At 66.8% G+C, this 54,656-nt stretch carries 42 protein-coding genes; 21 read left to right on the top strand and 21 right to left on the bottom strand.

The window, feature by feature from the left end:
* Window positions 1-109 precede the first annotated feature (109 nt).
* From HCU76_RS33075 to HCU76_RS33065, 3 genes are all read left to right on the top strand, one after another.
* On the top strand, window positions 110-6,724 hold the full coding sequence (locus HCU76_RS33075) for a filamentous hemagglutinin N-terminal domain-containing protein (protein WP_218511639.1): 6,615 nt from the start codon (window positions 110-112) through the stop codon (window positions 6,722-6,724).
* Between the two features lie 354 nt (window positions 6,725-7,078).
* Entirely contained in the window at window positions 7,079-7,957 is an 879-nt protein-coding gene (locus HCU76_RS33070) for an OmpA family protein (protein WP_218511638.1), read from the top strand.
* Between the two features lie 125 nt (window positions 7,958-8,082).
* A complete protein-coding gene (locus tag HCU76_RS33065) occupies window positions 8,083-8,346 on the top strand; it encodes a hypothetical protein (RefSeq protein ID WP_218511637.1) in 264 nt (87 codons plus the stop codon).
* 50 nt (window positions 8,347-8,396) lie between these two features.
* Here the strand turns inward: HCU76_RS33065 and HCU76_RS33060 are convergent, their stop codons facing one another.
* The 9 genes from HCU76_RS33060 to HCU76_RS33020 form a co-directional block, all read right to left on the bottom strand.
* Window positions 8,397-9,836, bottom strand: a complete 1,440-nt coding sequence (locus HCU76_RS33060; RefSeq protein WP_218511636.1) for a TULIP family P47-like protein — start codon at window positions 9,834-9,836, stop codon at window positions 8,397-8,399.
* Between the two features lie 107 nt (window positions 9,837-9,943).
* Window positions 9,944-10,741, bottom strand: a complete 798-nt coding sequence (locus HCU76_RS33055) for a TULIP family P47-like protein (RefSeq protein WP_218511635.1) — start codon at window positions 10,739-10,741, stop codon at window positions 9,944-9,946.
* 2 nt (window positions 10,742-10,743) lie between these two features.
* Entirely contained in the window at window positions 10,744-12,330 is a 1,587-nt protein-coding gene (locus HCU76_RS33050) for a TULIP family P47-like protein (protein WP_218511634.1), read from the bottom strand.
* Between the two features lie 9 nt (window positions 12,331-12,339).
* A complete protein-coding gene (locus HCU76_RS33045) occupies window positions 12,340-14,082 on the bottom strand; it encodes a TULIP family P47-like protein (protein WP_218511633.1) in 1,743 nt (580 codons plus the stop codon).
* Between the two features lie 94 nt (window positions 14,083-14,176).
* A complete protein-coding gene (locus HCU76_RS33040; RefSeq protein WP_218511632.1) occupies window positions 14,177-15,460 on the bottom strand; it encodes a TULIP family P47-like protein in 1,284 nt (427 codons plus the stop codon).
* 326 nt (window positions 15,461-15,786) lie between these two features.
* Entirely contained in the window at window positions 15,787-16,779 is a 993-nt protein-coding gene (locus tag HCU76_RS33035) for an FAD:protein FMN transferase (RefSeq protein WP_218511631.1), read from the bottom strand.
* Window positions 16,776-18,899 carry a 4Fe-4S binding protein gene (locus HCU76_RS33030; protein ID WP_218511630.1) on the bottom strand — a complete coding sequence of 708 codons (2,124 nt, stop codon included), beginning with the start codon at window positions 18,897-18,899 and terminating at the stop codon, window positions 16,776-16,778. Before HCU76_RS33030 ends, HCU76_RS33035 begins: the two co-directional genes overlap by 4 nt.
* A 2-nt stretch (window positions 18,900-18,901) precedes the next feature.
* The gene (gene pqqD, locus HCU76_RS33025) at window positions 18,902-19,165 is read right to left on the bottom strand and encodes a pyrroloquinoline quinone biosynthesis peptide chaperone PqqD (protein WP_213955962.1); all 264 of its coding nucleotides are present in this window, start codon (window positions 19,163-19,165) and stop codon (window positions 18,902-18,904) included.
* 221 nt (window positions 19,166-19,386) lie between these two features.
* Window positions 19,387-21,537, bottom strand: a complete 2,151-nt coding sequence (locus HCU76_RS33020) for a sigma-54-dependent Fis family transcriptional regulator (protein ID WP_218511629.1) — start codon at window positions 21,535-21,537, stop codon at window positions 19,387-19,389.
* A 288-nt stretch (window positions 21,538-21,825) separates the two neighbouring features.
* Here HCU76_RS33020 and pedF point away from each other — a divergent pair, with 288 nt between their 5' ends.
* The 3 genes from pedF to HCU76_RS33005 all read left to right on the top strand — a co-directional run bounded on the left by pedF (window position 21,826) and on the right by HCU76_RS33005 (window position 24,114).
* Window positions 21,826-22,323 carry a cytochrome c-550 PedF gene (gene pedF, locus HCU76_RS33015; protein ID WP_218511642.1) on the top strand — a complete coding sequence of 166 codons (498 nt, stop codon included), beginning with the start codon at window positions 21,826-21,828 and terminating at the stop codon, window positions 22,321-22,323.
* 25 nt (window positions 22,324-22,348) lie between these two features.
* Entirely contained in the window at window positions 22,349-23,203 is an 855-nt protein-coding gene (locus HCU76_RS33010) for an ABC transporter substrate-binding protein (protein WP_218511628.1), read from the top strand.
* A 116-nt stretch (window positions 23,204-23,319) separates the two neighbouring features.
* Entirely contained in the window at window positions 23,320-24,114 is a 795-nt protein-coding gene (locus HCU76_RS33005) for an alpha/beta fold hydrolase (protein ID WP_218511627.1), read from the top strand.
* Window positions 24,115-24,179: 65 nt separating this feature from the next.
* Here HCU76_RS33005 and HCU76_RS33000 read toward each other — a convergent pair whose 3' ends face one another.
* Together HCU76_RS33000 and adh are read right to left on the bottom strand one after the other, a co-directional pair.
* Window positions 24,180-24,587, bottom strand: a complete 408-nt coding sequence (locus HCU76_RS33000) for a DUF779 domain-containing protein (protein ID WP_218511626.1) — start codon at window positions 24,585-24,587, stop codon at window positions 24,180-24,182.
* Window positions 24,588-24,610: 23 nt separating this feature from the next.
* Window positions 24,611-26,131: an aldehyde dehydrogenase gene (adh, locus tag HCU76_RS32995; protein WP_218511641.1), complete on the bottom strand. Its 1,521-nt coding sequence runs from the start codon at window positions 26,129-26,131 to the stop codon at window positions 24,611-24,613.
* Window positions 26,132-26,444: 313 nt separating this feature from the next.
* Between adh and HCU76_RS32990 the strand changes: the two genes are divergently transcribed.
* A complete protein-coding gene (locus tag HCU76_RS32990) occupies window positions 26,445-26,900 on the top strand; it encodes a hypothetical protein (RefSeq protein ID WP_218511625.1) in 456 nt (151 codons plus the stop codon).
* Between the two features lie 22 nt (window positions 26,901-26,922).
* Here HCU76_RS32990 and pyk read toward each other — a convergent pair whose 3' ends face one another.
* The 3 genes from pyk to HCU76_RS32975 all read right to left on the bottom strand — a co-directional run bounded on the left by pyk (window position 26,923) and on the right by HCU76_RS32975 (window position 30,674).
* Window positions 26,923-28,347 (bottom strand): pyruvate kinase, encoded by a 1,425-nt coding sequence (gene pyk / locus HCU76_RS32985; protein ID WP_213955956.1) that lies wholly within the window; start codon window positions 28,345-28,347, stop codon window positions 26,923-26,925.
* On the bottom strand, window positions 28,344-29,597 hold the full coding sequence (locus HCU76_RS32980) for a glycerate kinase (RefSeq protein WP_218511640.1): 1,254 nt from the start codon (window positions 29,595-29,597) through the stop codon (window positions 28,344-28,346). The genes pyk and HCU76_RS32980 overlap by 4 nt, the downstream gene beginning before the upstream one ends.
* Window positions 29,598-29,954: 357 nt before the next feature.
* Window positions 29,955-30,674, bottom strand: coding sequence for an alpha/beta fold hydrolase (locus tag HCU76_RS32975; protein WP_213955955.1), 720 nt, complete (start codon window positions 30,672-30,674; stop codon window positions 29,955-29,957).
* Between the two features lie 328 nt (window positions 30,675-31,002).
* On the opposite strand from HCU76_RS32975, the gene HCU76_RS32970 reads away from it, so the two are divergent.
* On the top strand, window positions 31,003-31,653 hold the full coding sequence (locus tag HCU76_RS32970) for a M48 family metalloprotease (protein ID WP_213955954.1): 651 nt from the start codon (window positions 31,003-31,005) through the stop codon (window positions 31,651-31,653).
* 159 nt (window positions 31,654-31,812) lie between these two features.
* Here HCU76_RS32970 and HCU76_RS32965 read toward each other — a convergent pair whose 3' ends face one another.
* Together HCU76_RS32965 and HCU76_RS32960 are read right to left on the bottom strand one after the other, a co-directional pair.
* Window positions 31,813-33,441: a TIGR04141 family sporadically distributed protein gene (locus HCU76_RS32965; protein WP_213955953.1), complete on the bottom strand. Its 1,629-nt coding sequence runs from the start codon at window positions 33,439-33,441 to the stop codon at window positions 31,813-31,815.
* A 527-nt stretch (window positions 33,442-33,968) separates the two neighbouring features.
* Window positions 33,969-34,865 carry a LysR family transcriptional regulator gene (locus tag HCU76_RS32960; protein ID WP_213955952.1) on the bottom strand — a complete coding sequence of 299 codons (897 nt, stop codon included), beginning with the start codon at window positions 34,863-34,865 and terminating at the stop codon, window positions 33,969-33,971.
* Between the two features lie 235 nt (window positions 34,866-35,100).
* Here HCU76_RS32960 and HCU76_RS32955 point away from each other — a divergent pair, with 235 nt between their 5' ends.
* The 3 genes from HCU76_RS32955 (at window position 35,101) to HCU76_RS32945 (ending at window position 39,814) form a co-directional block, all read left to right on the top strand.
* Window positions 35,101-36,444 (top strand): dicarboxylate/amino acid:cation symporter, encoded by a 1,344-nt coding sequence (locus tag HCU76_RS32955; RefSeq protein WP_213955951.1) that lies wholly within the window; start codon window positions 35,101-35,103, stop codon window positions 36,442-36,444.
* 191 nt (window positions 36,445-36,635) lie between these two features.
* A complete protein-coding gene (locus HCU76_RS32950; protein WP_218511624.1) occupies window positions 36,636-38,462 on the top strand; it encodes an ATP-binding protein in 1,827 nt (608 codons plus the stop codon).
* The gene (locus HCU76_RS32945) at window positions 38,459-39,814 is read left to right on the top strand and encodes a sigma-54 dependent transcriptional regulator (protein WP_218511623.1); all 1,356 of its coding nucleotides are present in this window, start codon (window positions 38,459-38,461) and stop codon (window positions 39,812-39,814) included. The genes HCU76_RS32950 and HCU76_RS32945 overlap by 4 nt, the downstream gene beginning before the upstream one ends.
* On the opposite strand, the gene HCU76_RS32940 is transcribed toward HCU76_RS32945, so the two are convergent.
* Genes HCU76_RS32940 through HCU76_RS32930 form a run of 3 tightly spaced genes read right to left on the bottom strand, consistent with a single transcriptional unit; the run spans window position 39,807 to window position 42,580 of the window.
* On the bottom strand, window positions 39,807-40,862 hold the full coding sequence (locus HCU76_RS32940; RefSeq protein WP_213955948.1) for an amidohydrolase family protein: 1,056 nt from the start codon (window positions 40,860-40,862) through the stop codon (window positions 39,807-39,809). The genes HCU76_RS32945 and HCU76_RS32940 overlap by 8 nt on opposite strands.
* 25 nt (window positions 40,863-40,887) lie before the next feature.
* Window positions 40,888-41,880 (bottom strand): tripartite tricarboxylate transporter substrate binding protein, encoded by a 993-nt coding sequence (locus HCU76_RS32935; RefSeq protein WP_213955947.1) that lies wholly within the window; start codon window positions 41,878-41,880, stop codon window positions 40,888-40,890.
* 49 nt (window positions 41,881-41,929) lie between these two features.
* Window positions 41,930-42,580, bottom strand: coding sequence for a 4-carboxy-4-hydroxy-2-oxoadipate aldolase/oxaloacetate decarboxylase (locus HCU76_RS32930; RefSeq protein WP_213955946.1), 651 nt, complete (start codon window positions 42,578-42,580; stop codon window positions 41,930-41,932).
* Window positions 42,581-42,675: 95 nt separating this feature from the next.
* On the opposite strand from HCU76_RS32930, the gene HCU76_RS32925 reads away from it, so the two are divergent.
* The gene (locus tag HCU76_RS32925; protein ID WP_256354648.1) at window positions 42,676-43,626 is read left to right on the top strand and encodes a LysR family transcriptional regulator; all 951 of its coding nucleotides are present in this window, start codon (window positions 42,676-42,678) and stop codon (window positions 43,624-43,626) included.
* Window positions 43,623-44,597: an SMP-30/gluconolactonase/LRE family protein gene (locus HCU76_RS32920; protein ID WP_218511622.1), complete on the top strand. Its 975-nt coding sequence runs from the start codon at window positions 43,623-43,625 to the stop codon at window positions 44,595-44,597. The genes HCU76_RS32925 and HCU76_RS32920 overlap by 4 nt, the downstream gene beginning before the upstream one ends.
* Before the next feature lie 42 nt (window positions 44,598-44,639).
* Here HCU76_RS32920 and iaaH read toward each other — a convergent pair whose 3' ends face one another.
* Entirely contained in the window at window positions 44,640-46,118 is a 1,479-nt protein-coding gene (gene iaaH / locus HCU76_RS32915; protein WP_213955944.1) for an indoleacetamide hydrolase, read from the bottom strand.
* Between the two features lie 156 nt (window positions 46,119-46,274).
* On the opposite strand from iaaH, the gene HCU76_RS32910 reads away from it, so the two are divergent.
* The 8 genes from HCU76_RS32910 to HCU76_RS32875 all read left to right on the top strand — a co-directional run bounded on the left by HCU76_RS32910 (window position 46,275) and on the right by HCU76_RS32875 (window position 53,959).
* A complete protein-coding gene (locus HCU76_RS32910; RefSeq protein WP_218511621.1) occupies window positions 46,275-47,009 on the top strand; it encodes an aldolase in 735 nt (244 codons plus the stop codon).
* A 136-nt stretch (window positions 47,010-47,145) separates the two neighbouring features.
* Window positions 47,146-47,538 carry a hypothetical protein gene (locus tag HCU76_RS32905; RefSeq protein ID WP_218511620.1) on the top strand — a complete coding sequence of 131 codons (393 nt, stop codon included), beginning with the start codon at window positions 47,146-47,148 and terminating at the stop codon, window positions 47,536-47,538.
* A 216-nt stretch (window positions 47,539-47,754) separates the two neighbouring features.
* Window positions 47,755-48,699, top strand: a complete 945-nt coding sequence (locus HCU76_RS32900; protein ID WP_218511619.1) for a FecR family protein — start codon at window positions 47,755-47,757, stop codon at window positions 48,697-48,699.
* A gap of 50 nt (window positions 48,700-48,749) precedes the next feature.
* Window positions 48,750-49,622, top strand: a complete 873-nt coding sequence (locus tag HCU76_RS32895) for a DUF3365 domain-containing protein (RefSeq protein WP_218511618.1) — start codon at window positions 48,750-48,752, stop codon at window positions 49,620-49,622.
* A gap of 27 nt (window positions 49,623-49,649) precedes the next feature.
* Window positions 49,650-51,170: a serine/threonine-protein kinase gene (locus HCU76_RS32890; protein WP_218511617.1), complete on the top strand. Its 1,521-nt coding sequence runs from the start codon at window positions 49,650-49,652 to the stop codon at window positions 51,168-51,170.
* A gap of 13 nt (window positions 51,171-51,183) precedes the next feature.
* Window positions 51,184-52,569, top strand: coding sequence for a type VI secretion system-associated FHA domain protein TagH (gene tagH, locus HCU76_RS32885; RefSeq protein ID WP_218511616.1), 1,386 nt, complete (start codon window positions 51,184-51,186; stop codon window positions 52,567-52,569).
* Window positions 52,551-53,291 (top strand): PP2C family serine/threonine-protein phosphatase, encoded by a 741-nt coding sequence (locus HCU76_RS32880; protein WP_218511615.1) that lies wholly within the window; start codon window positions 52,551-52,553, stop codon window positions 53,289-53,291. Before tagH ends, HCU76_RS32880 begins: the two co-directional genes overlap by 19 nt.
* 215 nt (window positions 53,292-53,506) lie before the next feature.
* A complete protein-coding gene (locus tag HCU76_RS32875; RefSeq protein ID WP_218511614.1) occupies window positions 53,507-53,959 on the top strand; it encodes a cupin domain-containing protein in 453 nt (150 codons plus the stop codon).
* A 150-nt stretch (window positions 53,960-54,109) separates the two neighbouring features.
* On the opposite strand, the gene HCU76_RS32870 is transcribed toward HCU76_RS32875, so the two are convergent.
* On the bottom strand, window positions 54,110-54,656 hold a 547-nt coding region (locus tag HCU76_RS32870), incomplete at its 5' end, for a tyrosine-type recombinase/integrase (protein ID WP_218511613.1).

The following is a 54,656-nucleotide window of genomic DNA, read 5'->3' as shown; positions in this document are numbered from 1 at the left end:
ATGGCGCGACGGCACGCCGCCCGCCATCACCGACGGCGGCGGGCACAACCCGCGGCTCTTCGTGCAGGCGCAGAAGAGTTTCTGACCCTCACCGAAAGGCAGGCATCCCATGACCACTCGCCTCGATGCGCTCCGCCGCGGTTGCGATGCCAGTCTGGTCAGGCTGCGACCGCTTGTCGTCTGCCTGCTGGCCGCGGGGCTCGTGCCCGCGTTTGCGCAGACGCTGCCCACCGGCTTCAAGGCGATCGGAGGCGGCGTCACCATGAGCCAGCCGGGTGCCGGCACGATGAACCTCTCCCAGACCACCGCTCGTGCGATGGCGCAATGGAACAGCTTTTCCATCGGCGCGGGCGGCATCGTCAACATTGCGCAGCCTGGGCCGGCGAGTGTGCTGCTCAATCGCGTGGTTGGGCCCGATGCGTCGACCATCGCGGGACGCCTCAATGCCAACGGGCAGGTGTTCCTGGTCAACCCGAACGGGGTGCTGTTCAGCAAGGGATCGGTCGTCAACACGGGCGGCCTCATCGCCTCCACGCTCGACATCGGCAATGACAACTTCATGGCGGGCAAGCAACTGGTGTTCGAGCGCGCCGATGGCAACCATGCGAGTGTCGTGAATGCGGGCAGCATCCATGCGAGCAAGGGCGGCACCGTGGCACTGATGGGCGAGACAGTGCGCAACGAGGGCGACATCAACGTGGCCAGCGGCACCATCGGCCTGGTGTCGGGCCGGCAGGTCGCGATCGATTTCGCAGGCGACGGACTCACCACCTTTCGTGTGTCGACCGACGTGAAGGCGACCCACGCTTCAGCAGAGAACGCGGCGGGCGCCACGCTCACCGCCGACGGTGGACGTGTGGCCATGCTGGCCGTGGGCAGCACGCCGTCGCAGTGGGTGGTGAATCAGCAGGGTACCGTGCAGGCGCACTCGCTGGTCGAGCGCAACGGCGAGATCATCCTGGGCGGCGGCAGCGGCAACGATGTGCGTGTGGCCGGCACGCTCGATGCGACCGGCGCGCAGGCGGGGCTGAAGGGCGGGAGCGTCAGTGTCGATGGCGGACGGGTGCTGGTGGATGAGGGCGCGCTGATCGATGCGAGCGGCAGCGCCGGAGGAGGGAGCATCCGGGTGCATGCGAGCGATGCGGCGGTGGTGCTGGCGACTTCGAGCATGCGTAGTGATGCGATGGACAAGGGCGATGGGGGCAAGGTGGGGGTGTTTGGGGAAGGCAGCTTGCGTGCCTATGGGAAGCTCACTGCGCGTGGCGGCGCCAACGGTGGAAACGGCGGGTTCATCGAAACTTCCGGAGGAAAAGTCGACGTTGCGGGCTTGCGTGTTGATACTCGGGCGCCCAAGGGGACATGGGGCGAATGGTACTTAGACCCGGGCGACATTGAGATCGTTAATGGCCAGGCGCCTGCCTCCGCGCCTGTGTGTGGTCCCCTTGGTTGTCCTTTCTACACCCAGACAATCGTCGACGGCCTTGGCACAAACGGCACCATGACAATCACCGCGGACAAGAGCAGCGCCGCAGCAGGGCAGATCACGTTCGATGCCAACGCGAATATCACCTACGCGGCACCGGGGTCGAGCACGCTGACTTTGATGGCCGACAGTGCCATCGTCGTACCAGCGGGCGTGGTGATCCAGTCCGTGGGCGCCGGGCCGATGAATGTCGAGATGACTGCGAACGGTCCGCCCGCGCCGTCAACTCCGCCTGTTGCCGGCTCGATCAGTTTCGATGGAAGCATTTCGACCAACGGCGGTCACGTCCTGATGACGGCCACATCACCTCGCAGCGAAGGCATCGCGATCACGGGCGGCAAGATTTCGACCATTTCCAACAGTGGGACGGACGGGGGATACGTTCAGATGACGGGCAATTCATCGAACGGCCCAGGCATTGCGATGACGGATGGCAACATCGAGACCAACCTCGGATCGGTCACCATGAAGGGTACTTCGACCAACACGTCGGGCATTACGCTGACAGGTGGCGCTGGGATCACAACTACAGGTGGACCGGTCCTTCTGGATGGCACGGGAACACACGAAAACCCTCAGTTCGTCATCCTTGCTTTTCTTCCTGCCCCTGTCCCTGCTTCGAGCGAATACGGCGTCGACCTGAGCAACTTCGCAATCAAGACGGACTCTGGCACTGTCAACATCAGTGGGACAGGCGTTACGCCCGCTGATGCGAACGCTGTCGGCATCGGCGGCGTCCGGATCGAGAATAGCAGCACCATCACCACGAGAACCGGCAACGTCGCCATCGCTGGAACGGTGACTTCGGACTCGACACCGGTCTCAGGTATAGCCCTCAGCCCAAGGGAGGAAGGCACAACACCCGCGGCGGTGACGACACGGTCAGGCAATATCACCCTTACCGCGCAGTCGGGGTCGACTGTTGACGCGATCGACATCGGCGCACCGGTTCACAGCGACACCGGCGCCATCAACTTGCGGCGCAAGGTGCCGGACGGATTCATCACGCTTGGGGGTCCAGATCGCACCGATACCTTCGTCGTCTCGCAAGGCGAGTTGGACCTGCTGACCGCACCGACCATCTCATTTGGCTCTCAAGACGGAGCGAATCCAGGAGTAACAGGCGTCCGGGTCGTCGGCCCGATCACATTGCAAACGCAAACGCCACAGAATCTCACCTTGCAGACCGGTCCGTTCGGCAGCCTTCAGGTGGATGGCAACATGAACCTTGGTGTCGGATCGCTCGCACTGATCGGAGGGGCTGGCGGCACCATCACGCAAACGGGGAGCATCACTGCAGGCAGTCTCGCAGTCTTCGCGCCGGCCCTTCTTCGCGCTGCCAACAACGTGGTACTGACGAACCCCGGCAATGCAGTGAACACGCTGGCAGCCAACGTGGCGGCAAACTTCGAATTCACCAACACCGGCCCATTGAACGTCGGCACGGTCGGCTACGCGCTTGCCGACGGCACGCTCACGCAGATTGCGGGCGTGACCGCCGGTGGCGCCGCTGTCGTACGCAGCAGCGGAGCCGGCGTGGCGCTCAGTGCTCCCGTTGTGGCCAACGACGTGTCGTTGCTGGCCGCGGGCAGCATCGCCCAGTTTGCGGCCGGCGGCATCACGGCCGATCGCGTGCTGGCCGTCGCCCAGAACGGCAGCGTGACGCTCAACGCCGCCACCAACAAGGTCAACACCATCGCCGGGAGCGCAACCGATCGCTTCGACTTCTCCGGCGCGGCCGCCGTCACGATCGGCAGGGTGGCCAGCAGCGATCCACAGCAGACCATCGTCGGCAACGGGATCCGCGCGGACATCGTCGATGTACTGGCACAGGGGAGCGGTCTCGCCGTCGACCAAGCCGTTACCGGCGGCACCAGCGCGTTGCTCGTCGCCTCCACGGGCGACCTGAACCTGAACGCGCCGGTCGATGCGCCCGGTGTGGGATTGGCGGCGCTCGGGAACATCAATCAGGCGAGCGCGGCCGGCATCACGGCCAACGTCCTGGTGGCAGAAGCGACCACGGGCGACGTAAACCTCAGCGCGGCAACGAACCACGTCGATGCGGTGGGCGGCGTCGCGGGCGGGCGTTTCGACTTCACCAACGCCGACCCGCTGTCGATCGACCAGGTCGGCGTGCTGGTGCGACGCGGCACCGACACGACAACGGAACTCTCGATCGTCGGCCCGGGGCCGCAGCAGCAGTTCTTCTCGGCCGATGGCCTGGCGGCCAACGCCGTGCGGGTGCGTACCGTCGATGGCGCGTTGAGCGTCGATTCCGATGTCACCGCCACCGCGACAGGCATTCTTCAAGCAGGTGGCTCAGGCAGCCTCGCATTGAACGCACCGGTGAGTGCCAACAGCCTTGCGCTGGATGCGGCCAGCATTGGCCAGGCGACGACGGGGACGCTGTCGGTTGGCAGTGGCCTGATCGCCAATTCGCGCAATGGCGATGTTGCATTGACCACGGCGGTGAACAAGGTCGGGACGGTCGCGGGCGGTGCGACGGGCCGCTTCGACTTCGACAACACCGGTTCGCTGAGCATCGGCGCCGTGACTGTCGCCGACACGCAGCAGCCGACATCGGCGAATGGGATCACCGCCGACGCGCTGCGCGTGCGTGCGCTCACGGGCGACTTCTCGGTCGATCAGGCCGTCATCGCCAGGACCAATGCCGTGCTCCAGAGCAGCGCCGGCAACCTGAGCCTCCACGCCGTGACCGATCCTGCCAACCTGGCGTTGCTGGCCAATGGCAGCATCAGCCAGACGGCGGCAGGTGGCATCACTGCAGGCGGTCTGCTGGTGCGCTCGACCACAGGCGATGTGAATCTGAGCGCCGGCGTCAATCACGCCGACACGCTTGCCGGCAGCGCAGCGGGGCGCTTCGACTACACCGACGCCGACTCGCTGGCGATCGGCCCGGTCAGCGTGCTGGCACAACTTGCCGTACTCCGGGCTGGCCCAGCCGCGCCGTTGCTCGAAACCGGCAGCGGCGTGACGGGCAACGCGGTGCGCGTTCGTACCAGCGGAGGCGATCTGGATGTCAATGTCGCCGTCACGTCTGCCAGCACGGCCATCCTGCAAGCCGGCGGCTTCGGCAATCTCGCATTGAACGCATCGGTGAGTGCCAGCAACCTTGCGCTGGATGCAGCCAGCATCGACCAGGCGACGACGGGGAGCCTGTCGGTCGGCAGTGGATTGATCGCCAATGCACGCAATGGCGACGTTGCATTGACGACGGCGGTCAACAAGGTCGGGACGGTCGCGGGCGGTGCGACGGGCCGCTTCGACTTCGACAACACCGGTTCGCTGAGCATCGGCGCGGTGACCGTGGCCGACACGCAGCAGCCGACATCGGCGAATGGGATCACCGCCGACGCGCTGCGCGTGCGTGCGCTCACGGGCGATTTCTCGGTCGACCAGGCCGTCACGGCCAGGACCAACGCCGTGCTCCAGAGCAGCGCCGGCAACCTCAGCCTCAACGCCGCGACCGATCCTGCCAACCTGGCGTTGCTGGCCAATGGCAGCATCAGCCAGACGGCGGCAGGTGGCATCACTGCAGGAGGCCTGCTGGTGCGCTCGACCACAGGGGATGTGAACCTGAGCGCAGGTGTCAATCACGCCGCTGCGCTTGCCGGCAGCGCAGCGGGGCGCTTCGACTACACCGACGCCGACTCGCTGGCGATCGGCCCGGTCAGCGTGCTGGCGCAGCCCCCCGTAGTGCTTCGGGCTGGCCCGGCCGTGCCGCCGCTGCTCGAGACCGGCAGCGGCGTGACGGGCAATGCGGTGCGCGTTCGCACTGGCGCAGGCGACCTGGACGTCAATGCCGGCGTCAGCTCTGCCAGCACGGCCATCCTGCAAGCTGGCGGCATCGGCAATCTCGCATTGAATGCGCCGGTGAGCGCGACGGATCTCGCGATCGATGGCAACGGCATCGCGCAGTCATCGACAGGCACGCTGGCCGTGACGAATGGCTTGCTGGCTACCGCGCGCGGCGGCGACGTGAGCCTGAACTCGGCGGGCGTCAGTACGAGCGCCGTTGCCGGCGGCGCCGCTGGCCGCTTCGACTTCACGAATGCCGGTGCGCTGACCGTCGGCGCGGTCAACGTCGCGGACGCGCAGCAGTCCATGTCGGGCAGCGGACTGACCGCCACAGACCTGAACGTCAACGCGATGCACGGCGACCTGACGCTGGCTGGAAACGTCACCGCGACAGGCGCCGCGGGCCTGCACGCCGGTGGCAGCGTCACTCAAGCCTCGGACAGCGAAGGTCTCGGCAAGGCCACCGCAGGAGACGGCAAGACCGGGAAGGCCGACAGGTCGTTGCTCGCGCCTGCGCCGCCGCCGCAGGGCATCGTGGCCGGCTCGTTGCAGGCCAGCTCCGACACCGGCGACGTGCTGCTCGACAACCCTGCGAACCAAGTAGGCATCTTGGCCGGCAGTGCCGCAGGCCGCTTCGACTTTGCCAATGCGGGTCCGCTGACCGTCGCCGGTGTGTCGGCCGACACGGTGCGCGTGCGCAACTTCGATGGGGACATGACGCTCGCGGGCATGGTCAACAGCGCGACCTCGGCCGACCTCGTCACGGCCGGACGTTTGCAGAACATCAGCGGCAGCGCCATCACCGGGGGCACGTGGCGGGTGTGGGCTCAAACCTGGGAAGGCGAGACGCGCGGCGGACTGGCCGGCTCGGGGCGCCTGCCCAACTTCTACCACTGCAGCTACGGGGGCGCGTGCAGCGTGGTCGTATCGAGCAACGACGATCACTTCATCTACACGCAGCAGCCCGTCCTCACATTGACTGCTGGCGACCTGCGGACATTCGCGGGCCAGACTTTCCCGGCGATGACCTATGGCGAGACCGGTCTGATCCTCGGCGACACGGGTGTCGGGGTAAAGGGCGGACTGTCCACGCCGGCCACCCCTGGCAGCCCGGCGGGACGCTATGCCATCAACGGCAAGTTCACGTCCGACGAGGGCTACGCGATCAACTTCATCCCGGGCTCGCTGGTGCTGGACCTCGCGCCACCGGCCCCACCGGACGTGGTGCGGGAAGACACCAACACCTACACCTTCGATCGCAACCTCGGCCCGCCGCCGATCTGCTTTGCGACAGGGTCGCTCGACGGGGACCGCACGCAGCAAGGCGACGTGCTGGGCGCCGAATGGACGCGCGTGCGTTCGCGACCCAATTTGCTGAGTTGCGTGAGTGACGGCAAGCGCAATGGGTGCTCGGATTTTTGACCTGGACGAAGGTAGAACAGAAGCACCTCCCAACCGCTCTGGAATTGCGGCCATTCGGCGTCGTGATCGCGCCTATACGCGCGCACCAGGAGGCTGCCGTACAGACCCATGCGGACGCCGATAAGCAGGAGCGGCATAAATCGAGGCGGCCGTGGTTCAGATGTACTAAACCCGTACGGCATTGCTGTCTGGCTGCAGCGCCTCCCGGCTAGTGGTCCAAAGAGGCAAAGGCGAATCGCGCGGAGCGCTGGCAAACACACCGTCCCAATCCACAGTTCCTTTAGATAAGAGGGTGATCTTGAAATCGCCGCATGAGCGGCCTCCCTCGGTACCGCCATATAAGAGGAGCACTTCATGGACTCAAAAGACTTGCAGCGATCGTCCGAATGGGCAATTGCCGGCCTGGGATCAATTGGATCTGTCATCAACTGGTACCCCTTCGATCTGGTCAACAGAGTTTCCGGCCGGGCGCATCGATTACACGCCGTGGTCGCCGGAATGAGCGCCACGCCCATACCAACAGCAAGTGCCGCTCCCCCGGACTACACTAACTTTCGAACGACGGCCATGGTCCGATTTTCAGATTTCGACGGAGTTGGAGCGCGCGTGACTTCCGTAAATGCCGGCGTACTATTCGGGTATGGCCTGACAATACTCACATTGTGGACAGACGCCGCGTATCAATCTCCCTTGTTGGCTCAGGTGAAAATGACGGGGGTCGCGATAATGCTTCCGGGCGCAGTATTCGGCAACGGGATTGCAACTATCAGCTATGGCGTCGGCAGCCCAGTAGGACTCGCATCAATGTTGCTGCCATTTGAAGATCCTCCCATTGCGCCTCGAATTGTCAAGTGGACAAACGTTCCAAAAATGCCGAAACGTATTATTGCACCGAGCGAAGTACTTTTTGACTTTGATCGGTACGCGCTCAAGCCCACAGCAATTGCGGCGTTAACTGAGATTGAGGCGCTGCTCAATATGCGAACGACTGCAAATGTCCGCATCTGCGGGTACACTGACGCCGAAGGGACAGACGCCTATAACCAAGCCCTGTCAATTCGTCGCGCTTCGGCAGTACGAGATTGGTTGGTCAATGCGAAGGTCTTCGGCGCCAAAAACTTTCAGATTTCAGGCTTCGGAAAGACCCATCCCGTTGCTCCCAATCGCATTTCGGGCAAGGACAATCCTGAAGGGCGAACGCTAAACCGCCGCGTAGAGATCGTGTACGACTAGCCGGAAATTTCACCAGTAGAGGGTCAGCGGCCTCGCGTCCCTGAAGCCGAGTTTGAAAAATGTGCGAGGCTGATTTCGAAGGTCGAGCAGGGAACTCTGCTTGATCGAAAAATCTCCCGACGCCATTGAAGATTGCTGGGCTGGAGCGCGCCTCTTTGCGCAATGGTTGCCGTATCTATCGCTTCAAGCGCCTGCCATTGAGCGAGGAGGTGGAGTACGAGCTGACGGCAAAATATCCCGACGGCCTTGTTTTCAACCCCGTGATGCATAGCGACAAATACCCGCCGGGGAGCAACGCGGTTCACCAGTGGCGATTGGTGGCGGAAGTTCCGGTCGAACATCTGCTCGACCTTGCGCCAGCGGCAAAGTATCCGTACTTGCACGCCTGATTTGCATGTCGCTTTGACCGGGAACGGCCCGGCGAAGGAGGCCTTCGATTTCACGCGCCCCCACCAAAGTGCGGCGTCCCGCCCATCTGCAGCGAGTAATTCAACGCAACCTGGTCCAGCGTGAAGTCCTTCTGGTCGCTCCATTGCAGCGGGTCGACCGCATTGAAGGTGAGCAGGCTGACCGACGGAGCGGCGTCGGTGTTGGCATCGGCAATGATGTCCGGCACTTTGGCGGCCACGCCCGCGAGCACACCCATCACGACGGCGGCGATGACGAAGCCGGCCCCGTCGGTGAGGAGTCCGACGGCGATGGTGATGAGCGCCGCCGCGATGCCCTCGAAGATCTTGGTGAGCTTCACGCCCTCGCTCTCCTGGGTCCAGTGCTCGACCGTCACCTTACCGGACTGGACGTAGTAGATCGTCTGCACCGTCGGACTCGCCTGATGCAGCGCCATCGTGTACGACGCAACGTTGTGCGTATAGGCCTGGATGCCGGGCGAGACCTCGGTCTGTGTCGTGGCATCGATCGTCAGCGTGGCATCGGCGGTGGACAGCTCGAAGTTCTGCAGCACGGTCGTATGCGACGAGCCGCTGGAATCCACCATGTCCTTGATGGATACCGGACCGGAGGCGAGGGTCAGGCCGGTGCCGTCGCTGCGCGGCGCAAAGTCGGTCGTCGAAGCACCGGCGTACACGAGCGGCATCGACGGCCACAGCATCTCGTTGACGAAGCGCTCCGGCGCGATGAGAAAGCCGGCCCGCGAACCGGCCGGGATGGCGTTGGGAGACACCTCCTGGTCCAGGCCTGAGCCGTCCCGGCCGCCGGTCATGCAGAGGATGCCGAGGATGCTCGTGTCGAGCGTTGCGCCATCGATGTAGGCGTAGCTGGAGTACGTCGGAAGCAGCCAGGCGAACTGGCCCTGGTCCGCGTCGCGGCCCAGGTTGACGGTGGCGAAGACGTGCTCGAAGTCGCCGAGGTTGGCGTTGAACCAGGTCTGCATCGCCGCGATGACGTCGTCGGAGACGGACGCGAAGGGCAGGTGCTGAGGGTCGGTGCTGTTGTCGAAATCGTAGCCTCCGAGGACGGTGACGACCTGCTGCTGCGGCACAGGCGGGGTGGCCTTGACGATGAGCTTGTGGAAGGTGCCCGTTGCGCCGGGAGGAGGCGGGTCGGTGTGCGGCACGTACTCGAGTTCGACCTCGATCTCGAAGCTGCCCGCGCCGTAGGTGAAGCTCACCGGCTGGCCATTCACGGTCCCGGCGGCGACCAGGGACGTGACCGGCGTGCTCATGTGGAGCAGCTTGCCGCTGCCGCCCAGCGTGATTGCCCAGTCCGAGAAGGTGCCGCTCACCTGGATGGTGGCCTGCGTGTGCGGATCGATGGTGGAGGCGCTGAAGGTCTTGGGGGACGTCGCGAGGGTCTTGATGGCGGCGTTGACGTCGTCCGCGCGGATGGCGAAGACGGTGTCCCAGCCGTAGGTGTCGGCCATCAGTCCGGGGCCGGCGGCTGGTGCAGGGCTTGGGCTTGGGCTTGGGCTTGGGCTTGGGCTCGGGCTCGGGCTCGGGCTTGCGGTCGGTGCGGAGGTGGCGGCGGCGTTCATGCAGTGCCCTTCGTGACGACGTTGAACGAGACGGTGTCGTGCACCGTGCAGGCGGACCCCGGAGTGCCCGGGAGCTTGACGGCGGACGCAGCACCGTCCACAAGTTGCTGAAGCACTGCGGCGCTGACGAGGAGCGCTGTGTCGGTCGCCGTGACGGCGTCAGGCGACACCTCCTGCAGCAGTTGCGTGCCGGATGTCGCTGGGTCGGTAACGGTGCCGAGCACGCCCAGCACGCCCCCGCCGCCCGTCGCATCGGCATAGGCATAGCTGGCGCTGACGGGCGCCAGTGCTGCGCCCAGCCCGCTGGCGCCGGGGCCGCGCAGCGCCACCGTTGCCAGCACGTACGGCAGCGACGCCTGCGCGTCGAGCCATTGCTGAAACGCCGAGGTCGCGTAGGCCGCATACGCCTCGAAGCCCGGCTGGCGAAAGCTGGCGACGAGAACCGTCACCGCACCCAGCGCGGTGGCAATGACGATCTGCTGAATGCCGCCAACGGCCGGAGCCAGTTCCAGGCGACCCTGTACCTCGAACTGCCCGTCCGCAAACTGCACCGTCTTGTCTCCGTTGCCGAGCGTGAGCGTGGTGCAGGGCACGCTGAAGTTGACCAGTGCGCCGCTGCCTCCGACGGTCACTTGCCACCGACCCGTGCTGCCGACTGCATGCACCGACGTTCCGCCGTGCACGACCGTCTCGTCGAACGGCTGCGGCCCGGGATCGATCAGTCCCGCGTTGACCACGCTCGTGCGCGTGGCAAAGACGATGTCCCAGCCGTAGGTGGAGGCGGGCGTAGCCATGGTCAGGACTTCGCCGCCGTCAGGCCGAGCTGCAGCGAGGTGTTCAGTGCCGCCGATGTGAGCGTGTAGCTCGTTCCCTGGGCCCATTGCGTGCTGCCGATCGCATTGGCCGCGAAATCGTCGAGTGTGGGCATCCGGTCCCTGTCGTCATCGGCGTACCCGTCGAGGATCGCGGGGATGCTGCCCACGCTGCCGCCGATGGCCGCGCCGATCGCGGCGCCGAGCAGCTTGAACGCGTTGGCCCGGAAGAAGCCCGCGAAGCCCACCGCGGCGTCCGCGTTCTTCAGTTGCGTGACGGCCGACTTCAAGGCGGCGATGTCCGCCTGCAACTGCTCCTGGGGGCTCAGCGCGGCCACGACGGGATCGAGCTCGATGCTCACGGTTCCGTCCACGCTGGCGTCCACGCCGGCACTGATCGCGTTGGCCGCGGCCCGTGCCGCGAGACCGGCCTCTGCCACGCCGCCGATCACCGCACCGACGATGGCCGCGGCAATGCTGATGCCGATGCCCTCCCAGATCTCCTTCCACTTCTGTCCCGAGCTTTCGGAGATGCTCATCGACACCGTGGGCGCGCCGGTCTGCGTCAACTGGAGGTGGCCGTCGCTGTCGGTCGCCATCGCGTTGACCGACCGGTAGTCGACCGTGACCGTGTAGCCCGGCTTGTAGGTGAAGGTGAGTCCGGTAAAGGCGATGACCACCGAGCCCGACCCGATCGCCAGGCTGAAGCCATCGGCGTTGATGCTCGCGTCGGTGACCTTGTGGCCGTCGGACAGGGTGAAGTCGGGCAGCCCCAGGACGGTGGTGTTGTAGAGCGTCATGCCGGCGTCCAGGTAGTCGAAGCTGGCCGGCGTGTCGCCCTTGAACAGGTCCGCGACATGGGGCTCGAACATCTGCTGCATGACGCAGGTGGGCGAGATGAGGAAGCCCGCGTCCGACCCGGCGGGAATGATCCCCGGGTCGAGTTCGGGAGACAGCCGCGAGCCGGTCCTGTTCTCGGTCATGGCGAGCACGCCGAACAGGTAGTCGTCCACGCTCGCGAAGTTCTCCGTGTAGATCGCGTAGCCGAGGTAGGTCGGCTGGAGCCAGGCGAAGTCGCCGGTGTCGACCGAGGTGCTGAGGTCGACCGCGGCAAAGACATGGTTGAACTGGTCGAGGCTGGTGTTGAGCCAGTCACCGAGGGCGCCCTTGATGGCGTCGCTCGCGGAGTCGGGCCCGGCGGAAAGCGTGAGGCTGAGCACCGATGCGGGTGCATGGGCGTCGGGCTTGAGGTCGTTCATCGTGTTGCCCGGTTGCGGGATGAAGCCCAGGCTGATCTGGATGACGGCGCTGCCGGCGTACGACGCCTGTGCCTGGCCCCCGCCGGACACCGTCCCGGCCGTGATGGGGAGGGTCATCTGCAACAGCGAGCCGGAGCCGCCACTGAGTTGCCAGTCGCCGAAGGTGCCGGTCACGTCGATCGACCCGCCGACCAAGGCGTGGCTGCCGGCGAATGTCGCCGGTGAACTCTTCGCGGCGACGATGGCCGCGTTGGCGTCCTTGAAGCGGGTGCCAAATGCGGTGTCCCAGTTGTTCGTGCTGATGCTTGTCATGATGGCTCCTCAGGTGGATGAGATCTGGACGTTGAGACCCATCTGCAGGGACTCGTTGAGCGAGAGGTTCTGCAGCGTGTAGCCGGTCTGGCCGGGCCACGCGACCGGTGCGACCGAGTAGTCGACGAACTCGTCGAGCGTGGGCATGTTGGCGAGGTCGTTCTCGGAATAGGCCTCGAGGATGTCGGGCAACTTCGCCGCCGCGGCACCCACCGCGCCACCGATCGCCATGCCGAGGATCTTTCGCCAGTTGCGGCGGAAGAAGCCTTCGAACTTGGACTTGTAGGACTCGTTGTCGGCGTTCTCCACTTCCTCGGAAGCGTCGGAGTCCGCTTCGGCGTTTTCCTCATCGAGGTTGGTGATGTCGTCGTCCGCCGGCAGGTCGCCGCTGAAGTTCAGCGCGTCGCCGGAGTCCTCGACCGCCTCGGCCGCGCTCGCCCCACCTTCCTCGATGGCTTCGCCAGCGCCCTCGGCAACGGGGCCGAGGGCGCCGCCGATGGCCGCACCCACCACGGCAAAGGCAATGCCCTCGACGATGCCCACGATGAGGTTGGTCCACTTGGACGCCGAGGACTGCGTGACCGTCACGGCCAGGCTCGGCTTGCCGACCGTGCACGCCTGGAAGTGCTTGGCCGTGTCCATGTAGAGCTCAGACTCCCCGGTGTAGTCCATGTGGACCGTGTAGTCGCCGCCGTTCCACGGGAAGTTGAGGTCGGTGAAGTTGATCGAGATGGTCGTGACGTTGGCGATCAGCGTGAACTTGCCGACGTCGAGGTTCGCGCCGGTGATGTTCACCGTGTCGCCGGACTTGCTCGCGCTCGTGAAGTCGTGGAAGGTCACCTTGTTGACGTTGGTGATCGTGGAGCCGTCGGCGGTGACGTTGAAGTCGGAGTTGCTCGCGTTGAGGAACAGCTTCTCGATACCGGGCAGCATGATCTTGTTGAGGAAGCGCTCCTGCGAGATGAGGAAGCCCGCGTTGCATCCGGTCGGGATGATGTTGGGAGAGATGTCGTGGCCGAGGTTGGTGCCGGCCCGGCCCTCGGTCATCGCCAGCACGCCGAAGACGTAGTCATCCGGCTTGGCGCCGACGGGGTTGTTGATGCCGTAGCCGATCGTGGTCGGATTGAGCCACTGGAACTGGTCCTTGTCGGCGACGGCGCCGAGGTCGATGGCGGCGAAGGTGTGGTTGAAGCTGCCGAGGTTGGCCAGCAGCCAGGCCTCCAGCACGTCCTGGATGGCGTCCTTGGCGTCGGCCGCCTCGGGGTTGATGGCGACGCTGATGATCGAGACGATCGGTTGCGTCACCGGGTCGGTGGTCGTCAGGCTGGGCTTGAGAGCGTTGGTGGTGCCGCCGCTGGCATTGCTGCTCGGCGCGCTCGCGCCCGGCTGGGGCAGGTACTGCAGCGAGATCTGGATGACCGCCGAGCCGTTGAAGGGCAGGGCGACCGGTGGCGTCTGCTGCGCGGTGGCGGTGCCCGAGATGGGCAGCGTGAGTTCGGCGAGCGAGCCGCTGCCGCCGCTCAATTGCCAGTCGCCGAAGGTGCCGGTGACGGCGATGGCCGGGCCGCTGAACCCTCCGCCGGCCTTGGTGCCGGCAAAGGAGGGTGGCGAGCTCTTCTGCGCCTTGATCGCCTTGTTGGCGTTCGCGAAGTTCAGCGCGAAGGCCGTGTCCCAGTTGTTCGTCGACGCGCGCCCCGCCGCGGGCGGCGTGGGGTTCGCGGCGCATTGGGTGGATGTGGTGGTGGTGGTCATCTGGACCTCGCAAATAGGACGTTGAGGAAAGCTCCGGAAACAACCGGTTCGGTCACGCCAGGCGCTCGTGCCGCGAGCGCACCGGCGATGTGGTTCAGGCGACGTTCGCCTGCAGCAGGAAGCAGTCGTTGAGCGAGCCGGCGGCGATGGTGATCTGGCCCAGCCCCTGCCAGGTCACCGAGGTGGCAGGCGCAGCGGACAGGCTGCCGGCCAGGGCCGAACCGCTCAGGCTGCCGGCCAGGCCCGACTCGACTGCGGCCAGCACGATGGCGGTGATGGCGGCCCCGAGGGCGCCCAAGGTGAGGAGGTAGTCGTACCAGGGCACGCGGTCCTTGGTGCTGGTCGTCGGGTGCGGGTCCTTCTGGAACGCGAAGCTCGCGTGCGTCGGGTCGTAGCTCAGCACGTTGGAGGTCGTGGCGGAGAAGTCCAGGTAGGCATTGGGCATGTCGAGGTAGACGCTGCCCGAGGTGACGTTCTTCAGCGCGTTGGCGTCGACTGTCACCACCATCGAGCTGACTTTCGGGATGTACGTGATCGCCCCCGACTTCACACCGCTGAGGTTGAACGGATGGACCGCCGTGATCTGCCCGTTGGCGTACGCGAAGGTGCTGGCATTCGCGTCGGTGAACGCCTTGGTCAGCGACGGCAGGATCACGTACTGCAGGAAGAGGTCGCCGGAGATGACGAAGGAGAGCGGGTACTGCGTCGAGGCGATCCCGGCATCGATGTTGGAACTGAGCGTGGAAATGTCGCGGTCGTCCACGACGCTGAGGATCGCCAGGTACTGGTCGTTGCCGCCGCCGGGCTGTTGGAAGCTGTAGGTCGACTGCCTGGGCGCGAGCCAGGTGGCTGTCGACAGATCAACGACGCCGGTCTGCGCGAAGATGAAGGTGATCTTGTCCTTGCTGTCGAGCAGCACGTTGGCAATGCCGCTGCCAACCTCTGCGCCGAAGCCGGTGTTTTTCGGATCGGTCACCGACTTGACGTAGATGCCGCCCGGCTGCCGCGTCGCCCCGGAAGCCGTCACCGATGACAGCGCGAACTGCAGGCTCTTGCCCTGCGGCGTGACGACGGCGGGCACCCATTCGAGGTTGACGATCACGGTGACCGACATGCCGCTGATGTCGGTCGGCGCGGCGCTGGAGCCCTGCGCTTGCAGACTGCCGGATGTGATCGGCAGCGTCAGATAAATGTCGGAGCCGGATCCGCCCGTGATCGACCACGGGCCGAAGCTGCCGGTGGCCGTATAGGAGCCCGAGAAGCCATCGACCCACGAGGTGTCGAAGGTCATGACAAGGGCGCCCAGGCGGGTCTTCAGCTGGGTGTTGACCTGCTCGATGTTCAGGACCGAGATGGTGTCCCATCCGTTTGTGTTCATGGCACGCAACTCCTTCGTGTTCGGGAAACGCTGGACGAACGGATCCCCGGGCGTCTCGCTTCGAGATGCCCTGGATCAACCAAGCTGGGGGCTGAGGCTTGCGGCGCTAGACGAGGTCGTCCGCGGCCGGTCGCTGGGTGGTGGCCGGCCGGAACCGCGTGCGTGAGGTGGATGTCATGACATTGCTCCAGGTGGCATGGGGGGCTGTGTGCCCGAGGTCACGAATCTATGAGGAATCGAAATGCGAAAACAGTGTGCAATCGCAACGAAAGGATGTGCGCTTTGTCACTGTGAACTGCCGGCGGGTTGGCGTAGCTTCGGCGGACCTACGCGTTCCGTTCGAGTCGGAGGCCGGGCGTGGCCTCCCATCGGCCGGCCTTGTCGACCCACAGCGCATCGACCTGCCACCGATGCGCCAGCACACGCGCCTGCGCAGGTCCGGCGACGAAGAACGCCTTGGTCAACGCATCGGCCATCGCGCCCGTGTCCGCAACAACGGTCACGGACGACAGCGCCGATGGCGAATAGCCGGTGTGCGGATCGAAGATGTGGTGGTGGCGATGGTCGGCGCTGAAGCTGCTCAGGTTGTCGGCGGAGGTGGCGATGCAGCGGCCATCCGTCATGAGCCGTGCGATCAGTGCGGACTCCTCGTGCGGGTCGGCGATGCCAAGCGTCCACGGCTTGGCATCGCCGTTGACGCCGAGCGGTGCGAACTCGCCGGCATCGACCAGCGCATGGCGGATGCCGCGCGACGCGAGCACCGCGCGCACATGGTCGGCCGCGTAGCCCTGCGCGATGCCGTTGAGCGTGGCGGCCATGCCCGGCGTATCGAAGCGGATACGACGGGGGGTGACGTCGAGCCCCCGCCAGTCGACCTTGGCGCGGGCCTCGTTCACCTCGCGCGCTGTCGGCAAGCGTCCTGCGCGCCGCGCAGCCTCGAAGGCGAGCCACAGCGGTTGCACCGTGACGTCGAAGGCGCCGTCGCTGTCGCGCGAGACGGCATGCGCGATGTCGAGGATGTCGACCAGTTCATCGGGTGGCGCATGCAGCGTGCCGTCGCGATTGAGCCGCGACAGCGCACTGTCGGGCTGGAACAGGCTCATCTGGCTTTCGATGCGACGCAGCGCCTGCGTGCCGGCATCGAGCGCACGGTCGAGCACGCTTGCATCCTCGTGCGCGGCGCGCAAGGAGAGCGTGGTGCCGAAGCCGAGCATCGCCCGTTGCTCCCAGCGCAGCGACTTCACCGCCGGCGCAAGGCCGGAGAGCCCCGCGAGCGCACCCAGCCCCAGGGTCGCGCGAAGCCACTGCCGCCGCTTCACGCCTCGCTCCCGGCCAGCGTAGGCAGCGGACGGATCGCGATGACACGGGCGCGCCCCCTGGCGATGAGCGGTGCGCAGCGCTGGGGACTGTCGTGGATGGCCACGCAGTCCAGGCACTGGAAGCATTCCTCGTAGACGATGGCGCCGCTCGGCCGGATGGCCTGGTACTCGCAGCGGTGCCGGCAGGTCTGGCAGGGCGTGCCGCATTCCTTGCGGCGCGGAATCCAGCGCAGCAGGCGCACGCGGCCGAGCAGGCCGAGCCCGGCGCCCAGCGGGCACAGGTAGCGGCAGAAGCCCTTGTAGAGAAAGACATTGAGCAACAGCAGCCCGGCGACCCATGCGACGAAGGGCCACGAGCGCACGAAGCCCAGGGTGATCGCGGTCTTGAAGGGCTCGACCTCCACCGCACCGTCGGTCCATGTCGGCGAGACCACGGCCAGCCCGACGATCGCCGAGAGCACCGCGTACTTGACCCACTTCAGCTTCGCATCCAGGTCGCGGTGCAGCTTGATTCGGCGGATGCCCGCGAAGCGCGCCACCTGCGCCACCAGCTCCTGCATCGCGCCGAAGGGGCAGAGCCAGCCGCAGAAGGTACCGCGCCCCCACACCACCAGCGTCAGCGCGACGAAGGCCCACAGCGCGACCGTCATCGGGTCGTAGAGAAAGAAGGCCAGTTCGCGCCGGGCCACCAGCGCCTGGACCAGCGCGGTGATGTTGACGATCGAAAGTTGCCCCTGCGCGAACCAGCCGATGAAGACCAGCGTGAACACGAGGTAGCCCGTCCGAAAGCGCGCGAGCCGCGTCGGCGTCGCGACGATCCATTTCGGCCGGGCCAGCACCACGCCCAGCAAGACCAGCGCGGCGGCGAGCACGGCCAGTTCCCAGGCCCGCGCGCGCCAGATGCCCTGCCATCCCTTGTTGTCCGCTTCCGGCAAGGTCACCTGGTCGGCGGGCAGCGTGTAGGGCACGGCAAAGCTGCGGCTGATGCGCTCGGGGTAGACCATGCCCTTGTCGCGCGTCACGCGCAGCGCGAAGTTCAAGGTGTGCGCCGGGTCGAGGCCGGCCGGCCCGATCACGCGGAACACCTTGGCATCCGCGCCGCGCAGGTCGGCCGGCAGTTTCAGCGGATCGTCCAGGTCGAGGTCGCGCAACTCCAGCGGCAGGTCGCCCTGCTTGAGCGTGAGCCGGTCGGGCACCGCGCCACGCACGAACTTGTCGCCGACGAAGGAGTACGGGCCGGAGGCGATCACGAGCAGGGCATGGTCGCCGTCGTCGATGCGCCCGAGCAGGTGCTGCCAGCCCGGCTCGGAGAGCAGGTTGCGGCCCACGGACGGCGCGTTGAGGTACGCGACGTACAGCGTCGAGAAGATCTCGTTCTCCCGCCCCGCCACGGGCATCTCCACGCCGCTGTCCTCGAAGGCCTTCTCCACCATGCCATGGGTGATCGCCAGGTGCTGGACCAGGCCGGCCTTGCGCAGCGCGTTCCAGTCCATCGGCGCATAGGTGTCGCGCCGCACGCGCGCGACCTGGTCCGGGTCCTGTCCGCCAGCGAAGCCGAGCCTGGCGCGCGCCACCCGCAGGGCGGACGACAGAAGGCTCTGGTTCAGGATGCGCACCGAGGCGGTCGCCTTGGCCACGCCGTCGATGTACACGTTGGCGCTGCCGCGCTCCTCGCCACGGTTGGCATTCGAGCCGACCTTGATGTTCTGCTGCAGCGACAGCCCCTTGTACTGGTCGGCAAAGCGGAACAGCGGCGCCTCGCCCAGGCCCTCGAGGAACACCGGCTCATGGTGCGAGAGCACGCGCACGTCGAGGAAGGCGCCCTTGGGATCGAGCGCCACCAGCAGGTTGAGCGGCGTGCCGGAGAAGCCGGGTATGGGCGCGAAGTCGATCGATTCGAAGACGTAGCCGGCCAGGATCGGCCTGGTCACGTCCTGCCTGAAGATGGGCCACACCGGCAGTTGCGTGTCTTTCTCGCCCACGGAGAGCGGTGCCGGAAATGCCTTGCGCATGTCGTCGCGCGTCATCACGCCGGCCTGCGCAGGGCCCGCGGCGCCAAGCAGCAAGCCGAGCACCAGCGCGAGCAGCCAGGCCGTCCACGGCCAGCGCAGGCTCGCCATGCCTACTGCAGCCAGCCGCGTTGCAGCGCCTGGCTCAGGAAGACCACCACGTCGTCATGCAGGGGCGCCTGCGCGAACACGATCTCCAACTCGGCGACGATCTCGTCCACCGTGCGCCTGCCGTCGCAGCGCTGCAGGATCTCCGCGGCCGGGGCGTTGAGTTGCACCGGGCCTTCGGCAAAGAGCAGCACCCAGCTGTCCTGCGTGGGCTCGAACTGCATGTGGAGCCGGGGCGACATGCAGGGGCGCGCATCGGGCGTGATCATGGTCTTTGCTGCGGCGTCTCGGCGGCACGTTGTAGCCCCGGGCGGAATTGCCGGGGGGGCGCGTCACTTGCGCAAATCGCATGCCCGTGCAACCCGGCGCAGCCCCTGCAGAAAGATCAGTGATTGCCCTGATGCCGGCACGCCCACGGGCGCCCGCGGGACAGGGCAGTGCTCCAGGCTGGCACACCGCCGTGCAATGGCGGTACAGCGTGCACTGCGCCTTACTTGCCCCAGCGAAGCTTGCGATAGATGGTGTTGCGGCTGATGCCCAGCCGCTTGGATGCTTCCGAGATGTTGCCGTTGGCATCCGCGAGCGTCTTGCGGATGAGCTCGACTTCCGCCTCGCCCAGGGTGCGCGCGACGGCGGCCTCCGCCACGGCTTGCACTGGCGCCATGCCTGCGCCGGCCGGGAGGCCGTTGGCATCCGCGGCTGCGGGCACCTGCGGCAGATGCGGCAGATGAGGCGCCTGCCCCGCGCCGGCGCCAGTCGGCGCCACGGGCACGGCCGCAGCGGCGGCCAGAAGGCGCGCAGGCCGCGCGCTCTGCACATCCTCCAGGAAATCATCCGACAGGTGATGCTCGGCGATCTGCCCTTCGCCGGCAGCCATGACGGAGGCCGTGCGCAGCACGTTGGCCAACTGGCGCACATTGCCGGGCCACGCATAGGCCTTGAACAGCGCCATCACCTGCGGGCTGATGCCCGGCGTGGCATGCGGGCACTCGGCCAGCAGGATGCGCCGCGCCACCACGTCGAGGTCGCAGCGGTCGCGCAGCGCGGGCAAGCGCACCACGAGGCCGTTCAGGCGGTAATACAGGTCTTCGCGGAAGGTGCCGGCATCGATCATGTCGCGCAGCTTGCGGTGCGTCGCGCCGATGACCGCGATGTCCACCGGAATGGACTTGAGGCTGCCCAGCGGCGTCACGTTGCGCTCCTGCAGCACGCGCAGCAGGCGGGCCTGCAGGGGCAGTGGCATGTCGCCGATCTCGTCGAGGAACAGGGTGCCGCCGTTGGCCTGCACGATGCGCCCGACCGCGCCCTTGCGGCGCGCGCCGGTGAAGGCGCCGTCCTCGTAGCCGAACAGTTCGGCCTCGATCAGCGACTCCGGGATGGATGCGCAGTTGACTGCCACGAAAGGCTGCTTGGCACGGTTCGAATCCTGGTGCACGGCGCGGGCCAGCAGTTCCTTGCCCGTACCGGTCTCGCCGAGGATCAGCAGCGGGATGTCGCGGTTCATCACGCGTTGCACCTTCTGCACCAGCGTCGCGATCTGCGGGTCGCCGGTGTTCAGGTAGTGCAGGCCGGAGAACAGCGTGCCGTCGGCGGAATGCGCCGTGTCCCCGGCCAGCGTGCCGTAGCGCTTGCCGGCCTCGGCCCCGGCATCGCGGCGATGGGCCTGCACGTCGATGACCGGACTCGTGATCTGGGGCTCCATGACCATGGAACGCTGCGGCCCGTTGAACCGGGCATTGACGTGGAACGGGCGCCCGCTGGACAGGCACAGCGTCATCGGCGTCGGCAAGGGCGAACGGAAGTGGTCGAACACCGCCGGGGCCGTGGTGCCGAACAGGCTGGTGAGGCTGTGCATGCGCAGCGCCGCGCTGCTCATGTCGAGCTGGTCCAGCGCGCTGCGGTTGGCGCCGAGGATCTTGCCGTCGCCGCCGACCACGATGATGCCTTCGAGCAGCGTGCCGATGAACTCCGCGCGGCTGTGGAAGTGCAGCCGCAGCCGGTTGCCGTAGTCGTCCGACAGCCACTGGTTCTCGATCATGCGGGCCGACATGCGCACCAGTCCCATGGTGTGCTGGTGGTAGGAGCGCTGGTCGCCGGTGACGTCGAGCACGCCGAGCATGTTGCCGCGCGGGTCGAAGATGGGCGACGCCGAGCAGGTGAGGAAGTTGTTGGCGTGGATGAAGTGCTCGCCGCCGTGGACCACGGTGGGCGCCTCTTCGAACAGCGTCGTGCCGATGGCGTTGGTGCCCTTGGAGTGCTCGGCCCAGTTCACGCCCGGCATCAGGGCGACCTTGTCGGCGCGCTGCAGGAACTTGTCGTCGCCGACGGAGTGGAGGATGGTGCCCGTCACATCGGCCAGCACGATCATGCTTTCGGTGTCGACGATCTGCTCGAACAGCATCTCCATCACCGGCGCAGCATGCGTGAACAGGCGCTGGTTGCGTTCCCGCGCCACGGCGAGGTCGCTGCGCATGAGCGGCTCGAAGTCCGGCCGTTCGATGCGCGTGAGGCCCAGTGCGGCGCAGCGCTGATGCCACTGCTCGATGAGCTCGGTGCGGGCCGGCTGCTGGGGGATGGGCAGCGCGGCCGGCGTCGACCAGGTCTTGCGCGTCGGGGGCAGCGCGCGGGGGGTTTCAACCATTGATTCGTCTCCTCTGCTTCTAGGCGAGCAGGTGGTCTGGTTCGCAATACATCGTGTGGCCGGCCATGTGTTCCGTTCTGGCACACAGGGGGTCCGCCCTCCCTGCGACCTGCCGGCTGACCGTCACACAGGATGCCACACCCAGGGCAATCAACGCAATTTATGTTCCCGCCTGCAACACCCTTGGCGTGGCATGGCGTTTGCGCATCCGTCCGTGTTTTCACTTCCACATGAACGGAGACCGGGATGACGAGATTCGATTCGAAGGCAGGGCGGGCGCTGGACCCCATGACGCGTGCGAACGGCCGATGGAGCAGGGCGCTTCGCAAGGCGGGCGTCGTGCTCGCGGCGGTGGGCTGCATGGCCGGCGCCACGCTGGCCTGGTCGCATGGCGACGTGACCCCGCAGGCCGTGGACACGACCGGCCTGCCCGAGCTGGGCAAGGACTGGAAGCCGGAGAACCCGTATCGCGGGAGCGCGCCGGCCATCAAGATCGGCACCTCCGCCTACAACCAGAACTGCGCGCGCTGCCACGGCATCGAGGCGATCTCGGGCGGCATCGCGCCCGACCTGCGCAAGATCGACAACGACTGCGCCGCCCTGAAGGACGCCGCGAAGAAGGCCGCCTGCATCAAGGAGATGGACGACTACTTCCTCACCACCGTGCGCCACGGCCGCACGCGCAACGGCGCGGTCTACATGCCGCCCTTCGAGGGAGTGATGAGCCAGGAGGCGATCTGGTCGATCAAGGCCTACCTGGAGACGCGTCGCGACAAGCCGATGTGACACCCTTCGCAGAAGGAGACATGACATGAATCGAAACGAAGGACCGTCGCGCCGCGACTGCCTGCGCTGGCTCGGTGCGGCCGGCCTTGGCGCCGTCTCGGGCGTCTCGGCCGTCGCGCACGCAGCGTCGCTGGAGAAGATCCGCGAGCGCGGCACGCTCACCGTGGCGATCTACAAGGACATGCCGCCGTTCCACGTGGCAGGGCAGGGCATCGACGTGCAGATCGCGCAGGCGCTCGGGCAGTCGCTGGGGGTGAAGGCGTCGCTGCTGCCCTTCAACGCCGACGAGAACATGAACGACGACCTGCGCAACATGGTGTGGAAGGGCCATTACCTCGGCTACGGCCCGGCCGACGTGCTGCTGCACGTGCCGGTCGACCGGCCGCTCATGGAAGCGACGCCGCAGGTCAACATCCTCGCGCCGTACTACCGGGAACGCATCGTGGTGGCGCGCCGGCTCGATCGATTGCCCCGGCTCGACACGCTCTCCGCGCTGGGCGACGCCCGGGTCGCGGTGCCGGGGCAGTCGCTGGCCGGCTGGCTCATGATCGGCGCCGACAGCGGCGCCTACCGCAACCAGCTCGACACGCAATGGAAGGATGGCGTCGAGGCGGCGCTTGCCCTGCAGCGCGGCGAGTTCGCAGCCGCGGCGGGCATGGCGTCGGAGATGGAGTCGGTGTTGCGCGGCGATGCGCGCTTTGCCATCGCGTCCATTCCCGTTCCACGCGCGCCGCGCGAGGGCTGGGCGGTGGGACTGGCGGTCAGGAAGGACGCGACCGATCTCGCCCAGGCCTTGCAGGCGGCGATGAACGAGTTGGGAACGAGCGGTCAACTGCGCAAGATTTTCGAAGGGGCGAACGTGGCGTGGCAGGCGGCGTGACGCGAAGGTCGCGGCGTTGCATATCGTGTGTCGCCTGGAGCACGCAAGCCACGTGACTCCGGATGGACAGCCTGTCGCCGAATGTGCCCAATGTGGGCTTCAATCCAGGAGAACACATGCCTTTCGCACAGGTCAACGGACAGAACCTTTACTTTGAAGACAGCGGCGGTGACGGCCCCGCCATCGTCTTCTCCCACGGCTTGCTGATGGACGGCACCATGTTCGAGCCGCAGGTGGCTGCGTTGAAGTCGCGCTACCGCTGCATCGTGTGGGACGAGCGGGGCCACGGCCGCACTGCCACCGACGCGTGCGCGCCTTTCACTTACTACGATTCGGCCAACGACCTCGCCGCCTTGCTCGCCCACCTGGGCATCCGCCGCGCCGTGCTCGCGGGCATGTCGCAGGGCGGCTACCTGTCGCTGCGTTGTGCGCTGACCCATCCGGCGCTCGTGAGCGCGCTGGTGTTGATCGACACGCAGGCCATGCAGGAAGACCCGGCACAGATGCCACATCACCAGGCGCTGCTGGAAGACTGGCAGCGCAACGGGCTCACCGACGTCAACGCCGGCGTGATCGAGCACATCATCCTCCGCGACGGATGGTCGGGCGCAGCGCCATGGCGTGCCAAGTGGAAGCAGCTATTGCCGGTGAACCTGCTGCAATGCTTCACCACGCTGGCCACGCGCGACGACATCAGCGAACGCATGGCGGAGATCAAGGTGCCCACGCTGGTCGTCCATGGAGAGGCCGACCAGGCGATCGAACTGTCGCGAGCAATGGCCATGGCGAAGGCGTTGCCGAATGCGGAGGTCGTCACCGTGCCCGGCGCCGGTCATGCCGCCAACCTGACGCATCCCGACGTGGTCAATCCGGCGATCGAGAAATTCCTCGCGTCGCTGTCCTCGGACTGAGAGGGTTCATGCCGGCCCTTCCGTCGGGCAGACAGAAGGACCGAAGTGACAGTGCGGACAGTGCGCTACGGCCGCCCCCGCGCCTCCAGCACCTGCCACTCCGCGTCCTCATACAAGCGGGAGCGCGTCAGAAATCGCAGGCCGGTCGGGCGCTCCAGCGAGAACATCCCGCCGTTGCCCGGCACAGCGTCGATGATGAGGTGGGTGTGCTCCCAGTACTCGAACTGCGAGCGGCTCATGTAGAAGGGCGTCTGCGCGATCTCGCCGAGGCAGATGTCGGCATCGCCCGTGATGAATTCGCCCAGCGCGAAGCACATCGGCGCGCTGCCGTCGCAGCAGCCGCCCGACTGGTGGAACATCAACGGGCCATGCTCCGCGCGCAGACGCTCGATGAGCGCCTGAGCGGCCGGCGTCACGGACACGCGGCTGACCGCGGCCGCGGCCGCCTCCGTCAGTTGCGCATCGGACGCCATGGTGGGCTCGATCAGGGGCTCGATCAGAAGAAACCCAGCTTGTTCGGGCTGTAGCTCACCAGCAGGTTCTTGGTCTGCTGGTAGTGGTCGAGCATCATCTTGTGGTTCTCGCGGCCGATGCCGGACGCCTTGTAGCCGCCGAAGGCCGCATGCGCCGGGTACTGGTGGTAGCAGTTGGTCCATACGCGGCCGGCCTGGATGCCGCGGCCCATGCGGAAGGCGCGTGCGCCATCGCGGCTCCACACGCCGGCGCCGAGGCCGTACAGCGTGTCGTTGGCGATCTCCAGTGCTTCCTCTTCCGTCTTGAAGGTCGTGACCGACAGCACCGGGCCGAAGATTTCCTCCTGGAAGATGCGCATCTTGTTGTGGCCCTTGAACACAGTCGGCTTGATGTAGTAGCCCGATGCCAACTCGCCAGTCTTCACGTTGCGCTCGCCGCCGGTCAGGCATTGCGCGCCTTCCTGCTTGCCCAGGTCGATGTAGGAAAGGATCTTCTCCATCTGCTCCTGCGAGGCCTGCGCGCCGAGCATGGTGCCGCTGTCGAGCGGATGGCCTTGCGTGATGGCTTCGACGCGCTTGATCGCACGTTCCATGAAGCGGTCGTAGATCGATTCCTGGATCAGCGCGCGGCTCGGGCAGGTGCAGACCTCGCCCTGGTTCAGCGCGAACATCGTGAAGCCTTCCAGCGCCTTGTCGAAGAAGGCATCGTCGGCCGAGAGCACGTCCTCGAAGAAGATGTTGGGCGACTTGCCGCCGAGTTCCAGCGTCACCGGGATGATGTTCTGGCTGGCGTATTGCATGATCAGCCGGCCCGTCGTCGTCTCGCCCGTGAAGGCGATCTTGGCAATGCGCGGGCTCGATGCCAGCGGCTTGCCGCATTCCAGGCCGAAGCCGTTGACGACGTTCAGCACGCCGGGGGGCAGCAGGTCGCCGATGATCTCCATCAGGACCAGGATCGAGGCGGGCGTTTGTTCCGCCGGCTTCAGTACCACGCAGTTGCCCGCAGCCAGGGCCGGCGCCAGCTTCCACACCGCCATGAGGATCGGGAAGTTCCACGGAATGATCTGGCCCACGACGCCCAGCGGCTCATGGAAGTGGTACGCATAGGTCTCGTGGTCGATTTCGCTGATGCCGCCTTCCTGCGCGCGGATGCACGAGGCGAAGTAGCGGAAGTGGTCGGTGGCCAGCGGGATGTCGGCAGCCATGGTCTCGCGCAGCGGCTTGCCGTTGTCCAGCGTCTCGGCCACGGCCAGCGTCTGCAGGTTCTGCTCCATGCGGTCAGCAATCTTGAGCAGGATGTTGGCCCGCTCGGTGGGCGAGGTGCGGCCCCATGCGGCCTTGGCCTTGTGCGCGGCGTCGAGCGCGGCCTCGATGTCCTTCGCGTTGGAGCGCGGGATGCTCGTGAAGGCCTGGCCCGTGACCGGCGTCAGGTTGTCGAAGTACTGCCCGTCGATCGGCGCCACCCACTGGCCGCCGATGTAGTTGCCGTACTGCTTCTTGAAGGGGTTCGCAATGCCCAGGTTGCGCATTTCAGCCATGTCCATGAATTCATCTCCGTTGAAGTTGAGGAAGGAACGCATGAACAACTTCGCAATGCGCGGGCCAGCATGCGACCGCCGCGTGCCAGCGCATGCAAGTACCTGTCAGGCAATGGATTTGCCGTTTTCGGCGGGCGCGTCGCTGTGACAGCGCTAAGCTTCGCGCTGTGCCGGGGCGGAGCAATTGCTGCAGATTGAACCAACCGGCATTCGCCTACGCCCGTCTTTGTCGCAGCCCCACATCCGTGGCCGCGCGCAGGCGGCGGAATTGCAGTTTCGGGTTGCGCTGGGCAGCCCTCCAGAAAACGGGACTCAAGCCATGGAATACGACGACACCAAGACCCCGGGCCAACTGGCCGACGATGCAAGGCAGACCGGCCGCGACGCAGCCGACGCGGCGCAGGCCTTTGCGACCAACACCGCCAGCGTGGCGAGTCACGCTGCCCATTCGATCCGGTCGGTGGCGCAGGATGCCAAGGCCGCGGGCAACAAGGCCCTGGACGATGCGGCGGAGGTCGCCGACGAAGCGAAAACGGTTGCCACCGATGCCGCGCGCACCGGCCGGGCCTATGCCCGCGCCGCGGTCAATTCGACCGGCCGGAAGATGGTCGACTGGAAGGAGCGCGTGGCCAACGCCAACGAGTCGTGCGCGCGCTTCGTGGCCGACGAACCGGTGAAGGCGCTGTGGATCACCGCCATAGCGAGCTCGTTGCTGACCGCGCTTGCCATGACGGCGCTGCGTGGCAGCCGGCGCTACGACGACTACGGCTGTTAGCCCGTAGCCGCCTTGCGCGCGGCTATTCGACCTGCGCGATCCGCAGCAGGTTGGTCGTGCCCGGCGCGCCGAAGGGCATGCCGGCCGCGATCACGATGGTCTGGCCCGGCTGCGCAAAGCCCTGCTTCGATGCGGTGGCGACAGCCACCTCGGTCATCTCGGTCACGTTCATCACGTCGTGGCAGAGCACCGGGTTCACGCCCCAGACCAGAGCCAGCCGCCGTGCCGTTGCGCGGCGCGGCGTCATGCCGATGATCGGCGCCCGCGGCCGTTCGCGCGCCATGCGCAGCGCCGACGAGCCCGAGCTGGTGTAGGCGACCATTGCCGCCACGTCGAGCAGCCCCGCCACCGACCGCGCCGCCCAGCTGACCGCATCCGCAGTGTTGGCAGATGGACGCGTGTGCGATGCATCGATCGCTTCGCGGTACTGCGGGTCGGCCTCGGTCTGCTCGATGATGCGGTTCATCATCGCGACCGCCTCGACCGGAAACTTGCCCGACGCCGACTCCGCCGACAGCATCACCGCATCCGCGCCGTCATAGATCGCCGTGGCCACGTCCGAGGCCTCGGCGCGCGTCGGCACTGGCGCGCTCACCATCGACTCCAGCATCTGCGTGGCGACGATCACCGGCTTGCCCAGGCGACGGCACTCGCGCACGATGCGCTTCTGGATCGCGGGCACCTGCTCGGCCGGCATTTCCACGCCGAGGTCGCCGCGCGCCACCATGACCGCATCGGTCTCGGCCAGGATCGCGTCCAGCGCCTCGATGGCGGCCGGCTTCTCCAGCTTGGCGACGATGCCCGCGCGTCCCTGCACGATCTCCTTGACCTCGACGATGTCCTCCGGGCGCTGCACGAAAGACAGCGCGATCCAGTCGATGCCCAGCGTGAGGCCGAAGTCCAGGTCGGCCCGGTCCTTCTTCGTGAGTGCCGACAGCGGCAGCACCACGCCCGGAACGTTGACACCCTTGCGGTCGGACAGCATGCCGCCGTTGACCACCGTGGTATCGGCAAAGTCCTTGCCCGATTTCTGGACCTTGAGCCGCAGCCGGCCGTCATCGAGCAGCAGTTCCGCGCCGGGCTTCAGCGCCGCGAAGATCTCGGGATGCGGCATCGGGGCGCGGGTGGCGTCGCCTTGCTTGTCGGTGTCGAGATCCAGGCGGAAAGCCGCGCCTTCCACCAGCTTGACCGGACCGTTGGCGAAGGTGCCGACACGCAGCTTCGGCCCCTGCAGGTCGAGCAGCACGCCGATGGGCCGGCCGATGTCGGCCTCGATCGAGCGGATCAGGTCCAGCCGCTGCTTGTGGTCGGCATGCGTGCCGTGGCTGAAGTTGAGCCGGAACACATCGGCGCCGGCGCGCACCAGCGCCTCGATGGTGGAACGGTCGGCGCTGGCCGGGCCAAGGGTGGCGACGATCTTGGCGTTGCAGGGACGTTGCGTGGTCATGGGTTTCCAGTGGTGGATGCGCCGTCGATGACGATGGCGCGGAAGTCGTTGACGTTGGTGAGGGTGGGGCCGGTGACGACCGAGTCGCCCAGCGCCTGGAAGAAGCCGTGGCCGTCGTTGTTGTCCAGGCTCTTGCGTGGGTGGATGCCGCGGGCCCAGGCGCGTGCCAGGGTGTCGGGCGAGAGGCAGGCTCCTGCTATCTCCTCGATGCCGTCGACACCGTCGGTATCGCCGGCGATGGCATGCACGCCGGGCAGTCCGTCGAGGGCGACGCCCAGCGCCAGCAGGAACTCGACGTTGCGCCCGCCGCGGCCGTTGCCTCTGATAGTGACCGTCGTCTCGCCGCCGGACAGCAGCACGCAGGGCGTCTGGAAGGGCTGGCCGCGCAGGGCAACCTGGCGTGCGATGCCGGCGACTGCCTTGCCCAGGTCGCGCGCCTCGCCTTCCAGGCTATCGCCCAGGATGTAGGTGGCGAAGCCCGCGGCCCGCGCCACTTCGGCGGCGGCTTCCAGCGCAATCTGCGGCGCGGTGATGATCCGCGTCGTGCAGCCCGCAAGGCGCGGGTCGCCGGGCTTGACGCTTTCGGATTCAGGGCTCTGGAGGAGGGCAAGCACCGCAGGCGGCACCTCGATGCGGTAGCGCTCGATGATCGCCAGCGCGTCGGCGCTCGTGGTGGTGTCGGGGACGGTGGGGCCGGAGGCGATGTCCATCGGCGAGTCGCCGGGCACATCGGAGATCAGCAGCGTCAGCACCCGCGCCGGATGACAGGCTGCGGCCAGCCGTCCGCCCTTGGCGGAGGACAAATGGCGGCGCACGCAGTTCATCTCGGAGATGCTCGCGCCGCATTCGAGCAAGGCGCTGTTGACCGCCTGCTTGTCCGCGAGCGTGAGCCCCGGGCCGGGCGCGACCAGCAGCGAGGAGCCACCGCCCGAGATCAGCGCGATCACCAGGTCGTCGGCACTGAGGCCGGTCACGAGGCGATGGATGCGCTCGGTGGCCTGCAAGCCCGCCGCGTCGGGGACGGGATGCGCGGCTTCGACGATCTCGATGCGTTCGCAAGGCACGGCATAGCCATAGCGGGTGACGACCAGGCCTTCGAGCGGGCCGTCCCAGTGGTCTTCCAGTGCGCGCGCCATGGCCGCCGAAGCCTTGCCCGCGCCGATCACGATGGTGCGGCCCTTCGGTCGCGGCGGCAGATGCGGTGGGAGGCAGAGGGCAGGCTGGGCCGCGGCGACGGCTGCGTCGAACATGCTGCGCAGCAAGGGGCGCCTGTCGGGCTGGGTTGGCGTGGTCAAGTGATGTCTCCTGGATTTGGGGTATGGGTCCACGGGTGGCTGGACATTCGCCGTCGGCGCAGGGCCGTGGACCGGCCTGCGGGCAGTCTAGGAAGGGATGCCGGCAAAGGCGAGTGACATCGCGGCAAGCGCTGCATGCCTGGGCGGAATAGCCTTGGGGGACAAGGACTTGCGAGCCGGTGTGTAGCCGTTCGATGGCGCTGGAGGTTCGCGCACTCGGCCACAGTCATGGCGAGCACCACTGTGTCGGCGGCGACTGGCGTGCTTCACCGACGCCTGTCGGCCAGGCACGTGCTGCGCGGGCTTCCCGATCTACGAGTGCGGGCCGCCGGCGATGTCGCCCAGCAGTGCGGCCAAGGTGTCCGGCATCGTGATGTGCGGGTTGTGGCTGGCATCGAGTTCGAAGTAGCGCCAGCCCGCTTCCGACTGCGCCCGGCTCGCGAACTGTTTGAACACATCACCTGGACCGGGCCGGGTGCAATAGATGTAGCTCCGCGGTACTTGCTCGACTGCGCCGGTCAGCCGGAGCCGCTGCTCGAAGGTCTTCAACGGCTGCATCATCCGCAGCGGATTGGCCCACGCGAGGTCGTCGGGGCTGGTGTCGGGCGGCATCGGGTTGGGCGGTATGCGCCAGCCCTCGCCGTGGTCACGCGCGGCGGCCTGCACGCGCGAGTGCGCTGCCGCGCCTGCCAGGTCCGCTACGGATTGGCCGTCTCTCGGAACGAAGGCATCAAGGTAGGTGAGATGCGCGATTCTTTCCGCAGCGCGATCCGCAGCGCCCGTGGCCACCATGCCGCCGTAGCTGTGGGCGACGAGATGGACATCGCGCAGGTCTTCGAACCTGAGCACGCCGAGGATGTCCTCGATGTGCGCATCGAGGTCGATGTCCGGCCGCGCCAGGTGGCTGCGCTCGCCCAGCCCCGTGTGCGTGGGCGTGAACAACGCGTGCCCCCGTTCGCGCATCAGGGGGCGCATCTTCTTCCAGGCCCAGCCTGCCGACCAAGCGCCATGAACCACGACGAACGTTGTCATCCGGATCTCCTTGAGCATGCAAAGCAGCCACGCACCGCGCGTGCTGGATCCGAGTCTAGGCGGCCTTGACTGGCGCGCACCGGCTGCAGGCGGACGGGGACGTCACCGCGCAACCGGCGTTGGCAGGAGCGGGCGACGCAAACTCCTAAACCAGAGGGTTGACGACTGCGTGTGGCCGCGCTGTCATGACGGCTGCAGGCAAGGGCAAGCCAGCGCATCCCGCCAACGCCGGCGGTGCGAGGCAGGTGCGGAAAGCGCCGGACCGCTGGCATGTTTGTTGCAGTGCAGCAAACATGCGCCCGCGCCCGGAGCGCTGCGGAGAGTACCCATGCGATGGTTGCTGATGATGTGGATGGTCCTGGCTTGCGGCGCCGCCCGCTGCGAGGACGCGCACGTCGCACCACCGGCCATCGTCAGCGTCCTGCAGTCGTCGCAACAGAAGCAACTCGACGCGATGACGCCGGCCGATGCCACGAGTCCGCGCGCCATGGCGGTGCGCGAATCCTTCGAGAAGCTCTTGCGCGGGCTGCACAGTCCCGCGCTGTCGAAGGTCGAACTGCGCGTCGTGCGCGGCGAGATGGTGGGCGAGACGCTGCAGGGTCGCATCGTGGTCGCCAACATCGCCTTGGCGGACCTGCCCGAAGGCGAGCGCATCTTCATCCTCGCGCACGAGTTGGGGCACGTGGCGCTCGACCACTGGGCGCAGGTGAGCCAGCTCTATGTGAAATGGGTGCCGGGCGCCGTCGTGCAGCAGCAGACCGATGCCGTGGCGGACCTCCTGGGCCGCGACGCATCGGCGATGGCCTACCGCCAGGAATTCGAAGCCGACGCCTTTGCCCTGAGCACACTGCGCGCCCTGGGCCTGCCGGACCAGCATGCGGTTGCGGCCTTCATGGACCTCGGCTGGCGCGGCGACACTGCGACGCACCCCGGCACACGCAAGCGACTCGCGGCCTTGCGGGCATTGACGCTCAATTAGTGGCCCGAGTTAGAAGTCCGCAGACAAAATCGTTTGATGAATCGCCCCGGGTTTCATGGAGGCTTCTTGGCTCGAGTCGGGCCGACATGGCCTGTCGCTCAATTTGACGATAGTAGTAAGCTCCGAATTCCGCTGGCGGAAAGTACCGATCGGATCGAGCTACGCCGCTTTCTTTCCCTTTTTCGGTGGGATCTTGACGGTCTTCGCATACAGGTCGTTCACGGCGATCTTCAGAAGCTCCACCTTGAATCCGAAGCCGCGAAGGACTTTGCGCGTGTTCACAGGATTGACCCTGGAGAAGAAGGGCAGATGCAGATCAGCACCCGGCGCATCACTGATAACCGCGTAAGTAATAGTGAGGGATTCGTGCTCAGGCTTCGGATCAATCTTCAGCAGTTCACGGTGCGTCGGCGCAAGCTGGGCCCGAACCTTCTCCCGGAATTTCGAATCGATCTGAATGAGTTGCCCAGAGACGAAGCCCTGCGCGAATAAGTGGCTCAAGACGCTGGATTTCCCATACATCTTGACGTGGATCAACTCGCGATCGATGGAAAAAAGGTCGCAGATTTCGACCTGTCCATGGCCGCCGCCGTGCATGACTTTCTTCTTGTCGTCGAGCAGGTCATAGATGTTCGGGTGAAGCGCCGCCACTTCCGTGTTGTACGCGCCTTCTCCGCCGCCTTTGTACTCGGGCAGTTTGAGGTTCGACATCGGAATCGCTGCATAGTCGCTGCTCGTTCGTTCGACGAAGTCTTTGGCGATGCTGAACCACTTTCCGTCGTTGAGAACATGCGTGATGCCGTTGAGTTCGATCTCCGCATAGAGGCACTTGAACACCGGCCAAGATTTGAAAACCTTCTTGTGGTCTGCGTCGGCGCAATGGACCTGGCGTGACCGAAGGACCTCAAGAGTGATGGGCCCTGCGACCGTGTCGCGAAACCCCTGCATGTTGATATCCGGGTGAAGGACGCCCCCGCCATGTGGCGAGTACATGAAGCCCTTGACCATCGTCCAGTCGATGATTTCCGGAATCGACAACCAGACGCCGTCAAACTGGCCTGCGGCGAGTTTCGCTTCGAGCGCGGTTTCGAGCACGCCGATGACAGCCGCGCTCTTGGTCGTCGAGATGTTGTTGACCCATTGATAGTCCTCGGCGTTCAGCTCGGCCTCGAAAAGTTGCCGGTACTGGTCGAGCAGATACGGCAGGTCGGAGAGGTCGAGCCTCACCGAAACGGACAAGGCATCGCTGCCCGCCATGCGATTGCCGAAGGCCGGGTTCTTGGGCGCGCCGACGATAGCCTTCAGCATGTCCTGCTCAACACTCAGGCCGAACTGATCCGGCGTCGTCTCCTGCCCGGACTGGATGCGCATGTGACTTTCGATGGCATTCAGCGACTGAACATCGACGCAGCGGAACGTCTTGGGATCAACGGCGTTGAGAGCGCAGAGAAGTCCGAAGCGCTCTTCGATCACGTCATCCCTGAGAAGAAAGCGACCGCCTTGCCCGAAGGCGAGCACAAAGCAGCGTTCGTTGATCGTTATGAAAAAGGCAGCAGCGACGCCTGGTACGGCGAGATCCTTCGGATCGATGAATTCCTTGAACAACGCCGACCATTTCGGCGGCGAGGGCGGGTTCTTCCTGACAAAAAGCTGTCCCGCGCCGTGACCTCCGATGGCGACTTCGACAGGTGGTGCGCAGGCCTCGGTTCTCAGGGCTTGGTGGCTGTTTGCATATAGCTGCTTGATGAGGAAGATGCTGAGATGGTTGACTTTCTTTTCTTCTGACACTGCTGGGTCTCCTCCAGGAGCAGTGCTTATCGAGCCGCTCGGCCCAGAGGTCAACCGACAGTCTCCACAAAATTGATGAGGTCGACAACCACCGCACAATGCTGACCGGGGTCGCGTGGGGCTTGCTGGGGTTGGGGCGCGGGTGGTCGCAAGGGGATGAGTTCTTGGGCGTGAGTCGGGGGCCGCATTCGGTGTCGCGAAACGCCTGGAGCGGCTGAATTGAGTCTCCGGCGGTCGTGTAGAAGGCGCGGTTGCCCCATGCCGAAACTTTGTGCCAGGACCTGCAAAGAACGCTTCAGCCTCGGCGATCATTTTGACGCTGCGCGGAACCTGATCCCGAGGGCTGGCAGGAAATGGTCTACGTGATCGAAGGCCGTGTGCAGATCACGCTGGAAGAGGGCGCCAAGACGGTGGCCGCGGGCGATTTCGCCATCTACAGCAGCGCACAACCCTATGCCTACCTGGCGATGGATGGCGCGGCCATCCGCTTCATCCGGAACGTGGTGTCGAAGAAGGACGGTTGCGCGTCAGGCCGACGCCTCCGCTTCCGCGGGCCACACCACCTGCGCCGCCGCCAGCAGGGCCTGCAAGGTCATCGAGTCCTCGTTCGAGCGCAAGTACAGCAAGGACAAGGGACAGGGCAGCCGAACCCCCGGCCAGAGCACCGCCTGCCCGTTGCGCAAGGCCGGCGCCGCGATGCGCTCGCGCATGAGGCCCAGCGCCACGCCGGTCTGGACCAGTTCGATCATCGAAGCCTCCTGATCCGCCTCGACCACGGTGTGGCAGGCGAGGCCCCGCTCCGCGAACATCTGGTCGACCAGTCCGTGCTGCGAACTGCCGGCCGGCGTGGCCAGCCACGGCATCGCCGCGAGGGCCGGCCAGTCGGCCTCACGCAATTGCGTCTCCCAGGCCGCCGGCCCGACCACGACATAGTGCTCCAGCGCCAGTTGGCGGACCGCGATCTCCGGGTCCTTCAAGGTGCCCAGATAGAAGCAGGTGTCCACCTGCCTTTCCCGCAGCATCTGCACCACGCCGCCGGAGATGCCGTGGACCAGCGACACATCCACATGCGGATAAAGCTCCAGCAGCGTCGCGAGCAGGGGACCGAGCCGGATCGATTCCGGGTCGATGATCGTGCCCAGCTTCAGCGCGCCCGACACGGTGCCGCGCATCGACTTGGCCAGCGCGCCGATCTCCTGCGCCGCTTCGACGGTCTTCGCGGCCAACGGGAGCAGGCGCCGACCCGCACCCGTCAACACCATGCCGCCCGGTGTTCGCGCAAAGAGCAGCACGCCCAGCTCGTCCTCGAGGCCCTTGATCTGCTTCGACAGCGCCGATTGCGTCAGGTGCAGTTGCTCGGAGGCCCGCACGAGTTGACCGGTGCGGGCGACGGACAGGAATGAGCGAAGTTGGTTGAGTTCCACGGGGCGCATTGTGACGCTCAGGGTTTGCCCCAGGTCCTCGGTCCGGCAATTCGGACGGGCGGGCCGCGCTGCTGTCGGAAGGTCGGCAGCCGCCGCCACGGCCTTGCCGCCAAAACCCAATGGAATCAACCAGTTGCAGCGGATTTCCGCCCCGATCCGCAGTGGCATGTCGATTGCTGGTAATCCGGCAGTGCAAGTGTGCCGCCCGAGGCCATAACCATTCCAGGAGACCTTCGTGACCCCTCAGCCGCAGTCCAAGCCACCCCTCTACAAGTCCCTGTACTTCCAGGTCATCACGGCGATCGTCATCGGCGTGCTGCTCGGCCACTTCTGGCCCGAGACCGGCGCGGCCATGAAGCCGCTCGGCGATGGCTTCATCAAGCTCATCAAGATGATCATCGCGCCGATCATCTTCTGCACGGTGGTGGTCGGCATCGCCGGCATGGAGGACATGAAGAAGGTCGGCAAGACCGGCGGCCTGGCGCTGCTGTATTTCGAGATCGTCAGCAGCATCGCGCTGCTCGTGGGCCTCGTCATCATCAACATCGTGCGGCCCGGCGCCGGCATGAACGTGGACGTGAGCCAGCTCGACACCAAGGGCATCGCGGCCTACACCGGCCCGGGCAAGATGCAGAGCACCACCGACTTCCTGCTCAACGTGATCCCCAACACGGTGGTCGATGCCTTCGCCAAGGGCGAGATCCTGCAGGTGCTGCTGATCGCCGTGATGTTCGGCTTTGCGCTGCACAGGTTCGGCGGCCGTGGCACGCTGATATTCGACGTGATCGAGAAGGGCTCGCACGTGCTGTTCACCATCGTCGGCTACATCATGAAGGTGGCGCCCATCGGTGCCTTCGGCGCGATGGCCTTCACCATCGGCAAGTACGGCGTGGGCTCGCTGCTGCAACTGGGCCAGCTGATGGCGACCTTCTATGCCACCTGCCTGCTGTTCATCTTCGTGGTGCTCGGGAGCATCGCCAGGTTCCATGGCTTCTCGATCTGGAAGTTCATCCGCTACATCAAGGAAGAACTGCTGATCGTGCTGGGCACCTCGTCGAGCGAATCGGTGCTGCCGCGCATGATGGCCAAGATGGAGAACCTCGGCGCGAAGAAGTCGGTGGTGGGCCTGGTGATTCCCACCGGCTATTCGTTCAACCTCGACGGCACCTCGATCTACCTCACGATGGCGGCGGTGTTCATCGCCCAGGCCACCAACACCGACATGACCTGGATCCAGCAACTCACGCTGCTGGCCGTGTTGCTGCTGACCTCCAAGGGAGCTGCCGGCGTCACCGGCAGCGGCTTCATCGTGCTGGCCGCCACCTTGTCGGCCGTGGGCCATGTGCCGGTGGCGGGCCTCGCGCTGATCCTCGGCATCGACCGCTTCATGTCCGAGGCAAGGGCGCTGACCAACCTGATCGGCAACGGCGTGGCCACGCTGGTCGTCGCCAAGTGGACCGGCGATCTCGACACGCGGCGCCTGACGCAGCAACTCAACGGGGAAACGTCGGCTGATGCGGATGAGCCGGAGATGGTGCTCGACGCGTCGGAAGTGCACATGCCCGCGGGCGCGCGTTGACCAATCACCTTCCAAAGCGCCTGTCTGAATATGCCGATCCCTGGATCGGGTGAGCAGGTGGCCGTGATCTCAAGGTTCGGCAGCGACTTCGAGAGCGCTGATCTGCTCGGTTCGATTTCTCAGCGGCACATCCTGGCCAGCGTCGGGCTGCCACCGATGCGGACGGCCCGGGCTTGTGCAATAACGGTCCGATGAAGCCCAGGGAGCCGGTCCGGCCACTCGATCCACCCCGCAGCAACCGCAGGCTCTGGCTTGGCCTCACACGTTGGTGCGCCGCACTGGCGCTGGTCGCCCTGGCCGCCTTCGCGGGACACCAGCTCGCCATGCAGGCCGGCCTGGCTCGCGTGCGTGAGGCGTCTGCCCACCGGCTCGACATGCTCGCGACCGGCCTCGATGCCGAACTGGCCCGCTTCGACTACCTGCCCGCGCTGCTGGAGATGACGCCCATCGTGCCCGCGTTGCTCGGCGCGCCGTCCGATGCCGGGTTGCGCGATTCAGTCAACCACTACCTCGATGGCGTCAATGCCGCGGCCGGCGCGGAGATGCTCTACGTGCTCGACAGCACCGGGACCTCGCTGGCCGCGTCGGACTGGGACAAGCCGGGCACGACCGTCGGCCAGGACTTTTCCTTCCGGCCCTACGTCATCGATGCGATGAGCCAGGGCAGGGGGCGCTTCTACGGCGTGGGCATCACCAGCAAGCGGCCTGGCTACTACCTTTCCTTCGCACTGCGCCGAGAGCCGTCGTCGCGCGGGGTGGTGGCCGTCAAGGTCAACCTCGAGGAGGCCGAGCGCGCGTGGCGCAAGCTGCCGGGCGACGTGGCCTTGTTCGACGAGCGCGGGGTGGTGATCCTCTCGACGCGGGAAGACCTGAAGTTCAGGCCGCTGCGGCCCCTGGACGACCAGCAGCGCGCCGACGTGCAGCGCTCCCGGCCGTACGGCGAAGCGAGCCTCCTCCCGCTGCAATGGACGCAGAAGGAAGCGCTGGCGCCCGAGGTGCAATTGATATCGCTCGATGGCAGGGACCAGCTCCTGTCCGAGCGTGCATTGCGCGGCGCGCCGTGGCGACTCGTGGTGTTCGACGACATGGCGCCGTTGCGCCTGGCTGCCCGCAATGCGGCGATCACCGCGAGCCTGGCGATGGCGGTGCTGTTGCTCGTCGGCGTGGCGCTGTGGCAGCGGCGTCGCGCGGTGCGGCACAAGCTGGCGAACCAGGCGGCGTTGCAGGCAGCGCACGACAGCCTCGAAACCACCGTGGTCGCGCGCACCGCGCAACTGCGCGCTGCGCAGGACGAGTTGGTGCACACGGGCAAGATGGCGGCGCTGGGGCAGATGTCGGCCGGCCTGGCGCACGAGTTGAACCAGCCGCTCACCGCCATGCGCGCCCTGTCGGAAAGCGCGGCGATCCTGCTCGACAAGAACAGCTACGACGACGTGCGCGGCAACCTCAAGCGCATCCGCAGCATGGTCGACCGGCTCGCGCGCCTGACCTCGCAGCTCAAGACCTTTGCGCACAAGAGCGAGCTTCCGGTCGTGCCGGTCGTCCTGGCGCACAGCATCGACGAAGCACAGGGCATGCTGGCCGACGCGCTGATGGACCAGGGCATTGCCGTCGAAGTCGAGGTGCAGCCCGGCACGCTCGGCGTCATGGCGGACGAGGCGGCCCTGGGCAGCGTGCTCGTCAACCTGATGCGCAACGCCATCGACGCGATGCACAAGGCGCCGCGTCGTACGCTGCACCTCCGGGCCAGGCAGCAGGGCGAGCGCGTGCTGCTGGAGGTGAGCGACACCGGCCCCGGCATCAGGCCCGACATCCTGTCGCAACTGTTCGAGCCCTTCGTCACCAGCAAGCCAGCGGGGGCGGGGTTGGGCCTGGGGCTCGTGATCTCTGCACAATTGGTCCGCGCCATGGGCGGTACCTTGCGCGCGGCCAACCTGGAGGCGAGCGGCGCATGCTTCGCCATCGACTTGCCTGCGAGCAAGCCTGACGACCCCATCCACAGGAGTGATGAACAGTGAGTGATGTCCCTGCCATCCGGGTGCTGCTGGTCGAGGACGACGAGGACGTGCGCATCAGCACGACCCAGGTCCTGAGCCTTGCCGGCCTGGATGTCGAAGCGTTTTCCAGCGTCGAACGGGCGCGGGACCGAATCAGCCCCGGCGTGGCCGCCGTCGTGGTGTGCGACGTGCGCCTGCCCGGCATGACCGGCACCGAATGGCTGCATGAACTGCACAAGACCGACCCCGAGCTGCCCGTCATCCTGATGACGGGCCACGGCCATATCGCGATGGCCGTGGAAGCCATGCGCGACGGTGCCTACGACTTCATCGAGAAGCCCTTCACCACCGAGCGTCTGGTGGCCATCACGCGCCACGCCATCGAGCGACGGCAACTCACGCTGCAGGTGCGTACGCTGCGCGAGGCGCTGGAAAACTGGAACGGAATCCAGTCCGTGCTGATCGGCCGCTCGGCGCAGATGCAGCAGGTGCGCCGCACGGTGATGACGCTGGCCGAGACCTCCGCCGACGTGCTGATCTACGGCGAGACCGGCACCGGCAAGGAACTGGTGGCGCGTTGCCTGCGCGACTACAGCAAGCGCCGCCGGCAGCACTTCGTGCCGCTCAATTGCGGCGGCCTGCCCGAGTCGCTGGCGGAGAGCGAACTCTTCGGCCACGAGCCCGGCGCCTTCACCAGCGCCAGCCGGGTACGCGTGGGCAAGTTCGAATACGCCAATGGCGGCACGCTGTTCCTCGACGAGATCGAGAGCATGCCGATGGCGGTGCAGATCAAGCTGCTGCGAGCGCTGCAGGAGCGTTCGGTGGAGCGCATCGGCTCCAACAAGACCATTCACTTCGACTGCCGCGTGGTGGCGGCGAGCAAGGACGACTTGAAGGAACTCAGCGACAGGCAGAAGTTCAGGGCCGACCTGTACTACCGCATCGGCGTGGCTTTCATCGAACTGCCGCCGCTGCGCGAGCGCCGGGAGGACATCCCGCTGCTGTTCGAGCATTTCACGCTGCTGGCGGCCAGCCGGTTCGAGCGGATCGCGCCGGTGCTGAGCAGCGCCCAGTTGGCCGACCTGATGGCCTATGCCTGGCCCGGCAACGTGCGCGAGTTGCGCAACGTGGCCGACCGTTTCGTGCTCGGGCTGCTGGGGGAAGGGCGCCTGACGCAACTGCACGCCAGCGAGGCAGCCTTGCCGCAGGGTTTGCCGCAGCAGGTCGAGTCCTTCGAGCGCGCCGTCATCGTCGAGGCGCTGCGCAAGCACCATGGGGACCAGTCGGCCACGGCGTCCGCGCTGTCGGTCCCGCGGCAGACCTTGTTCGACAAGCTGCGCAAGCTGGGCGTGACCGCGGAGCAGTTCAAGTAAGCGACGCGGCCGATTCGCCCTGGAGCAGCCCGGCCTGCTGCAGCCGTGCATCCAGCCGCCCGTACACGCGCCGCGCATTGCCTTCGTAGATCTGCTGGCGCTGCTCGGGCGCCAGCGCGGCGGCCTCGATGTAGCGGCGCGTGTCGTCGAAGTGGAAGCCGGTCTCGGGGTCGATGCCCTGCACCGCGCCGATGATCTCCGAGGCGAACAGCACATTGCGCACCGGGATCACGCCGGTGAGCAGGTCGATGCCCTTCTGGTGGTACACGCAGGTGTCGAAGAACACGTTGTTCATCAGGTGCTCGGCCAGCGGCGGCTTCTTCATGTCCTGCGCCAGGCCGCGGTACCGGCCCCAGTGGTAGGGCACGGCGCCGCCGCCGTGCGGGATCACGAAGCGCAGGGTCGGGAAGTCGCGGAACAGATTGCCCTCCACGAGCTGCATGAAGGCGGAGGTGTCGCCGTTCAGGTAGTGCGCGCCGGAGGTGTGGAAGGCCGGGTTGCACGACGCGCTGACGTGGATCATGGCCGGCACGTCGAGCTCGACCATCGCCTCGTACAGCGGATACCAGCTGCGGTCGGTGAGCGGCGGGTCCTTCCAGTAGCCGCCCGAGGGATCGGGGTTGAGGTTGCAGCCGATGAAGCCGAGCTGCTCCACGCACCGGCGCAGCTCGGCCACGCAGTTGCCGGCCGGGACGCCCGGCGACTGCGGCAACTGGCACACCCCCGCGAAGTGCTGCGGGAACATCGCGCAGATGCGGTGGATGAGCTCGTTGCACAGCTGCGACCAGACCTCGCCGGTCTTCGCGTCGCCGATGTGGTGCGACATGCCCGCCGCCCGCGGCGAGAAGATCGTCAGGTCCACGCCGCGTTCGCGCTGGATGCGCAACTGGCCGGTCTCGATGCTTTCGCGCAACTCGTCGTCGGTGATCTGCGGCGGCTTCAGCGCCGCGAGGCGTGCCGGGTCGTGGAAGAACGCCGCCTGCGACAGGCGGAACTCCTCGAGGCGCCGCGGCGCGGTGGTGTAGTGACCATGACAGTCAATGATCATTCGCTGCTTTCTTGCTGGCTTGGGTTCAGTCGAGCGTGATGTTCGCCTTGCGGATCAAGTCGCCCAGCCGCGCGGTCTCGTTGTGGAGGAGCGTCTGGAACTGCTGGGGCGTGCCGTCCGGCGGGAGATCGGAGCCCAGGTCCTGCAGCCTGCGCATGGTGTCCGGCTGGCGCAGCACCTCGGCGATCTCCTTGTTGAGGTACTGCACCACCGCGTCGGGCGCCTTGCTGGGCGCCATCACGCCGTACCAGAGGGAGATGTCGGCAAAGCCGATGCCCGCTTCCGCGAAGGTGGGCACCTCCGGCATCAGCATCGACCGCCTCGGACCGCTGACCGCGAGCGCACGCAGCGCGCCGCTGCGGATATGGGGCAGGACGACGATGAGCGAATCGGACGAACTCATGATCAGGCCCCCAATGACGTCCATCGTGGCCGGGCCCGCGCCGCGGTAGGGGACGTGGACGATCTTCGTCCCCTCGCGCTCGTTGAGCATCTCGACGACAAGGTGCGTGGGCGTGCCCGGACCGGCGCTGGAGAAGTTCACCTCAGCCGGATGCGCCTTGGCGTAGGCCACGAGTTCCGGCACCGTTTTCACGTCGACCTTCGGGTTGACGAACAGTGCCAGCGGCACCGCCGCCACCTGGATGACGGCGCGCAGGTCGCGCTCGACCTCGTAGTTCAGCTTCATCAGCGACTTGTTGAGCGCCATCGAGATGTTGCCCATCAGCAGGGTGCAACCGTCGGGCGCCGAGTGGGCGACGAACTCGTTGCCGATGCTGGTAGATGCGCCGCCCTTGTTGTCCACGATGACCGGCACGCCGAGGCGCCGTGAGAGCGGGTCGCCGATGATGCGCGAGAGCACGTCGGTGGCGCCGCCCGGCGGATTGGGCGCGACGAGGTGGACGGCGCGGCAATCGAGCGGGCCCGCCGCGTTCGCCACAAGCGGCGCAAGCCCGGCCGCGGCCACCACGAGAAGGGCTTGCAGCGACTGGCGCCAAGAGAATCCAGGCTGTGTCATCGATGTCTCCGGTTCTGGTTTTTTGTTGGGCTGGCGAAAGATCGCCCGGCTAATCCATGCCGTAGGAATGCAGCAGCGGTCCGAGGTCGAGCAGTTCGACCGTCGTCTTGCCACTGCGCAATTGCTCGCGGAACTTCTCTTCCTTGTCCTCGCGCGCCTGGCAGGCATCGACGACGTGGGCCACCTCTTCGGCAAGCACGACCACCACGCCGTCGCGGTCGCCGACCACCACGTCGCCCGGCCGCACCACGATGCTGCCGAAGACCACCGGCACGCCGATCTGGCCCGGCTGGCGCTTGTTGGTGCCCTTGATGGAGATGCCGCGCGAAAACACCGGGAAGCCCATCTCGACGATGGTGTGGGAATCGCGCACCGAGCCGTCGATCATCAGCCCGGCCGCGCCGCGCTGCATGGCCGCGCAGGACATGACGTCGCCCCAGGGACCGGCCTCGACGAAGCCCTCGGCATCGACGACCAGCACCTGGCCGGGCACCAGCTTGGTCAGCGCGTAGTGCAGCGCCAGGTTGTCGCCGGGGCGGCACTTGACCGTGAGGGCAGGGCCGGCCACGCGCATGCCCGGGTCGAGCGCGCGGATCGCGCCGTCGACGGCACCTTTCTGGCCCTGGGCCTCGTGGATGGTGGCTGTGCCGAAGCGCTTGAGCGCTTCCAGCTGAGAGGGACTGGCACCGTTGGAAGTCATTGCATGCTTGGTTTGTTGTGGGCGTGCTGAAGCGTAAAGAGAGTCGAAGAAAAAGAAAAACTAGTTTTTATGGTGGATAAAAATAGAATATTCCTATGATGAATGCGACGCTGAACCAGCTGAGGGCCTTCCTGGCCATCGTGCGCGGTGGCAGCTTCCAGGCCGCCGCGCAGGAACTCCACCTGAGCCAGCCCAGCATCTCCCAGCGCGTGCGCGAGCTGGAGGCCGAGCTCGGCACCCGCCTGTTCGTGCGCCGCGGGCCGCGCATCTCGCTCACGGCCGAGGCGCATGCGCTGATGGTCTACGCCGAGCGCATGGTCTCGACGGCGCAGGAGATGGGCGAGCGCTTCGGCAGCCGCAACCCGCTCAGGGGCACGCTGCGCATCGGCATGAGCGAGAACTTCGCGCTGCTCGCGCTCGGCGAACTGCTGCGCCGGCTGGAGCAGCGCTACCCGGCGATCCGCACGCTGCTGTTCGTCGGTGACTCCGGCCAGCTCAGCGCCAAGCTCAATGCCTGCGAACTGGACATTGGCATCGTGGCCGAGCCCGGCCTCGAGCCGCACGTGGCACAGCAGCCGGCCGGCTACAGCCTGCTCGGCTGGTTCGCGCACCCGGGCTTCCGGCCTACGCGCGACGTGCTGTCGCCGGCGGACCTGGCGCACGACCACCTGATGATCGCGCCGCCGGGCTCGCGCCAGCACAGCACCATCGGCCAATGGTTCTCGCACGCCGGCGTCACGCCGGCGCGCATCAGCACCTGCAACAACGTCGGCGTGACGCTGCTGGCCGTGCAGCACGGGGCAGCCATCGGCCTGCTGCCGCTGCGCGTGGTCCGCGACGAACTCGCCGCGGGAACCGTCAGGCTGCTGCGCGTGTCACCCGAGATCCCGGCCCACCGGATCTCCCTCTGTTACCAGACCAGCGAGATGGGCGAGGGCCTGCTTGAACTGGTGGAGTTGCTGGGCACGGTCATCAACGATTTCGAAGTCTTTGCGGCGCGCCCATCCACCACGCGCCGCGGCATGCAGTCAACGGAGAAAGAATGAAGAACCCATCGCTTGATTCCATCGTCCCGCCCGGCCCCTACGCGGCGCACGACATCGTCTGCACCGGCCTGCGCTTTCCGGAAGGGCCGGTGGCGCTTCCGGACGGCTCGGTGCTGGTGGTCGAGATCGAGCGGGGCTGCCTCACGCGCATCCAGCCCGACGGCGCGGCCTCCGTCGCGGCGCAGACGGGCGGTGGCCCGAACGGCGCGGCCGTCGGTCCGGACGGCGCGATCTACGTGTGCAACAACGGCGGCTTCGAATGGGCCCGCGGCGACGGCCTGCTGCGTCCCGCAGGGCAGCCGGCCGACTACCGCGGCGGCAGCATCCAGCGCGTGGACCTTCGCACCGGCCAGGTCGACACGCTCTATGACGCCTGCGACGGCCACGTGCTGGCTGGCCCGAACGACCTGGTCTTCGACCACCACGGCGGCTTCTACTTCACCTGCAACGGCAAGCGGCGGCCGCGCGAGGCGGACCGCGGCGGCGTGTACTACGCGCTGCCCGACGGCAGCAGCATCCGCGAGGTCATCTTCCCCATCTTCTTTCCCAATGGCGTCGGCCTCTCGCCCGCGGAAGACCTGCTGTACGTGGCCGAGACCGAGACCGGCCGGCTCTGGGCGTTCGACATCGTCGCGCCGGGGCAGTTGAGGCTGCTGCCGTATCCGTCGCCCAACGGCGGCCGCTACGCGTTCGGCTCGTCGCACTACCAGCGCTTCGATTCGCTCAAGGTCGAGCAGGACGGGCGCGTCTGCGTCGCCACGCTGTCGCGCGGCGGCATCACGACAGTCGATCCCGACGGTGGCAACGAGACCTTCGATGCGCTCGACGACCGCATGGTCACCAACCTGTGCTTCGGCGGCGACGACATGCGCACGGCCTGGATCACGCTGTCGTCCACCGGGCGGCTGGCACGCATGCGCTGGCCCCGGCCCGGGCTGAAGCTCAACTTCCAGGACCTGGCCCGCTGCTGAGGCCCCGAGGCAGCCGTTCAGCGTTTGCGGCCCGCGCCGCGATCAGATGTCAGGCGCCGGTGGCAGCCCCAGCACCGCTTCAATCGCCAGCCCGATGGCGAGAAGGCGACGGTCGCTGCCCAAGGGCCCATCGATCTCCAGGCCGACCGGCAGCCCGCTGGCGGACATGCCCGCCGGTTGCGCGAGCCCCGGCAGGCCGGCGTTGCTGCCTGGGTCGACATTGCGGATGAGGACCTGGAACTGGGCCGCCGGCCCGCCATCCTGGGGCACGTCGTTGATCGACACCGCACCCGAGAACCCGGGGTCGATCGGCGGCGGCAGTATCGGCACGGTCGGGAACAGCACGCCTTCGACCGCGTGCTTTTCGAAGTACCGGGCGTAGAGCGCCATCAGTTGCGGCCTGTGCACGCGCATCGCCTGCTCGTAGACCTCGGCGGGCATATCCCTGGCGAAGCCGAAGATGCCCTTCACATCGGGGCTTTCAACCTGGGCGATCACGTCCTCGATGCCCAGCGGGATATCCCTTTCCTTCAGGTAGGCAGGCAGGTCGCGGTGATAGAACTCGTAGAGCGCGACTGGCATCGAGACCTGCGCGTTGAGTGCCGCCCAGCCCTCGAGATCGGCCTCGACAAAGACCACGCCGGCGGCACGCAATTTCTCAACTGCGGCACTCGTCACCGCCTCGACCTCCGAATCCAGGTTCTCCCAGAAACCACCGCGTGGCAGGCCCAGTCGCAGCCCTGCCAGCGAGGCCGGTGAAACCCCCTCTGTGCCTGTGATGACGGCGTCGAGCAACGCCACGTCGGCGACGTTGCGCGCCATCGGGCCGACCGTGTCGCGTGTGCGGGAGATCGGCACCACGCCCGCGCCCGGATAGCGGCGATCCTTGCCGCCGTTCCCGACGGAAGGACGCAGGCCGACGATGCCGCAGAAGGAGGCCGGGTTGCGCACCGATGCGCCAGTGTCCGTGCCCAGCCCGGCCGGCGCGATGCGCGCCGCAATCCCGGCAGCGGTCCCGCCGGACGATCCGCCGGGGATGCGCGTGATGTCGTACGGGTTCTGGACAAAGCCGCAGGCCGCGTTGCTCGACGTGCTGCCGAAGGCGAGCTCATGCATGTTCGCCTTGGCCAGCACGATGGCGCCGGCCCGCAACAGGGGATCGAGCACCGGGGCATTGCGTGCCGGCAGGAAGCCACGCAGGGCCGGCGTCGCAGCCGTGGTCTCGATGCCCTTGGTATCGATGTTGTCCTTCACGTAGAGGGGCAGGCCGGCCAAGGGACCCAGCGCATCGCCCCGCGCGCGTGCCTCGTCGATCTCGCGGGCCGCCTCCAGCGCCGCGGCGCCGTTGAGCGTCACCCAAGTGTTCAGCGAACGGAGTTCGTTCGCGCGCGCCAGCAAGGCCCGGACGTAGTCCTGCGAACTGAAGTCGCCGCGCCTGAAGGCGGCAAGCACCTCCACCGCGCTCAGTTCCAGCATCTGTGAGGTCGACGGGGCGGGGGAGGAGGGGGAAGTACTGTCCATTTGGAATTCCTTGGTGTGCTGCGGGAGCGACGAGTTCGGCCGGGTGAAGTCGAGGGCATTGCAACCCGGAGTTGACGTGATTTCAAGTGCGGCCATGGTGGAGTTGCATTCAACCCGGGGTGCGCAGGCCCCAGCCTCCAGATATTCTTCACCCCCATGGAAAAGACGCTTGCACTGAACTCGATCCTCGCCGACGACAACAAGGCACAGCCGCATTCCGGTGTCCTCGTGGAAGCGGCGCGCATCCTGGCCCATCAAGGCCACGCGGTCGGCCTCGCGGGCCAGGTCACCTTGCGGGATGGGGATTCGTGCCGGTTCTGGACGCTCGCGCTGGGCGTCGGGCTTGAAGAGGCCACGGCGGCCGACGTCCTGCGGCTCGATGAGGGATTGAACATCCTGGAAGGTCGCGGCCGACCGAATCCCGGCGTGCGCTTCCATGGCTGGATCTACCGGAACCACCCGTCCGTGAAGGCGATCGTCCACACGCATCCGCCGGCGACGTCCGCGCTGTCCATGCTGGGCATCCCGATGCCGGTGGCCCACATGGACGCTGCCATGTTCCATGAGGACTGCGGATTCCTGGCGCACTGGCCCGGCGTGCCCACGGGCGACGATGAAGGCATGCTGATCTCGCAGGCGCTTGGCAACATGCGTTCGGCGATGCTCGTGAACCACGGCGTGGTGTGCACGGGCGCCAGCCTTCAGGAGGCGATCTATCTCAACGTGTTTGCCGAACGCAATGCACGCATGGTGCTCGATGCCATGGCGGCCGGCAGCCTCAAGCCGGTGGAGCCGGCCGCAGCGCGCGAGGCGCACGACTTCCTGCTACAGCCCTCGATCGTTGAAGCGACTTTTGCCTACTGGGCGCGCCAGGCCAGCCGACGCGCATAGGCCTGGAGGGCCTGCAAGAGGCCCATCCGGGTGGACACCCGTACAACCCACTAGAACTTCATATCTAGGCCGCCAGACAGTTTGCCCTTTGCATTCGCGCGGCGTATCGTGGTTGGCACGAAGGAAGGAGACAGCCATGCCTTCACCCGGAAGCCCCGACCCCGCAGCCGCGCGCGGCGCTCCGCCCATGCCGCCGGGCGCATTCGGCCAGCCTGGCGCGACGGCGCCACCCCCGGATGCCGTGCTGTGCGAACACGCCATCGAGACCATCTGGCGCTGCCTCGATGCGCATGATCTCGTGGACGAGCATGTGCGGGCCGAACTGGTGACGGTGCTGGAACCCCTTGCGGCGCTTCCCCTGGGGCCGCTGCCGCAACGGTTGATAGACGCGCTGAAGTTGCCGAATCCCGTGGATGCCTCCCGGCTTTATTGGCTCACGCGCCGGCTGCTGACGGTGGTGCCGGTGCTGCAGGAGGCGGAGACCGCATTCGAACGGCCCGCAAAGCGCCCGCCCGCGCCGCTGGCCTGACGGCAGACGCGCGTGAGGCAGGGACTGGCCATCTGGCCGTCTGCCTTAAAAAGACGCACACCCCGAGGGGTACTTGGCTAATATTGACATTAGTCAATCTGGCTTACAACCAGATTCAATCGATTGTTTCGATGCCAGCGGAGTCAGGTGTTGCGGCCCACGAAGTTCTTGTCAGGGTTCCTGCTTCTGTGCGTCGCGAACCTGCTCGCGGCGTCATTGGCATTTGCGCAAGCCCCTGGCGCCACGCCGCCATCGGCGCAAGCTACCAGCTTCGTCGGCATCGTCGAGGGCGGCGCCACGCTGGTCCGCCAGACCACGCGCTACACGTTGGCCGAGGGTGTGCAGCTCAACGAGCAGGACGTCATCGAGACGGCGCCGGGCGGATTCGCCCAGATCGAGTTGCCCGGGGGCGTTCTGGTCGGCATCGGCGAGTCGACGCGGCTGATGCTGCGCCCTCGCGTGGGCAAGGGCATGACGGCACCACCGCTGTACCTGCTGGAAGGCTGGCTCAAGACCACTGCCCCTGCGCCCTTCGGCTACATGAGCCCCGCCTTTGAACTGGCGACGCAGGCCGGTACCACCGTGGTCTACACCAAGGGCGCGGAATACGAGGTGTTCCTGGAAGGCGGCGCCGCCAAGCTCTCGGTGCGCGACGGCCCGAGCGCACAGCTGGCCGCCGGCGACTTCGCACAACGGCGTGAAGGCGCCTCGCCGACGCAAGCGTCGCGCGCCACGCCAGAGTTCCTGAGCAAGGTGCCGCGCCAGTTCCGCGACAAGTTGCCCTCGCGCGGCGAGCAGTTCGCCAGGCGCAACGTGCAGCCCAAGGCGCTCGGCGAAATTACCTATGCCGACGTCGCTCCGTGGCTGCGCACCGAGCCGGCGCTGCGGCTGCCGCTGCTGCCGCTGTGGAAGCCGCGCGCGGCTGCCGACCCGGCTTTTCGGGCGGGCGCCAAGGCCGATCTGGCGCAACACCCCGAATGGGAGCAATACGCCGACCCCGAAGGCTATGCGCGCCGCGTGGCCGAAGAGGCCGAGCGCCGCCGCGCGCGGGAGGCGGCGGCAGCAGCGGCGCGGGCCAAGGCGGCGGCGGCAGCAGCCGCGGCCGCCGCCGCTGCCAAGGATGCCAGGGACGCCAACGCCGCGCGGGACAAAACCCAGTGAACCGTTGCACGTCGAGCCGCAACTCAGCGGACCACTGACTGGAGAATTCCATGCGCCTACTGTTCAAGTTCAACCTGATCTTCCTGGTTGTCTTCATTGCCGGCGTGCTCGGCGCGGGCAAGATTTCCCATGACCTGCTGCAGAGCAATGCGAAGCAGGAAGTGCTGAACCACGCCCGGCTGACGATGGAAAAGGCCATCGCGATCCGCGCCTACACCAACGACCAGATCCGCCCGCTGCTCGAGACGCAGATGAAGTACACCTTCCTGCCGCAGACCATCCCCGCCTATTCCGCCACCGAGGTGCTGGCGACCCTGTCCAAGACCTTCCCCGACTACACCTACAAGGAAGCCACGCTGAACCCGACCAACCCGCGCGACCGGGCGGTCGACTGGGAGGCCGACATCGTGAACCGCTTCCGCACCCAGGCCGACCAGAAGGAGTTCGTGGGCGAACGCGAGTCGGGCACGGGGCGAGCGCTTTATATCGCGCGGCCCTTGCGCATCACCAACGGCGCCTGCCTGGCCTGCCACAGCACCGTGGAAGCGGCACCGCGCACGCTGATCGACAAGTACGGCCCGGCCAACGGCTTCGGCTGGCAGCTGAACGAGGTGATCGGCGCGCAGGTGGTCTCGGTGCCCATGGCGCTGCCGCTGGCGCGCGCCGAGCAGACTTTCCAGGTGTTCATGGGATCGCTGATCGGCATCTTCGTGGCGATCGGCGTCGTGTTGAACGTGATGCTCTACCTGCTCGTGATCCGCCCGGTGACGGCGCTGTCGAAGGTGGCCAACCGCGTGAGCCTGGGCGAAGCCGACGTGCCGGAATTCAACTCGAAAGGGCGCGACGAGATCGGGACGCTGGCGAAGTCGTTCGCGCGCATGCGCAACAGCCTCGACCAGGCCATCAAGATGATCGATACCTGAGGCCAGAGGTCCGCCAGCCCTATGTCCGTGCCCTCCAATGTTGGTCCGTACCCGATCCGCGGCGTGATCGGACAGGGCGCGATGGGCATGGTGTACCTGGCGCACGATCCGGTGATCGACCGCCCCGTGGCGATCAAGACGATCCATCGTCGCCTGCTCGAATCGAACGACGAGACCAGCGTGGCGGCGCGCTTCCGGGTGGAAGCCAAGGCGGCGGGGCGGCTGACCCACCGCAACATCGTGCCGGTCTACCAGTTCGGCGAAGACGACGACTGCGCCTACATCGTCATGGAGTACGTGGCCGGACGGAACCTGCGCGAATATGTGCAGGCGCCGCGCAAGCTGGAGGTGCCGCAGGTGCTGTGCGTGATGCTGCAGCTGCTCGACGGCCTGCACTACGCGCACGAGCGCGGCATCGTGCACCGGGACATCAAGCCGGCGAACCTGCTGATTGCCGACGACGGGCGTCTCAAGATCACCGACTTCGGCATCGCGCGCACCGAATCCTCGAACCTGACCCGGGCCACCTCGATCATCGGCTCGCCCGGCTACATCGCGCCCGAGCAGTACACCGACCGGGAGATCGACCGCCGCGTCGATGTCTTCTCCGCGGGCGTGCTGCTCTACCGCATGCTGAGCGGGACCACGCCCTTCGTCGGCACGGACGACGCGATCATGTACAAGATCGTGTACGAAGCGCACAAGCCGCTGAGCGAACAGGCGAAGGAGCCCGCGCTCGCGCCCTTCGATGCGGTACTCGACCGGGCGCTGGCGAAGAATCCGGCGGAGCGTTACGCAAGCGCGCTGGCGATGCGCACGGCGCTGCTCGCGCTGGCCACGGAGACCTTGCCGGAGGTGCTTCCGGCCCACTTGCTGCTGCCGCCGCTGCTCGAAGACGCGGACGCCACGCGGGCCGCCCCCAAGGTGCGGGACTCGCCCGTGCCGTACACGCCGCCGCCATCCGTGTCCTCTGCCTCGTCCTCGGCGCCATCCCTGCAGCCGCAGACAAGCCCGATACCGCCCTTGCACCCTCCGGCCGCATCGCTGCCCGGGACCAGCCCGCCATCGGTTCCCGCGCCCACCGGATGGGACACGACCGCGCTGTCTGAAATCGAACACGAACTGGCCGAGCACGTGGGCGCGGTGGCGCGCGTGCTGGTGCGCCGCGCCGCGCGCGGCTTGAGCTCGCAATCGGAAGTGCGGCATGCCGTGGCCGGCGCGATCGTCGATTTCGAGGCGCGGGAGCGCTTTTTGGCCCGCGCCGCCGGGCCACGGACCCACCCCACGGCGACGGTGGCGGCCACCCACTTCCAGGCGACCGTGCCCCAGGTCGACGCGCCCATCGGCGTACCGATGCGCCAGGGCGACGTCGACAAGGCGGCTGCCGCGCTGGTTTCCTCCATGGGACCGATCGCGCGGATCGTCGCCAAGCGCTGCGCCGCGAAGTCTGCGACACGAGAGCAGTTCGTCGCCCAGGTACTCGAACAACTCACGCCCAGTGTCGATGCCCGCCGTGTGCAGGCCGACCTGTGGCGTGCCCTCGGCTGAAGGCTGGCCCGCCGTGATCGCACTGCGCGTCACACGCCGCCCCGGCGCCACGGTCCCCGACGAGACGGCGCTGGCGCTGCCGACCAAGGGACTCGTCATCGGCCGCTCGGTCGATTGCGGTCTGGTGCTGGCCGATCCGCTGCGCATGGTGTCGCGCCAGCACGCGATGGTGGTCGCGATCGGGGAGGGCGCGCGCGTGCGCTGTGTCAGCAGCCATTCGCCGCTGTGGGTGAATGAGGCGCAGGTCGCACCGGGCGGGGAGATGTCGTTGGCGGTGGGCGACAGGATGCGCCTGGGCGGCTTCGAGCTGGCCGTGGAGACCGTCGCGGCGCCGGCTGCGCCGCGCGCGCGGCTGGACCGCTGGTTCGATCTGGAGAGCGTGCGCGATCCGCTGGCTTCAGCGTCACCGCTGCCGGCCCTCGTGCCGTCGGCGGCCGAACCATCGCCTCCGGTAGCGCAGGCGCGCGTGGGGGCGCCGCAGCCGCTGCGGGCCGCGCCGTCAGCCGCAGCGCAGCCTGAGTCGTCACCCGCAGCGCAGCCGGAGTCGTCGTCGGACAGCGCGGTTGTGTCGTGGCAGACCAGCCGGCTTTTCGTGCGCACCGGAACACCGGGCATGTTGCGCACCCTCGCAGGCACGCCGCGGGCATCGCCGGCATGTGCGCCGACGATTACGCCATCGACTGCGCCAACGCCTGCGCCGCCACCCCTGCAGGCCCCGGCGCCCATGGCGACGCCGAGGCCGGCGCCGGCCACCGCGCCCCGTTCGCCGGAACTGCATGAACTTGCGGAGGCCTTCAGTCGCGGCGCCGGCCTCAGCCCCGACGTGGCGCCGATGACACCGGAGTGGATGGAGCATCTCGGCGAGTTGTTGCGCACCACCGCCGAGGGCACGCTCGCACTGCTGAAGAGCCGCGCGGTCGCCAAGCGCCACATGCGCGCCGAGGGCACGGTGATCGCGCCGCGCCAGAACAACCCGCTGAAGTTCTCGCCGAACGCGACCGAAGCCCTGACGCGCATGCTGCATCGCGAGCCCAGCCCGGGCTTCCTCGATCCGGTGGCGGCGCTGCAGGATGCGCATCACGACCTGCTGGTGCACCAGGTGGCCATGGTGGCCGGCATGCGCGCCGCGGTGTTCGAGCTTTTCTCCAGGCTGAGCCCCGAGGCGGCCGAGACCATGGAAGGCCCGGCGCACGGCATGACGCGGCGCCTGCCCTCCTTGCGCGCCGCGGCCCTCTGGCAGCGCCACTGCACGCAGCATGCGCAATTGCTCGAGCACCTGGATGACGACTTCGAGACCATCTTCGGCCGCGAATTCGTGCGGGCCTACGAAGCCCAGTCGCGCGACGACGACGACACCAACCCATCGCCGCTGGAACCGCCATGGCCGCCGGCGCGCTGAGCGTTTCGCTCGCGGCGCTGTCGGAGGTGGGGCGGCGCGACTGCAACGAGGATGCTTTCGGCTACTGGCTGGGCGCCGACTCTCTGGTGGCCGCCCTGTGCGACGGGGCCGGTGGCCATGGCGGCGGGCAGGTCGCGGCGCGTGCCGCGGTGACGCATGTGCTGGAATCCTTCGCGCAGCGGCCCGAGGTGAGCCTGGAGACGCTGCAGTCGCTGATAGAGGGGGCCAACCAGGCCGTCATCGCGCAACAGGTGGCCGGCACCGCGACCTCCGACATGCGCACCACCATCGTGGTGCTGCTGCTCGACCTGCACAGCGGCGAGGCGCTCTGGGCCCATGCCGGCGACTCGCGCCTGTACCGCTGGCATGGCGCCCGCTTGCTGGGCCGCACGCGCGACCAGAGCCTCGAACAGTCCCTGCGTGACGCCGGGCTCACCGCAAGCACCGCCGAGGCGGGGCAGTTGACCTCCGCACTGGGCACGCCGGGCGGATTCGACATGGAGTGCCTGCTGACGCCGCAGGTGCTCGCCTGCGGCGATGCGGTGTTGCTGTGCTCCGACGGCCTCTGGTCGGCTTTCGACGATGGGGCGATGGCGGGGAGCGTGGTCGGCTGCGATGGCGTGCAGGCTTGGCTGGAGCGGCTGGAGCAGGGCGTGCAGCGGGCAGGGCGAAGCGATCAGGACAACTATTCGGCGCTGGCGATCTGGTGCGAGGCGGGGTGAGCAGGCGGGGGACTGCCCCGGGCGGGTGCGGACAAGGCGTGGAACCTCGTCGCGGAGCGCAAGAACGCGACCAAAGGACGAGTCTCGTTCGTGCCGCGCCGCTTGTCGCCCGCGCCTCAAACACCGGCCGTTGGCATCCGGCGCATACTCGGTTCAGCTTCCTTCTTGAAGCGCTTTCGTATCCAGTCCAACCGGAGGTGACGATGGAAAGAGCGATGCATCCCACGCATTTTCAGCCGGGCGAAGGCAGGAGCTACAAGCTCGGCAGGATGACGATGACGTTCAAGACGACCGCTGCAGAGGGCTGGAATGCTTATACGGTCTGCGAAGCCATCGAGCCGCCGGACTCTGGTGCTGGCTATCACCGCCACGCAACTTACGACGAGACATTTGTCATTTGCGAAGGGCACTACGACTTTCGCCTCGACGGCAAGCTGCTCAAGCTGGGCCCTGGGGACGTCGTGTTTGTGCCCCGGGGCACACCGCACGGATTCTTGAGCACAGGGCCGGAAGCAGGCCGCCAGCTCATCATCAGTTCGCCCGGTGGAGTCTTCGATGCTTTGATAGCCGAAGTCTCAGCGCTTGATACGGGCAGCCCGACGCGCCGGGCATCGCAGGAGGCCAAGGATATTGCCGCGAAATACGGCCTTGAGTTCCTGGCTTTGTGAATTGGGGGCGGCTCGTCCCCGACACGGGGTTCACTCGGGCGGCAGCATGCGGCCATTATGAGAAGGCCCCAGTTATGAGAAGTTCTGGAGTGGTGAGTGCGCGGCTCACGACGTAGTTGGGCTCTCCGACACGCTCGGCCCTTCTCATAATCACAGCGTCTTCAGGAATTCAAGCAGCGAGTCGGTGGCGCTGAAGCGTCTTGCTGCCGTTTCGGGGTCTTGCAGCTTGGCCAGCGCCTTCTCCTTCATCGCGAGGTTGGCTTCCACGTACTGATGGGTGGTGGTTGGGCTCTCATGGCCGAGCCACAGGGCGATGCCCTCGATGGACTCGCCAGACTGAAGCAGATGCATCGCTGTCGTGTGGCGAACCGTGTGCGGGGAGATGCGCCGGCCCCGCAGACTCGGCATCCCTGGCGATGCCGCTGCCACCGCCAAGGCCAGCCGCTGCGTGACGTTGGTGCGCGTCATCGGATGGCCATCCCGGTTGGGCAGTAGCGCCGACGTTGGCGCCAACACGGGGTTCAGCCGCAACCAAGCCCGCACCGCTTTGACGGTAGATCGCCACAGCGGCATCGTCCGTTGCTTGCGGCCCTTGCCGTGCAAGTGGACGCAGGCCGCGCCGTCGAGCAAGACATCGGCCAGGCGAACGCCGATGATCTCCGACACCCGCGCGCCGGTGTTGTAGAGCATGTGCAGG

The organism is Variovorax sp. dw_308 (assembly GCF_019207085.1).
Taxonomy (GTDB): Bacteria; Pseudomonadota; Gammaproteobacteria; order Burkholderiales; family Burkholderiaceae_C; genus Variovorax.
The sequence above is the reverse complement of the archived record's forward strand: the minus strand, read 5'-3'. Positions and strand labels throughout refer to the sequence as shown.

Bases quoted from the DNA above. Each gene is read 5' to 3' on its own strand.
- HCU76_RS33075 (WP_218511639.1), top strand. From the start codon at position 110: ATGACCACTCGCCTCGATGCGCTCCGCCGCGGTTGCGATGCCAGTCTG.
- HCU76_RS33070 (WP_218511638.1), top strand. From the start codon at position 7,079: ATGGACTCAAAAGACTTGCAGCGATCGTCCGAATGGGCAATTGCCGGC.
- HCU76_RS33060 (WP_218511636.1), bottom strand. From the start codon at position 9,836: ATGGCCGACACCTACGGCTGGGACACCGTCTTCGCCATCCGCGCGGAC.
- HCU76_RS33055 (WP_218511635.1), bottom strand. From the start codon at position 10,741: ATGGCTACGCCCGCCTCCACCTACGGCTGGGACATCGTCTTTGCCACG.
- HCU76_RS33050 (WP_218511634.1), bottom strand. From the start codon at position 12,330: ATGACAAGCATCAGCACGAACAACTGGGACACCGCATTTGGCACCCGC.
- HCU76_RS33045 (WP_218511633.1), bottom strand. From the start codon at position 14,082: ATGACCACCACCACCACATCCACCCAATGCGCCGCGAACCCCACGCCG.
- HCU76_RS33040 (WP_218511632.1), bottom strand. From the start codon at position 15,460: ATGAACACAAACGGATGGGACACCATCTCGGTCCTGAACATCGAGCAG.
- HCU76_RS33030 (WP_218511630.1), bottom strand. From the start codon at position 18,899: ATGGCGAGCCTGCGCTGGCCGTGGACGGCCTGGCTGCTCGCGCTGGTG.
- pqqD (WP_213955962.1), bottom strand. From the start codon at position 19,165: ATGATCACGCCCGATGCGCGCCCCTGCATGTCGCCCCGGCTCCACATG.
- HCU76_RS33020 (WP_218511629.1), bottom strand. From the start codon at position 21,537: ATGGTTGAAACCCCCCGCGCGCTGCCCCCGACGCGCAAGACCTGGTCG.
- pedF (WP_218511642.1), top strand. From the start codon at position 21,826: ATGACGCGTGCGAACGGCCGATGGAGCAGGGCGCTTCGCAAGGCGGGC.
- HCU76_RS33010 (WP_218511628.1), top strand. From the start codon at position 22,349: ATGAATCGAAACGAAGGACCGTCGCGCCGCGACTGCCTGCGCTGGCTC.
- HCU76_RS33005 (WP_218511627.1), top strand. From the start codon at position 23,320: ATGCCTTTCGCACAGGTCAACGGACAGAACCTTTACTTTGAAGACAGC.
- HCU76_RS33000 (WP_218511626.1), bottom strand. From the start codon at position 24,587: ATGGCGTCCGATGCGCAACTGACGGAGGCGGCCGCGGCCGCGGTCAGC.
- adh (WP_218511641.1), bottom strand. From the start codon at position 26,131: ATGGACATGGCTGAAATGCGCAACCTGGGCATTGCGAACCCCTTCAAG.
- HCU76_RS32990 (WP_218511625.1), top strand. From the start codon at position 26,445: ATGGAATACGACGACACCAAGACCCCGGGCCAACTGGCCGACGATGCA.
- pyk (WP_213955956.1), bottom strand. From the start codon at position 28,347: ATGACCACGCAACGTCCCTGCAACGCCAAGATCGTCGCCACCCTTGGC.
- HCU76_RS32980 (WP_218511640.1), bottom strand. From the start codon at position 29,597: ATGTTCGACGCAGCCGTCGCCGCGGCCCAGCCTGCCCTCTGCCTCCCA.
- HCU76_RS32975 (WP_213955955.1), bottom strand. From the start codon at position 30,674: ATGACAACGTTCGTCGTGGTTCATGGCGCTTGGTCGGCAGGCTGGGCC.
- HCU76_RS32970 (WP_213955954.1), top strand. From the start codon at position 31,003: ATGCGATGGTTGCTGATGATGTGGATGGTCCTGGCTTGCGGCGCCGCC.
- HCU76_RS32950 (WP_218511624.1), top strand. From the start codon at position 36,636: ATGAAGCCCAGGGAGCCGGTCCGGCCACTCGATCCACCCCGCAGCAAC.
- HCU76_RS32940 (WP_213955948.1), bottom strand. From the start codon at position 40,862: ATGATCATTGACTGTCATGGTCACTACACCACCGCGCCGCGGCGCCTC.
- HCU76_RS32935 (WP_213955947.1), bottom strand. From the start codon at position 41,880: ATGACACAGCCTGGATTCTCTTGGCGCCAGTCGCTGCAAGCCCTTCTC.
- HCU76_RS32930 (WP_213955946.1), bottom strand. From the start codon at position 42,580: ATGACTTCCAACGGTGCCAGTCCCTCTCAGCTGGAAGCGCTCAAGCGC.
- HCU76_RS32925 (WP_256354648.1), top strand. From the start codon at position 42,676: ATGATGAATGCGACGCTGAACCAGCTGAGGGCCTTCCTGGCCATCGTG.
- HCU76_RS32920 (WP_218511622.1), top strand. From the start codon at position 43,623: ATGAAGAACCCATCGCTTGATTCCATCGTCCCGCCCGGCCCCTACGCG.
- iaaH (WP_213955944.1), bottom strand. From the start codon at position 46,118: ATGGACAGTACTTCCCCCTCCTCCCCCGCCCCGTCGACCTCACAGATG.
- HCU76_RS32910 (WP_218511621.1), top strand. From the start codon at position 46,275: ATGGAAAAGACGCTTGCACTGAACTCGATCCTCGCCGACGACAACAAG.
- HCU76_RS32905 (WP_218511620.1), top strand. From the start codon at position 47,146: ATGCCTTCACCCGGAAGCCCCGACCCCGCAGCCGCGCGCGGCGCTCCG.
- HCU76_RS32895 (WP_218511618.1), top strand. From the start codon at position 48,750: ATGCGCCTACTGTTCAAGTTCAACCTGATCTTCCTGGTTGTCTTCATT.
- HCU76_RS32880 (WP_218511615.1), top strand. From the start codon at position 52,551: ATGGCCGCCGGCGCGCTGAGCGTTTCGCTCGCGGCGCTGTCGGAGGTG.
- HCU76_RS32875 (WP_218511614.1), top strand. From the start codon at position 53,507: ATGCATCCCACGCATTTTCAGCCGGGCGAAGGCAGGAGCTACAAGCTC.